The following is a 56,532-nucleotide window of genomic DNA, read 5'->3' on the forward strand; positions in this document are numbered from 1 at the left end:
GCCGACAGCAGGGCCAGGGTGGCGAAGCCGGCGAGCAGGGAAGTGCGGATCATGGGGCGGTCTCCTGGGTGGGGCCGGCGCTGCGCGTCCGGCGGGGTGTCTCGATGACCGGAACCCTACCCGGCCCCACCCGCCGCCGATGTGAGCCGGGCCACAAACGCCGTCGTTTCGCGCCTGCGCGCACCGGGGTGTGACGGCCGTCACTGCGCCCTACCCCTTTTTCGCGGACAGTGCGTCTGCGAGGCGCAAAACGCGCACCGCTTTGGTGTTGACGAGGAGGTCGCCGTCGCCTTCGGGCGGCGGCGGCTTTGTCGCGTTCATGGCCGCCGTTTGATGGAGGTCAAGGGCGCGGCCTCGCCGCCATGGCTGTTGCAAGCGAACGCGCGGACGGCGACCATGGCCCCCGCGCAGCCGCCGCGAGGAGACGCCATGGCCACCGACTGTTTTCGCCCCGCTTCCGGATCCGGTCCGATGCCGCTCGACGAGGCGCTGGCCCGCGTGATCCAGGGCTTCGGCCCGGTCACCGGCGTGGAGGCGGTGCCGCTGCCCGACTCGCTGGGCCGCATCCTGGCCGAGCCGGTGACCGCCCCGGTCGATGTGCCGCCCGCCGCGGTGTCGGCGATGGACGGCTACGCCTACGCCACCCCCGTCGCCCCCGAATCGCCGCTGCGCCTGCCGGTGGTCGGCCGGGTCCCGGCCGGTGCGCGGTTCGAGGGTTCGGTGCGGCCGGGCGAGGCGGTGCGCATCTTCACCGGCGCGCCGGTGCCGGCCGGCGTCGATACCATCGCCATGCAGGAGGACTGCCGGGCCGAGGATGGCGCGGTCGTCGTGCTCCACCCGCCCGAGCGCGGCGCCAACATCCGCCCGGCCGGCGAGGACATGACGGCGGGATCCGTGGTGCTGGAGGCCGGCCGGCGCCTGCGCGCGCAGGAGGTCGGGCTGGCCGCGGCGGTCGGGCGCGGTTCGCTGTCGGTGCGCCAGCGGCTGCGGGTGGTGCTGTTCTCCACCGGCGACGAATTGCGTGAGCCGGGCGGCGCCAAGCCGGACCACGCCATCTACGACGCCAACCGCTACACCATCGGCGCGCAGCTGGCGGCGCTGGGGGCGGAGGTGCGCGACCTCGGCATCCTCGCCGACAAGGCGGCGGTGGTGCGCGCCGCGCTGGAGGACGCCGCCGGCACCACGGACCTGATCGTCACCTCCGGCGGCGTCTCGGTGGGCGAGGAGGACCACGTCAAGGCGGCGGTCAACGCGCTGGGCTCGGTCGATCTGTGGAAGCTGGCGATCAAGCCGGGCAAGCCGCTGGCGCTGGGTCAGGTGCGCGGCACGGCCTTCCTCGGCCTGCCGGGCAATCCGGTGTCGGCGATGGTGACCTTCATGCTGGTCGGCCGCCCGCTGGTGCTGCGCCTGATGGGCGCGGAGTCGGTGCAGGCGCCGCGCTGCCTTGTGGTCGCCGGGTTCGACTTCGCCAAGAAGCCGGGCCGGCGTGAGTTCCTGCGCGCCCGGCTGGAGATCGGCGCCGACGGCCGCCCGGTGGCGCGGAAGTTCCCGATCGACAGCTCCGGCGTGCTGACCTCGATGGTGGAGGCCGACGGGCTGGTCGACATGCCGGCGGAGGCCGGCGCCATCCGCGAGGGCGACATGGTGGCGTTCCTGCCGTTCACCGGGCTGTTCGGGTAGGGCAGGGGAGCGCGCGAACCGGGCCCCCACCCCATCCCTCCCCCACTTCGCGGGGGAGGGGGCTGGTTCCTCCCCCGCGAAGTGGGGGAGGGATGGGGTGGGGGCGCAGCGGGAAGACTTATTTCTTGTAATGCCCGCTGATTTCCGCGTGCAGCGGCTTGGTGTCCTCGAAGGTCTGCATCTGCTCGGGCGAGGCTTCCTTCTGGTACTGCGCCTTCCACTCCTTGAAGGGCATGCCGTAGATCGCCGTACGCGCCTCCTCTTCACTCATCTCGACGCCGCGCTCCACGGCCGCGGCGCGGTACCACTTGGACAGGCAGTTGCGGCAGAAGCCGGCGAGGTTCATCAGGTCGATGTTCTGCACGTCGGTGCGCTTCTGCAGATGCGCGACGAGGCCGCGGAAGGCGGCGGCCTCCAGCTCGGTGCGGGTGCGGTCGTCCATCTCTCTCCCTTTCTTGATTCTATCCCCGGCTCAGCGTCACGAAGCGGCCGTGGCAATGGAACTGCTTGGACGAGGCGCCGCCGAGGATCGCCTCGACCAGGGCCGGCACGTTCTCGGCGACGAAGCCGGACAGCGTCTCGATGCCGTAGTCGAACAGCCGCGGCGTCAGCGGCGTCCCCGGCCCGACCAGCGTCACCCGGGCGCCGCGGCCCGCCGCCAGCAGCCGCGGCAGCGTCCGGTTGGCCAGCGCCGAGGCGGTGGTCACCACGGCCTCGGCGCCGGGCAGCAGCCAGTCGCAGGCGGGCTCCGGATACTCGCCGGGACGCGGGTCGATCTCGATGACCTGGGCGCGCGGCAGGCGCTCCCTGATCTTCGGGAATCCGCCGATCACCACGACGCGGCCCTCGGCTCCGGCGTGCTGGTCCAGACCGTTGACGGCCGGGCCGGTCAGGCCGGCGTGGTTGTAGTGGGCGTTGAGGGCGGCGATGCCGATGGCGACCTCCAGCGCGTCCCAGCCGCGCGCGGCCGGCTCGGCCAGCGCCTTCAGGCTCCACCCGGCCCAGGACTCCGGCGCCGGCACCGCGGCGCCGGCGCTGCTGGAGGGGCGGGCGGCGAGGCCGATGGCTCCGGCCACGGTCTCCACCAGGATCCACTTGGCCCCGACGACCACGCGCTTGACCTCGGCGTCCTCGACGCCCAGCAGCAGGTCCTCGTACAGCCGGTGGGGACCCCACCAGCGCCACAGCGACTCCGCGTCCGGCGTCAGCAGGTCGGCGTAGCCGCCGGCGAAGCTCTGCCACTCGTTGATGTAGCGGCTGCCGACGCTGGTCAGCAGCGGGATGCCCTCGCTGATGGCGCTGAGCATCTCGTCGGACAGGCCCTCGCCGTGCGCTTCCAGCCCGGCGAACTTGTTCACCACAATGAGGTCGGCGCGCTCCGCCACGGCGCGGCGCAGCGCCTGGCTGGCCTCGGCGACCCCCCGGGGATCGACGCGGCAGGCCTGCGATTCCCGCCCCAGATGCTGCGAGATGCCGAAGGCGCGGCCGGTCGCCACGTCCACCAGATCCATCTGGTCGGCGCAGTCGTCGCCGCCGCCGTAGTTGCGCTGCACCAGACCGCCGACGCGGAAGCCGCGCCGCTTCAGCTCGGCGGTGAAGCGGTCGAGCAGGGCGTCGATGTGTTCGGAGCCGGGGCCGTGCACCACGGCGCCGGGGCGCAGCGGCGGCGGGGCGGCGGGGGCGAGTGCGACCATTGCTGAAGCCTCCTCAGAGGTGCCGGCGGATGTGGTAGACGAACACCTCGTCTTCGCGCTTGTCGTACGACAGCAGCTCGTTGGCGGTGATGTTGCAGAAGTGGCGGAAGTCGATCACCGACGCCGGGTCGGTGACGTAGACCATGACCTCCTCGCCCTCGGCCATGGTGTCGAGGAGCTTGCGAGTCCGCAGGATCGGCAACGGGCAGAACAGCCCCCGCACATCCAGTTCCCTAGCCGCCACGCGTCTGCTCCCTGCCATGCTGTCCGAGGCGACTGTAGCGCCTCGGACCCGCGGTTTCCAAGCCCTGCGCAACCGCCGGGCGCCTGCGGTGTTGTCAGGTTGAGAGGAAACGGCGGACACGGGGCGGGTCATGGCGCGCATGTCGGACAAGGTGGTGGTGGTGACTGGGGCGTCGAGCGGCATCGGCCGGGCGACGGCGCTGGCCTTCGCGCGGCTGGGTGCCACGGTGGTGCTGGCGGCCCGCCGCGACGCGGCGCTGCACACCGCGGCGGAGGAATGCCTGGACGCCGGTGGCCGCGCCATGGTGGTGCCCACCGACGTCACCGACCAGGAGCAGGTCAACCACCTCGCCCGCCGCGCCATCGAGGCGTTCGGCGGCATCGACGTGTGGGTCAACAACGCCGGCGTCATCGCCTTCGGCCTTTTCGAGGAGACCCCGGCCGAGATGTTCGAGCAGGTGGTGCGCACCAACCTGATGGGCACGGTGAACGGCTGCCGGGCGGTGCTGCCGCACTTCCTCGACCGGGCGGAGGGGGTGATCGTCAACAACGCCTCGGTGGTCTCCACCGTCGGACAGCGCTACGCCAGCGCCTACGTGGCCAGCAAGTTCGCGGTGCGCGGATTCTCGGAGACGCTGCGGCAGGAGCTGGTGGAGGAGCCGGGCATCCAGGTCTGCACGGTGATGCCGGGCTCCATCGACACGCCGCTGTGGCAGCACGCCGCCAACTACACCGGCCGCGCCGTCCGCCCGCCGGGTCCGGTGACGCCGCCCGAGGCGGTGGCCGACGCCATCGTGCAGCTGGCGGTCAAGCCGCAGCGCGAGGTGTTCGTCGGCGCCGCCGGCCGCTTCGCCGAGCTGCAGCACGCCATGGCGCCCGGCATGGCCGAGGCCGCGGCGGCGCGCCTGATCGAGCGGGAGATGTTCGAGAATCGTCCGGCGCCGGAGACCGACGGGGCGCTGCTGCACCCCATCGACGACCGCCACGACGCGCACGGCGGCTGGATGGGGCCGGCGGAGCGGCCGGAGATGCGGCGGCGCGGCGTGTCGTGGACCAACGTGGCGCTGTTCCTGCTGCCCATCGCGCTGATGAGCCGGCTGCCGCATGGGGTGGGGGCGCGGTGAAGGAAGCCGTGGCGTTGGGCCCCCCTCCTGACCTCCCCCCACTACGCGGGGGGAGGAACTCCGTCGTCAGCTCCTGACCTCCCCCCACTACGCGGGGGGAGGAACTCCGTCGTCAGCTTTAGAAGCCCTCCCCCGCGAAGTGGGGGAGGGTTGGGTGGGGGCCCAACGCGGGAGTCCATCACCCCCCGCCGATCCCCTCGATGAACTTCTCCCCCGTCTTCGGGTCGATGTTCTCGCCGGTGCCCGGCGTGCCGGGGCGGGCTTCGTCGCGCTTGCCCATGGCGGGGTCTTCGGGCTTCATGCCCTTCCACTTGTCCTGCGCGTTCTCCGGGGATTTCTTCGTGTCGTCCATGGTCGTCCTCTCCGGTTCGGGATCCATCCTGGCAACAGGCCGCCGTTCCGATCCTCTCGGCTGTCCTCCCCGTGTCTGACCTCGACCCTGCCCTCATCCACGCCCTGGCCGCCGCGCACCCCGAGGTGACCACGGCCGCCACGGCCGGCTACAACCGCGTCGAACAGGCGGAGGCCGCGGGGCTGGTGCCGCTCGGCCTGCCGCTGCCGAAGGGCAAGCGCGACCTGCTGGTGCCGGCCGAGCGGCGCGCGGCGATCCTGCTGGAGATCGAGGGCGCCGCCGACCGCGCCCGGCGCCGCGACGCGCTGCTGGAGCAGGGGCGCCGCGCACTGGCCGGCGCGCGGGCGGCGCTGCACCCGGCCGAGGACCGCACCCGCGTGCGCGCCACCCTGGCGGACGAGCTGCCCTGGCCGGGCCTGCCCGCTCCCGTGCGCCTCCAGGTCGCGCGGACGCTGGACGCGCTGGAACTCGCCGACCTGACCGACGCGGAGCTGGCCGGCCGGCTGGAGGGTGACCCGGCGCTGACCGCGGCGCTGGACGACGCGCTGTCGCGCACCGCCGCCCGCCTGCGCGGCTACGCCGAGGACGCGGGGGAGGCCACGGACGCCTGGACCTTCGCCAGCCTCGCCGACCGGCTGGCGCGCGCCGCCCGCTACCGCGAGGGGGTGGACGAACTGCTCGCCCGCTGGGAGCGGGAGTTCGACGCGTGGCGGCGCGAGCGCGCCGAGGCGCGGGGGAGGGCGTACGTCGACCGGCATTTCGACTTCGCCCGTTTCGAAAACCTGTTCCCGGTGGCGCGCGGTATGGGGCGGCGGCTGGTGCTGGTCACCGGTCCGACCAACTCCGGCAAGACGCACCGCGCCATCGCGGCGCTGAAGGAGGCCCGCGACGGCGTCTATCTGGCGCCGTTGCGGCTGCTGGCGCTGGAGGTGATGGAACGCCTGAACGCGGAGGGCACCCCCACCGCGCTGCTGACCGGCGAGGAGGAGGTGCGGGTGCCGGGCGCCCGCCACACCGCCTCCACCATCGAGATGCTGGACCCCGACCGTCCCGTGGAGGTGGCGGTGATCGACGAGATCCAGATGCTCGCCGATCCGGAGCGCGGCTGGGCCTGGACCGCGGCGCTGATCGGCGCGCCGGCCGACACCGTCTACATCCTCGGCGCGCCCGAGGCGCGCCCGCTGGTCGAGCGCGTCGCCGCGCACCTGGGCGAGCCGCTGGAGGTGGTCGAGCTGGAGCGCAAGACGCCGCTGACCCTGCTGGAGCGCCGGCTGGAATGGCCGGACGTCGAGCCCGGCGACGCGCTGATCGCCTTCTCCCGCCGCGAGGTGCTGGGCGTGCGCGACACGCTGCTGGCGCGCGGGCTGTCGGTGGCGACGGTCTACGGCGCGCTCGCTCCGGCCGTGCGGCGGCGCGAGGCGGCGCGCTTCGTGTCGGGCGAGGCCGACGTGGTGGTGGCGACCGACGCCATCGGTATGGGCCTCAACCTGCCGTGCCGCCGCGTGCTGTTCACCGCACTGGAGAAGTTCGACGGCAGCGCCGTCCGCCCGCTCACCTCCACCGAGGTCAAGCAGATCGCCGGTCGCGCCGGCCGTTTCGGCCAGCACGAGGAAGGCGCGTTCGGTGTCGTCGCCCGCGGCACGCCGGGGGCCTTGAAGCGGCTGCTGGAGGTGGCGGACACAAGGCTGCGCCCGGACGCGCCGTTGGCGGTGCGCCCGACGCGCGGCATGCTGCGGCGCTTGGCGGAGTACCTGGGCACCGGGGAGACGGTGCTGCTGGTGGACTGCTTCGCGGCGGCGCGGACGGCGGGCTCGCCCTACCGGCTGGCGGCGCTGGCGGCCATGCGGCGGGTGGCGGTGCTGCTCGACGCGCGGCGGCTGGGTCTGGCGGCGCGGCTGGACCTGCTGCTGGTGCCGGCGGATCTCGACGAGGCGGCGGACGCGCGGGTGCTGACGGCGATCCTCGACGCGGTGGAGGCGGGCGAGCCGCTGCCGCTCGGCCGCGTGGTGCCGGCGCGGACCGACGGGCTGGACACGGACGCGCTGGAGGGGCTGACGCGGGCGTGCGACCTCTACCACTGGGCGGCGCGCAAGTTCCCGACGCTGCTGCCCGACCGCGAACGGGTGCGGGCGACGCGGGACGCGATCGGCAAGCGCCTGTCCGAGATGCTGGCGTCGCGGGCACGGCGGCGGGAGGCGCCGCCGGCCGCGGGGTTCCGCGGGGCGCCGCGGAAGAGGTTCGGGCCGCGGCGGCGGTGAGGGGGAGTGCACGCGCCGGGCCCCCACCCAACCCTCCCCCACTCAGCGGGGGAGGGCTTTTACGGCTGGCGGCGGAGTTCCTCCCCCCGCGAAGCGGGGGGAGGTTAGGAGGGGGGCGGCGCGGAGGCTTCCCTACGCCTCCACCAGCCCGCGAACCTTCAGCAGCGGCTCGATCTTCGGCTCGCTGCCGCGGAACGCGGTGTACAGCTCCATCGGGTCCCGCGTGTCGCCGGCCGAATAGATCGCCTTGAGGCCCGCCGCCAGCGTCGGGTCGAACAGGTCGCCGGCCTCTTGGAACGCCTCGAAGCCGTCGGCGTCCAGCACCTCCGCCCACAGGTAGGCGTAGTAGCCGGCGGCGTAGCCGCCACCGGCAAACAGGTGCTGGAAGTGCGGCGGGCGGTGGCGCACCGCGATCTCGGCGGGCAGGCCGATGCGCCCGGTCACCTCCCGCTCGAACGCCGGCACGTCGAGGCCGGCCGGGTCGGGCAGGGTGTGGAACGCCATGTCGAGCAGCGCCGCCGCGGTGTACTCCACCGTCGCGAACCCCTGGTTGAAGGTGCGCGCCGCCAGCAGGCGGTTCAGCAGCGGTTCCGGGATCGGCTCGCCGGTCTGGTGATGGACGGCGTAGGTCCGCAGCGTCTCCGGTGCCGACATCCAGTGCTCGTAGACCTGCGAGGGGAACTCGACGAAATCGCGGCGGACCGAGGTGCCGGACTGCGACGGGTAGCGCACCTTGCTCAACAGCCCGTGCAGGCCGTGGCCGAACTCGTGGAACAGCGTCTCCGCCTCGTCGAAGCTGAGCAGCGTCGGCTCGCCGCGGGCGAAGTTGTTGTTGTTGAGGATGATCGGCGACACCGCGCCGTCGAAATTCTCCTGGTCGCGGAAGCTGCTCATCCAGGCGCCGGAGCGCTTGTTTGCACGGGCGAAATTGTCGTGCAGGAAGACGCCGACGTGGTCGCCGGCCGAATCCAGCACCTCGTAGACGCGGACGTCCGGGTGGTAGACCGGGCAGCCGGGGCGCTCCTCGAAGCGCAGGCCGAACAGCCGCCCCGCGGTGTCGAAGGCGGCGCGCACCATGTTGGCGAGCACGAAGTACGGCTTCACCTCCGCCTCGTCGAGGTCGTACTTGGCCTGCCGCACCTTCTCGGCGTAGTAGCGCCAGTCCCACGGCGCGATGGAGTCGTTCAGCCCCTCGGCGCGGGCCTGCGCCTGCAGCTCCTCACGCTCCTCCGCCGCCTTGCGCTTGGCCGGCTCCCAGACCTGCAGCAGCAGGCGCTCCACCGCCAGCGTGTCCTTGGCCATGGTGTCGTCGAGCCGGTAGTCGGCGTAGGTGGCGTAGCCGAGCAGCGTGGCCTGCTCGGCGCGGAGCGCCAGGATCTCGCCGATCAGCGGGGTGTTGTCGTGCTCGCCGGGCTGGCCGCCGCGCTCCGTCCAGGCGGTGTAGAGCCGCTGGCGCAGGTCCCGGCGGGTGGAGAAGGTGAGGAACGGCTCGACCGAGGACCGGGCGAGCGTGACGACGTACTTGCCCTCCGCCCCGCGTTCCTTCGCGGCCTGCGCCGCGGCGGCGCGGGCGAAGGCGGGCAGGCCGGCGAGGTCGCCCTCCTCCAGCACCAGCTGCCAGTCCTTCTCGGCGTGCAGGACGTTCTGGTTGAACAGCGTGTGCAGGGTGGCCAGCCGCTCCGACAGCGCGGTCATGCGCGCCTTGGCGTCCGCGCCCAGCGCGGCGCCGCTGCGGATGAAGCCGAGGTGCAGCCGCTCCAGCAGGCGCATCTGGTCGGTGTCGAGGCCGAGCGTGTCGCGCTTGCCGTGCAGTTCCTCGACGCGGGCGAACAGCGTGGGGTCCAGCCAGACGCGCATGTGGTGCTGCGCCAGCTTCGGCGCCACGTCGCGGGCGATCGCCTCCAGCGCGTCGGAGGTGTTGCTGGAGGTCAGGTTGTAGAACACCGAGCTGACGCGGTTCAGCAGCCGGCTGGAGCGCTCCAGCGCCTCCACGGTGTTGGCGAAGGTCGGAGGCTCGCTCTGGCCGGCGATGGCCTCGATCTCCGCGACGTTCTCGGCCATGGCGCGCTCGAAGGCGGGCGGGAAGTGCTCGGGCCGGATGCGGTCGAAGGGCGGCAGGCCGAACGGGGTCGTCCAGGCCTCGAAGAAGGGATTGTCGGTCATGCGGCCTCCAGTGGCGTCGCCCATGGATCTAGGAGGGCCATGGCGCGCTGCCAACCGGAATCACGGGCGCTGGGGCTTCGTGTTGTCCGTGCAGCTGTCGGCATGACGGCACCATCCCTGGAAAATGCCGGCGACCTGGGCCGAACTGCACGCGGAGAGCGCCAGCAGCGCGGTGAGAATTGCGAATCGGAACGTCTTCATGGCAACCCAGCGTAGCGGGCTTGCCGCGCGGCGGCAAGGCACCGGTGGTCGCGGCCTTTTTTGTGGAACCCCCGCCGGGACACGCCTATACGGAGCCGGCGATCCCGCCGATTCCTGGTGATCGGCCCCCGCCCCTCCGGACGAGGACCACGCCATGTCATCCGTTGCCCAAGCCATCCTGCTGGCCCTCGGCCATCACCGCGCCGGACGGTTCGACGACGCGCGCCGCGTGTGCCGCGTGTGCCTCGCCTTCGATCCGGCCAACACCGACGCGTTCCAGGTCCTCGCCCTCGCCGCCGGGGGCCTCGGCCGGTGGGAGGAGGCGGGCGCGATGCTGCGGCGGGCCATCGCCGTCAGCGGTGCGCTGGCGCCGCTCCACAACTCCTTGGGCAACGCGTTGCAGCGGCTTCGCCGCTTCCCCGAGGCCGAGGCCTGCTACCGCCGCGCCGCCGCCCTGGACCCGGGCTTCGCCGAGGCGCTCTACAACCGCGGCATCACGCTGTGGGAGCAGGGGCGGCTCGCCGCGGCGGCGCGCGACTACCGCCGCGCCCTGACCGCGCGGCCGGACTACGCGAAGGCGTACAACAACCTCGGCAACGCACTCTCCAACCTGGAGCGGGGCGCGGAGGCACGGACCACCTACCGGGCGGCGCTGGCGCTGGTGCCGGGGGCGGAGGAAGTCCTGCTCAACCTCGGTGCGCTCGCCGCGCGCGGCGGACGCGACGACGAGGCCGAAGCGTTCTTCCGGCGCGCCCTCGCCGCCAACCCGGGCTTCGCGGAGGCGCACACCGAACTCGGCATGCTGCGCCTCGCGAGGGGGAGCTTCCGCGACGGCTTCGCGGAGTTCGAGTGGCGCCGCCGCGAGGCGGTGTGGCGCAGCCAGGCGCCGCAGCTGCCCGGCAAGCCGTGGACCGGGGAGCCGCTGGACGGCCGCACCATCCTGCTGCACGCCGAGCAGGGCTTCGGCGACACCCTCCAGTTCTGCCGCCTCGCCCCGCGGCTGCGGCAGGCCGGGGCGCGGGTGCTGCTGCAGTGCCCGAAGCCGTTGCGGCGCCTGCTGGAGTCCCTGCCCGGGATCGACGGCGTCGTCGCGGCCGGTGATCCGCTGCCGGCGTTTGACGTCCATCTGCCGTTGCTCAGCCTGCCGCTGGCGCTCGGCACGACGCTGGAGACGATCCCCGCGGGCGTCCCGTACCTCCAACCCGATCCCGCCGCCGTGGCGGCATGGCGGCAGCGCCTGCACGCCCACGACGGGCTCAAGGTCGGGCTGGTCTGGGCCGGCGCGGCGCGGCGGCACGACATCGCCGCCAGCCTCGTGGACCGCCGGCGCAGCCTGGACCTTGCGCAGCTGCACCCGCTGGCCGGCGTCAAGGGCGTCCGCTTCGTCAACCTGCAGATGGGGGAGGCGGCGGCCCAGGCCGGCGGGTGGCCGGCGGACACGGCGCTGCTCGACCCGACGGCGGAGATCGGCGATTTCGCCGATACCGCGGCGATCGTCGCCAACCTCGACCTGGTCGTCAGCGTGGACACGGCCGTCGCGCATCTCGCGGGCGCGCTGGGCCGGCCGGTGTGGCTGCTGTCGCGCTTCGACGGCTGCTGGCGCTGGCTGCGCGGCCGCACCGACAGCCCCTGGTACCCGACGTTGCGCGTTTTCCGTCAACCGGGCTCGGGCGACTGGCCGGCGGTCGTCCGGCAGGTCGCGGCGGAACTGGAGGCGCACGCGGCGGGTGGCGGCCGGCCATAGGGGCGCACGGCCTGGCGCGCATTTTCTTTCAATTTTAAGCGCATTCTGGCACAGTTCCTGGCGCGTGCTCACGCTGGAGGATATGCCGAAATGCGTGCCTTGACGATCGCCATTGCCACGTTCGCCGCCGTCTCGCTCTCCACCCCCGCCTTCGCCGACGACTTCCTGGCCCTGTGCGACGCAGCCCAGAATCCGCAGAATGCCAAGACCTGCAAGTGTGCGGCGGGCAAGCTGACCGGCGCCGACCGCGCCGCCGCGTTCGAGGCGGCCAAGGCCATGAAGGCCGCCATGACCAGCGGCAAGCCCGAGGACGCCAACGCCGTCACCACGACGCACGCCAAGGGTCTGGAGATCCTGAGGACGGCGCAGGCCACCTGCCTGTGACCCGTCACAGATCCAGGCGCTGCTCCACGGCGTAGCGGATCAGCTCGCGGGTGTTGTTGAGGGCGAGCTTTTCCTTCATCTGCGTGCAGGTGTTCGCCACCGTCTTGTAGCTGATGCCGAGCTGGTCCGCGATGTCGCCCAGCGCCAGCCCCTGGCCGAGCCGGCGCAGCACCTCGCGCTCGCGCGGCGTCAGTTCCTGGCGCAGCCGCTTGCCCGGCGCGTGGTTCAGCACCGCCAGCTCGCGCGCCATGGCGTGGCTGAGGTAGATGCGGCCGTCCAGCACCGCCTCCACCGCGACGATCAGCTCCTCCGGCGCGTCGTTCTTGGTCAGGTAGCCCTTGGCGCCGGCCTGGAGCGCGCGCGCCACGAAGATCGGGTCGTCGTACATGCTGAAGACCAGCGCCCGGCACGCGGGATCCATCTCCAGCAGCCGGCGCAGCACCTCCAGCCCGCCCGTGCCCGGCAGGGCGAGGTCGAGGACGACCATGTCCGGCCGTAGCGCGGCGTAGGCGGCCAGCGCCTCCTCGGCGTTGGTGGCGTCGCTCACCGCGTAGCCGGCGACGCTTTCCGTCAGCAGGCGCCGGCAGCCGGCGATGACGATGCGGTGGTCGTCGATGATCAGGATGGACGCCATGCGCTCAGGTCTCCACCCGCGTGCCCGACCGTGCGTCCATCGGAGCGCCGGCGGGGATGACGGCGTGCACCAGCGTGCCGCCGTCCGGCGACGGCTGGACCGTCAGCGTCCCGGCCAGCGCGTGCACCCGTTCGCTCATGCCCGAGATGCCGAAGCCGCCGCTGGACGGGCTGGCTGGCGCGCCGAGGCCATCGTCGCGCACCGACACCACCACATGGTCGCCGCCGTGCCCGGCGCGGCGCTCCACGGAAACCGCCACCTCCGTCGCTCCGGCGTGGCGGGCGGCGTTCATCACGGACTCCTGGACGACGCGGTAGACCGTCAGGCGAATCGGGTCGCTGAGGTCGTCGAGCGGCCCGTCGAGGTCCAGCCGCCAGCGCGTGCCGGAGGCCTGCCGGCGCCAGCGCGCGATCTCGTCGTGCAGCACCTCGCTCAACGGCAGGTGGTCCAGCACCGCCGGGCGCAGGCGGCCCAGCACGCGCCGGCTCAGCTGGTGGATGGCCTCGATGGCCTCCATCGCCGCCTCGGCGCGGGCGTCGATCTGGCCGGGCTTGGCCGCCGCCGGGTCGTGCGCCAGCCGGTGCAGTTCGCGCACGTCGATCTTCAGCGAGAACAGCGAGGGGCCCAGCTCGTCGTGGATCTCGCGCGCCAGTTCCCGGCGCTCGCGGTCCTCGACCTCCACCAGCTGCGCGGCGAGGCGGCGGTTCTCCGACTGGGTGCGCGCCAGGCTGTCGCCCAGCGCCTGGATGCCGGCGGCGATCGGCACCAGCTCCGGCACGCCGGGGCGGTCCAGGCGGACGCCGAAGTCGCCGCGTTCCATCCGCGCCAGCTCGCGCTCGAACAGGCGCAGCGGCCGCAGCGCGCGGTCCGCCGCCAGCGCCAGCATCAGCAGCGTGCCGGCCGACAGCGCGGCCATGCAGGCGGCCAGCGCCTTCACCGTCTCCCACACCTCGGCCACCTCGTCCCACGGCTCGGCCATGATGGCGTAGGACGCCGCGGCGCCACCGGCCGCCGGCAGGATCTCGACGCGGCGGATCACCGGCTGCACGCCGACCAGCGCGGTGAACCAGCCCGGAACCTCGTCGCTGGCGCCGGAGGTTCGCGTCTCGCTGATTACCAGGCCGTTGCGGTCCAGCAGGCGGATCTGCACATGGCGCAGCTTGCGCGCCGCGACCAGCGGCTGGAGCGCCGCCACGTGCTCCGCCGGCGCGCGGGCGCGGGCCTCCAGGGCCAGCGACTTCTCGATCAGCAGGCTGGCGAGTTCGAGGACCGAGTCCATCTCCGCCCGCACGCTCTGCCGCGCGTCGACGATGATCACGCCGCCGCCCGCCGCCGTGAACAGCAGCAGGAACAGCGCGAACAGGGCGATCACCCGCCGCTTCAGGGACAATGCCCCAGGCATCCGCACACGCATCCCCCTGATAGTAGAGGGAAGATCAGAGGCGCGCCATTGGCGGAAGGACTGATGACTCCTTGCCGAATTTTCCCGGTTCCGGATCGGGAATGTTTCCCGCCTCTGCCGGCAATGCTTCTTGCGCCCATGGTCGAATTGCCTGATTCGCCGGCTTCTTGATCAAATCACCGCATCTTCTGACGATCGGGTGAAGCCATGCGACGCAGCGTCCTGGGAGCGTGCGTGATCGGGTCGGGCACGGTTGGAATGGCGCTGGCGGCGGATCCGGCGCCGGTCATGCTGGCGCCCGTGGAGGTGACGGCGACCACGCCGCTGGTCGGGCCGGGCATCGAGGCCGACAAGGTGCCGGCCAACGTGCGCCGGCTGACCGAGACCGACCTGTCGGAGCGCGGCGCGCCCGATCTGCTCGGCACGCTGGAGACGCGGCTGCCCAGCGTCAACGCCAACGCGGCGCAGAACAACCCCTTCCAGCCCGATCTGCAGTTCCGCGGCTTCACCGCCTCGCCGCTGATCGGCAACGCGCAGGGGCTGGCCGTCTACCAGAACGGCGTGCGCGTCAACGAGGTGTTCGGCGACACCGTCAACTTCGACCTGATCCCGGACATCGCCATCCAGGACATGGACGTGGTGCCCAACACGCCGGCCTTCGGGCTGAACGCGCTGGGCGGTGCGCTCAACATCCGCATGAAGGACGGCTTCACCAGTCCGGGCGGGCAACTCGTCCTGCAGGGCGGCTCCTTCGGCCGGGTGCAGGGCGCCCTGGAGTACGGGATGCAGTCCGGCGACTACGCCGGCTACATCGCGGGCCAGGCGCTGCACGAGCGTGGCTGGCGCGAGCATTCGCCCTCCACGCTGCGGCAGCTGTACGGCGACGTCGGCGTGCGCGGCGCGCACGGGCAGGTCAACCTCTCCCTCACCGCCGCCGACAACCGCCTGACCGGCAACGGCCCGTCGCCGGTGGAACTGGTCGCGGCCGCGCGCTCGCACATCTTCACCTACCCCGACCGCACCGAGAACACGCTGGTGATGCCGGCGATCCGCGCCGACCTCAAGGCGTCGGACACGCTGTCGTTCCAGGCCACCGGCTACGTGCGCCACTACAAGCGGAAGACGGTGAACGGCGACACCGTGGACGCCGAGGCCTGTGAATCCACCGACCGCAACCGCGATGGGCTCGACGACCGCACCGGCCAGTCGGTGGCGCTGCGCGACGACCGGCTGTGTCTGAACGACAGTGGACCGGTGCTGGTCGACAGCCGGGGGCAGCCGATCGACGACTTCCTGAATGGCACGCGCGGCGGCGTGCTGAACCGCACCGACACCACCTCCACCTCGGTCGGCGGCACACTGCAGGCGACCAGCCAGGCGCCGATGTTCGGCCGGCCGAACACGCTGGTCGGCGGCGTCAGCCTGGACCACGGCGTGACGCGCTTCTCCGCAAGCTCGGAGATCGGCACGCTGACGGCCGACCGCACGGTGGCGCCGGTCGGCCTGATCATCCAGCAGCCGGACGGCGAGATCGCGCCGGTGTCCGTCCGCTCCACCACCACCTACGCCGGGGTGTATGTGTCGGACACGCTGGACGTGACCGACGCGCTGGCGCTGACCGCTGGCGGACGCCTCAACGTGGCGCGGGTCGTCCTCGACGACCAGTTGGGGACCGCGCTGAACGGCAGCCACCGCTTCACCCGCTTCAACCCCGCGGCCGGGGCCACCTACAAGGTCACGCCGGGGCTGACCGGGTACGTCGGTTACGCGGAGAGCAACCGCGTGCCGACAGCGGCGGAGCTGTCCTGCGCCGATCCGGCGCGGCCGTGCACGCTGACCAACTTCTTCCTGTCCGACCCGCCGCTCAAGCAGGTGGTCGGGCGTACCTGGGAAGGGGGGCTGCGCGGATCCAACCTCCGGCCCTTCGAGGGGGTGCGGCTGGACTGGAGCGTCGGGCTGTTCCGCACCGGCCTTCAGGACGACATCCTGAACGTGGCCTCCGGCGTGCGCGGGCGCGGCTACTTCATCAACGCCGGACGGACCCGCCGCCAGGGAATCGAGACCGGCCTGCGCCTGTCCGGCGCGGGGTGGAGCGTCCACGCCGATTACGCCTACGTCGAGGGGACCTACGAGAGCACGCTGGTGCTCAACAGCCCGGACAACCCCAACCGCGACCGCACCACCGGCACGGTGGTGGCCCGCCCCGGCGACCGGCTGCCCGGCATCCCGGCCCACCGCATCAAGTTGGGCGGGTCGCTGAAGGTGACGGACGCCTGGGCCGTCGGCGGCACGCTGAGCGCCTATTCCGGCCAGACCTACGTGGGCGATCCCCAGGGTTCCGTCGGCAGGGTCAAGGGCTACGTCACGCTCGACGCGACGACGAGCTACCAGATCACCGAGGCGGTTCAGGTCTTCGGCTTGGTGAAGAACGTCACCAACGCGCACTACTCGACCTTCGGGACCTTCGGCGGCGTGCGCGAGGTTCCGCTCGCCGAGGCGCCCGGAGCGAGGGACTCGCGCTTCGTCAGCCCGGCGGCGCCGCGGGCGTTCTACGGCGGCGTGCGCGTCATCTTCTGAGCGGGGAGGGCACGGCGGTGGCCCTCGCGCACGGCGGCTCCCCGGGGGCTCCCCTCGGCGGTCTGGAGCGCTCCGTCCCAGTCCGGTCCGACGGGCGGCAGGACCGGCGCGACGCGGTTGCCGGACTGCTCTCCGTGCTTCTGCACGCCGCGGTCGCGGCCGGTGTGTTCCTGGTTCCTCCCGGCGAGCGGGAACTCCCGGCACCGTCCGCCGTGGTCGTCGATCTCATCCTGGAGCCGGCCGCGCCGGAACTGCCGGCGCCAGTCCCCGCCGAATCCGCCCCTCTCCCGGCCGCCGAACCTGAACCCATAGTCGAACCGCTGACGGAGCCGGCTCCGTCCAACGAACCGTCTCCCGCCATCCCGGCGGACATCCCCGTGGAGCCGCCTCCGGCCGAGGCGGTTGCACCGTCGCCGGTGTCCACCCCATCCCCTGCGCCGGCACCTGCCGAACCCTTACCGCCTGCCCCTCCGCGACCGCCGCGCAAGCCGCGGGTGGCGGTGCCGACGGCGTCGCAGGCCACCCCACGTCCGTCTCCGCCGGCGCCGGCACCGCCCACGGAACCGGTGCGGCCTGCGCCGGAGCGCCCCGCCGCTCCCATGGCCGCTCCCGCCGATTACGCGGCGGCCGTCAGCAGCCGTCTGGAACGGTTCAAGACCTATCCCCGGCAGGCGCGGCTGCAACGCCAGGAGGGAACCGTTCTGGTCCGCTTCAGGGTGAACGCCGAAGGCGGGGTCGTGTCGTGCACGATTGCCGGCGGCTCCGGCTATGCACAGCTGGACGAGGAGGCATGCGCCCTGGTCCACCGCGCCGTGCCGTTGCCTCTGCCGCCCGGTACGGGCGAGCAGGGCTCGCTGGAACTGACCGTCCCGGTGCGCTTCTTCCTGAACTGACGTTCATGACGCCGAGGATGGTGGAGCCGTGCCGGATGGCGCGGCAGCACTCCGTCCCGACCTGGCCCCCCGGCGGCAGCCAGTGACATGGCGGCCCGTCACCCCGGCAGGAGCCAATGTCCCTTTCGAACGCACAGCACGTCGAATTGGCACAGGGTGTCGTCACCCAGGCGCCGCAGATCCGCGATGTCGAACATCACGAAGCCAAGGCCATCCAGGAAGGGCAGCATCTCCGCGACGAGGGGGGCTTTGAAGTTGTAGGGCAGGGCCGACACCTCCAGTTGGATCACCTCGACGGTCTGGAGCGTGCGTGCGGCGCCCATCAGGGCATCGCGTTCGGCTCCCTGCAGGTCCAGCTTGAGAAGCGTGAATGGCGGTCCGCCCCACTGTTCCGTCAGCGTGTCCAGCGTCGTGGTGGTCTGGATGCTGTGCGCCAACTTGAGCGGAGTCTGCTCGGGGTAAATGGAGGCGCCGGTCGTTCCGACGCCCTCGCCGATCGGTGTGTAGAAATTGACCGCAACACCAGGGTGGGCGGCGACGAGGCCCTGTACCGCGCGCACATTGTCCCCAAGCAGGCGGGCCTGGGCTTCGAGGTTCGGCATGAGATCCTGCTGGGCCTCGATCATGAGCGTCGGCGTGCCGGGCCAGACGGATCGCATGATGTGCGTCCATGCGGAACGATAGGCTCCACCATCAATCGCCGCCGATGGCGTCCACCCGCGACGTCGCAGCCGATGCAGTGCCGCGGCTTCGTTGTCCAAACTATCGTTCTTCGCGTGCGACACCATCGTCATCCCGATTTAGCGTTGTGCTGGTATACCACCCGCCCAATTTACGCGACAACACTCCACCAGACCAGTGCCCGGGCGCCAACTGTACCGTGCTGTGCTTGGTGGGCACCGCGTCGGGATTGTTAGCCGCGTCGTCCTGTCTACCGTCGTGTGCCGAACAGGTAGAAGTTTCCAGGCTTGTCCGGAATCGGCCCGCCACGCCACGTGAAGGTATCGCTGTGACGTCCCATGAACTCATTGAAGGCCGTCATATTGTTGACGCTCCCGAATGCCTCCTGAAAGGCGAACAGGATGGCGTGGCACCGACCGGCTTCGGCCAGAAGCGCCTCGCGCTTGCCCAGCGGAATCTCGCTGACGCCCCAGGTCGAGATCAGCAGCGTCTTCCCCGAACTCGCCTTCGCCTGCTCCGCGAACGCCTCGGCATCGGAACACAGGCGAACGGTGGCGTCGCCTGCAGCCTCCGACTCCGTGTCCACCGCTATTCCGACGTCCAGCAGCCACGCCCGCTGGATCTCGGTGAACATGGGAAGATCATAGATCGTATAGCGTCCCTGGTATCCGAGGTTGCGGAACAGGCGGCACATGGCGCCATAGCCACCGCCGATCTCTAGGACGGCATCGACCTGGAGGGGATCCACGCCGGCACAGGCCATGAAGTAGGCCAGATGAAAATTGTGCTGAACCAGTTGCGGGCTTGTCGTGATGTTCAGCTTGTATGGAATATACCCGCCGACGGGCGTCTCCTGAAGGCCGAGACTCCATCGATCGTGCCAGCGATCATGCTCGAGCAGGAACTGGTAATAGGTGTCGTGCTCAGGCCGATGCGTCATATGCATGGTCTGCTTGATTGCCGGCCACCGCAAAAAGCTCGTGGCAGGCATGGATCGTGAGCACTCGATCAGATTTTCGCATATGCCGCGCCAGTAATCATTCAGGTCGGGGCCCGAGGATGACCAGGAGGCAAGCAGCTCCGCCAGAACATCAGGAATGCGTTCGACGTGGCGGCCTTTGGATTCCATGTGCTTTCCCGGTCTCAGGCAGGCGTTCTGTGTTCGGCGCCATAGCAGGTTTGGCGCACCCTGACGGCATCGCGGGCCGGCGTCAACATAGGTTGCATTGCTGGCCGCCTTCCTAACTTAAACGACCTCCTACCCGACTGGCGCCCCATTCATCTCCGTGCTCAGGAAACCGCCTTGACTGATTCATTCCACGCTGCCGATGGTGCTCTCATTTCAACGACGGTCGCCACGCGACCGGCTGGCGGCCCAACTCGGCGTGAACGAGGCGGGGCGCTGGGCGCCCAGCGGTGAGAGGGTGATGACCTGCCTCTTGCTGTGCGCCCCGCATTTGGCGGCGTGGCGCGGGGCGTGGCTTCAGCGCAGCCATATTTTTACTTCAAACGCAGCCGCTTACCCGAAGCAGTGGCGGATGGGGTGGGATTCGAACCCACGGTGGAGTTGCCCCCACGCCAGTTTTCAAGACTGGAGCCTTAAACCGCTCGGCCACCCATCCGCGGCGCCCGAATGGGATATGGGAAGGTGGCGCGCGGGTCAACCCCCAGGTGCGATCCGGGAGTCGGGAGTGCGGGTCTCAGGTGCGGATGGGGCGCCCCAGCGTGCGCAGGCGCCGCACCGGCTTCGGCGCGGCGGGGGCGTCGGAGAAATCCGGCAGGCTCGGCGCGCGGGCGATGATCTTGCCGATCATCCCCACCGTCTCCTCCAACTCGGCCAGCACCGTGTCCGGCACCTGCCCCTGGAAGCGCGGCTGGGCCAGCTTGGCGCGGGTCTCCTCGATGTTGCGCAGTTCGGGCTCGAACAACTCGCGCGCGCCGATCGGCAGCACCTGGTCGTCCTTCATGGTGGCGAAGTAGTTGCGCGTCGCCTTCACCAGCATGACCGTCAGCAGCAGGTCCATCCGCTCGAACTCGGTGCGCAGGTCGTCCAGCTTCTCGCCGACGTAGCCGCGCAGCCGGTCCTCGGTCAGCGCCACCAGCGCGCGAACCTCCTCCACCTTGCGGCGGAAGTCGCCGTAGGATGCGAAGCGGTCGTCGTCCATGTCGCGCTGGGCACGCTCGGCCAGCCCCACCGCCTCACGCGCCTGCCGTTCGAGCGCGAGCAGCAGGCCCTCGACCTCCTGACGGACGTTCTTGGCGCGCCACACCATTCCACCATCCCCAACACCCGGCGTCCCGGATGGGCGCCGTACACCCTCCCTTGTAGGGTGTCGCGTTTAACAAAGCTTTATTCAAATTGCGTCGAATTCCTGCAATTCCAGGACGACCGGCGTGTGGTCGGAGGCCTTCTCGGCGCCGCGCGGGCGGCGGTCGATGGCGCAGCCGACCAGCCGGTCGGCCGCCTGCGGCGACAGCAGGAAATGGTCGATGCGCAGGCCCAGGTCGCGCGGCCACGCGCCCGCCTGGTAATCCCAGAACGTGTAGGCCTTGGCGTCGTCGTGCAGCGCCCGGTAGGCGTCGGTGAGGCCGAGGTTGAGCAGCTCGCGGAACTTCCGCCGCGACTCCAGGCGGAACAGCGCGTCCTCCTGCCAGCCGACGGGGTCGTAGACGTCGCGCGGCTCGGGGATGATGTTGTAGTCGCCGCCCAGGACGAACGGCTGTTCGGCGTCCAGCAGCGTCCGCGCGTGCGCGATCAGCCGGTCCATCCAGCGCAGCTTGTACGCGTACTTCTCGGTGCCGACCGGGTTGCCGTTGGGCAGGTAGAGCGAGGCGACACGGTAGCCGCCAACCGTGGCCTCGACGTAGCGGGCCTGTTCGTCCTCCGGCTCGCCGGGCAGGCGGGTCAGCGTCACCTCGGCGGGCTGCCGGGAGAGCAGGGCGACGCCGTTGTAGGACTTCTGCCCGACGGCGGTCACGTGGTAGCCGAGATCCTCGAACACGGCGCGCGGGAAGGCGTCCGTCTCGCACTTGATCTCTTGGAAGAGGGCGACGTCCGGCGAGACGGCGCGCAGCCAGTCGGTGACGACGGGCAGGCGCGCCTTCGCCGAATTGACGTTCCAGGTGGCGATCTTCACGGCGTTTGTCTCTCCAGGGGGGGCTCAGACCGCGAAGGAGGAGCCGCAGCCGCAGGACGACTTGGCGTTCGGGTTCTTGATCTGGAAGGAGGCGCCCATCAGGTCCTCCACGTAGTCCAGCATCGCGCCGTCCAGCAGGTCGAGCGAGCAGTCGTCGGTAACGACTTTAATGCCGTTGTGCTCGAACAGGTGGTCGTCGGCGTTCACCGCGTCGTCGAAGTTGAACCCGTACTGGAAGCCGGAGCAGCCGCCGCCGGAGACGGTCAGGCGCAGCATCATGCCCGGCTTGCCTTCCATCTGCACCAGGGTGGCGATGCGCTCGGCCGCGCTGTCGGAGATGCGGAGCATGCGCTCGGTCGTCACGTCGGACATGGAATACCCTATTGGAAGCGGATGGCCGGAACCCTATGCCGAAATGTAGGGGGAGCGGGGCGGTTCGTCAAAGGCACCCCTTTCCGAAGGCTGGGTTTTATAACCGCCTTCCCGGTTGCACCCCAACCCGCCCAAGGCTAGTGTCCGCGCCATGACGGCGGACATGTACCAGGCACAGCTCGCCCCCTACGCCTGCCACCCGGCGCACAGCCGCGGGCGGCTGGTGCAGGAGGACGAGAGCCCGACGCGCTCGTGCTTCCAGCGCGACCGCGACCGCATCGTGCATTCCGGCGCCTTCCGCAAGCTGAAGTACAAGACGCAGGTCTTCATCTACCATGAGGGCGACTATTACCGCACCCGGCTGACCCACAGCCTGGAGGTGGCGCAGATCGCCCGCTCGATCAGCCGCACGCTGGGCCTCAACGAGGATCTGGCGGAGGCGGTGGCGCTCGCCCACGATCTCGGCCACACGCCGTTCGGGCACGCCGGCGAGATCGCGCTGAACGCCTGCATGGAACCTCACGGCGGCTTCAGCCACAACGACCAGGCGCTGCGCATCCTGACCAGGCTGGAGCACCGCTACGCCGGCTTCGACGGGCTGAACCTGACGTGGGAGGCCCTGGAGGGCGTGGTCAAGCACAACGGCCCGCTGCTGCCGCTGGCGCCGGGGCAGGGGCTGCCGACCACCATCCGCGCCTTCCAGGACGCCTGGGACCTGGAGCTGCACACCAACCCCGGCGCCGAGGCGCAGGTGGCGGCGCTGGCCGACGACATCGCCTACAACAACCACGACATCGACGACGGCCTGCGCGCCGGCCTGTTCGACATGGACGAGGTGGCGGAACTGCCGCTGTTCGGCCCCATCGTCCGCGAGGTCTGCGACCGCTACCCGGGCCTGGAGCGCGGCCGGTTGATCCACGAGACGGTGCGCCGGCTGATCGACCGCATGGTCACCGACCTGCTGACCGAGACGCGCGCCCGGCTGGCGGAGATGAAGCCCGGCTCCGCCGCCGAGGTGCGCGCCGCCGACCGGCCGGTGGTCGCCTTCTCCGACCGGATGCTGGAGGAGCAGCGGCCGCTGCGCGCCTTCCTGCGGCAGCGGATGTACCGCCACTACCGGGTCAACCGGGAGATGAGCAAGTGCAAGCGCGTGGTCCGCGCGCTGTTCCAGCTGTTCATGGACGAACCGAACTGCCTGCCCACCCAGTGGCAGGCCGACCTCACGGCCGCCGGCGGCGAGACGGACCCGACCGTCCGCGCCCGTCTGGTGGCCGACTACATCGCGGGTATGACCGACCGCTTCGCGCTGGCCGAGTACAGCCGCCTCTTCGACATGGATGCGAAGACCTAAGAGATGAACATTTTCAAGGCGTTCGAGAACGATATTCGCGCAATTCTGGAGGAGCTGGCGGCGGAAGGCGCCCTTCCGGCCGGGCTGGACACCGCCCGCGTGACCGTGGAGCCGCCGCGCGAGGCGGCGCACGGCGACCTGTCCACCAACGCCGCCATGGTGCTGGCCAAGCCCGCCGGGCAGCCGCCGCGCAAGCTGGCCGAGGCGCTGGCCGCCAAGCTGAAGGCGCGCGCCGACGTGACCAGCGTCGAGATCGCCGGCCCCGGCTTCGTCAACCTGCGCCTGTCGCCCGCCGTCTGGCGCGACCGCCTGAAGGACATCCTGGCCGCCGGCACCGCCTACGGCCAGAGCGACATCGGCAAGGACGCGCCGGTGAACGTCGAGTACGTCTCGGCCAACCCCACCGGCCCGCTGCACGCCGCGCACGGCCGCGGCGCGGTGTTCGGCGACGCCCTGGCGGCGCTGCTGGAGAAGGCCGGGCACAGGGTCACGCGCGAGTACTACATCAACGACGCCGGCGCCCAGGTCGAGGTGCTGGCTCGCTCCACCTATCTCCGTTACCGCGAGGCGCTGGGTGAGGCCATTGGCGAGATCCCGGCCGGCCTGTACCCGGGCGAATACCTCAAGGACGTCGGCCAGGAGCTGGCGCAGCGCGATGGCAACAAATGGCTGCAAGCGCCTGAAAACGAATGGCTTCCGGCCTGCCGCGATTTCGCCATCGCGCGGATCATGGAGTGGATCAAGGACGATCTCGGCGCGCTGAACATCCGCATGGACGTCTACACGTCCGAGCGCGCGCTGGTGCAGTCCGGCGCCGTCGATAAGGCGCTGAAGGCGCTGGAGGACCGCGGGCTGATCTACGTCGGCGTGCTGGAGCCGCCCAAGGGCAAGAAGCCCGACGACTGGGAGCCGCGCCCGCAAACCCTCTTCAAATCCACGGACTTCGGCGACGACGTTGACCGCCCGCTGAAGAAGTCGGACGGCTCGTTCACCTACTTCTCGAACGACATCGCCTACCACCACGACAAATACGTGCGCGGCTTCGCCAACCTGATCGACGTCTGGGGCGCCGACCACGGCGGCTACGTCAAGCGCATGCAGGCGGCGACCTCGGCCATCACCGGCGGCGAAGCGGCGCTGGACGTGAAGCTGTGCCAGCTCGTCCACCTCATGCAGAACGGCCAGCCGGTCAAGATGTCGAAGCGCGCCGGCACCTTCGTGACGCTGCGCGACGTGATCGAGACGGTGGGCAAGGACGTCGTCCGCTTCATCATGCTGACGCGGCGCAACGACCAGACGCTGGAGTTCGACTACGCCAAGGTGACCGAGCAGTCGAAGGACAACCCGGTCTTCTACGTGCAGTACGCGCACGCCCGCTGCCGCTCGGTGCTGCGCCATGCCGCCGAGGCGCTGCCGGGCAAGGACCTGACGGCGAACGGCCTCACCGCCGCGAACCTGTCCCGCCTGGACGACGAGGCGGAGCTGGCGCTGGTCAAGCGCATGGCGACCTGGCCGCGGCTGGTCGAATCCGCCGCCGAGGCGCACGAGCCGCACCGCGTCGCCTTCTACCTGTACGACCTCGCGTCCGACTTCCACGCGCTGTGGAACAAGGGCCGCGACGACGCCAGCCTGCGCTTCCTCATCGAGGGTGACGAGGAGCTGACGCTGGCCCGCCTCGCCATGGTGCAGGCGACGGCGACGGTGATCGCCTCCGGCCTGCAGGTCATGGGGGTGGAGCCGGTCGAGGAGATGCGCTGATGAAGTACGAGGGCGACGTCAACTACGCGGCCAACCCCTACGGCTACCCGGCCGCGGAACCGCGCCGGCGGCGCGGCCTGCTGGGGCTGGGCGCCTCGGTGGTGGGAATCGCGGCGTTCGCGGGCGTCGTCCTCTACGCCTACAAGGGGCACGACCGCACCGGCCCGGATGGCGGCCCGCCGCTGCTGGAGGCCGATGCGGCGCCGACCAAGCTGCGCCCCGAGCAGCCCGGCGGCATGGAGGTGCCGCATCAGGACAAGCTGGTCTTCGACCGCCTGAACCACGGCGCCAAGGATGGCAAGCCGCCGATCGAGCACCTGCTGCCGGCGCCGGAGGCGCCGCTGCCGCGCCCGGTGGTGACGCCGCAGGTGCCGGATCTGCCGGACACCCCGCCGCCGCCCGCCGTGGCGTCACCGCCGCCCCCGCCGGCCGGCGCCACCACGACCGTTCCGAAGGTGCCCGCCGACGTGCTGCCGCCGGTGGTGCCGCCACCGCCGGTGCAGGTGCAGGCCGCGCTGCCGCCGTCGCTGCCGGCCGGCGGCCAGTCGAGCCAGGTCGCGGCGCTGCCGATCGCCCCGCCCAAGGCGCCGCCGCCGGCCGCCAAGGCCCCCGTTCCCGCGCCGCAGCCGGTCGTCGCTGCTCCACCGAAACCGGCACCCGCGCCGCAGGCCGCCCCGCCGCAACCGCAGCCGGCGGCCGCGCCCAAGGCGCCGCCCGCGCCGGCTCCGTCCGCCGGTGGCGGCGGCTACCGCGTCCAGCTCGCGTCGGTGCGCAGCGAGGCCGAGGCGGCGGCCGAGTGGAAGCGGCTGTCCGGCAGGCATCCCGAATTGGGCGGCCTGAGCCTGCAGGTCGCCAAGGCCGACCTTGGCGACAAGGGGGTCTACTACCGCGTTCGCGGGGGCAGCGTCGACGAGGCGCGGGCCAAGTCCATCTGCGAGAAGTTGAAGGCACAGAACGTGGGGTGCGTGGTTGTCCGTCCCTAAGCCGCCGCGCCCTCGCGCCATCGTCCTCGGCTGTGCCGGGACCGCGCTGAGCGCCGAGGAGAGCGACCTCTATCGCCGCGCCGATCCGTTCGGCTTCATCCTGTTCCGCCGCAACTGCGAGACGCCGCAGCAGGTGCGCGACCTCGTCGCCGCCATGCGGGAGTCGGTCGGGCGCGACGACGCGCCGGTGCTGATCGACCAGGAGGGCGGCCGCGTCGCCCGCCTGCGCCCGCCGCACTGGCCGAAGCACCCGCCGGCCCGCGCCTTCGGCGAACTGGCCGAGCGCGACCGCGCCGCCGGGCGCGAGGCGGCGTGGCTGAATGGCCGGCTGCTGGCGCACATGCTCGTCGGCGTGGGCATCACCGTGGATTGCGCGCCGGTCTGCGACGTGCCCATCGAGGGCGCGCACGACGTGATCGGCGACCGCGCCTTCTCCCGCGATCCCGCCCTGGTGGCGGACCTGGCGCGGGCGACCTGCGAGGGGCTGGTCGTCGGCGGCGTGCTGCCGGTGGTCAAGCACCTGCCCGGCCATGGCCGCGCCTTCGCCGACAGCCACGCCGAGCTGCCGGTGGTCGATGCCCCGCGCGCCGAACTGGAGGCCACCGATTTCGCGCCGTTCCGCGACCTCGCCGACATGCCGCTGGGGATGGTGGCGCACGTGGTGCTGAAGACGGTGGATCCGTTCCGCCCGGCCAGCACCTCGCCGGCCGTCATCGCCGACGTCATCCGCGGGCCGTCCATCGGCTTCGACGGGCTGCTGTTCAGCGACGACCTGTCCATGGGCGCGCTGTCCGGCGACGCCGGGGAGCGCACGCACGCCGTGCTGGCCGCCGGCTGCGACGTTGCGCTGCACTGCAACGGCGTCCTGGAGGAGATGGTGCAGGTGGCCGACGCCGCCCCCATATTGAGCTATGCCGCCGCCCAGCGCTGGGCGCGCGCGCAGGCCATGCGCGGGGTGCCGGATGCGGTGGACGCGGAGGCGCTGCGCGCCCGCCTCGACGCGCTGCTGACTCCGGCGGCCTGACGGGAGGCAACGGGTGGAAGACTGGATTCTCAAGCTCACGGCGGTGGCGATCCCCGCCATCCTGGCGATCACGCTGCACGAGGCGGCGCACGGCTGGATGGCGCAGAAGCTGGGCGACGACACCGCCGCCCGCCTCGGCCGCGTCACCTTCAACCCGCTGCGCCACATCGACCCGTTCGGCACGGTGATCCTGCCGGCGCTGATGTACTTCACCACCGGATTCGTCTTCGGCTGGGCCAAGCCGGTGCCGGTGGACTTCACCCGCCTGCACCACCCGCGGCGCGACATGGTGTGGGTGGCCCTGGCCGGGCCGGGGACCAACTTCCTGCTGGCGCTGGCCTCGGCCTGGGGGCTGGCGCGCTTCGGCGACATGCAGGGCATGTTCGGGGCGTGGCTGGCGGCGACGCTGACGGTGTCGGTGCTCGCCAACGTCATCCTGATGATCTTCAACATGATCCCGCTGCCGCCGCTGGACGGCGGCCGGGTGGCGGTGGGCGTGCTGCCCGACGCGCTGGCGTTCCCGCTGGCGCGGCTGGAGCGCTACGGCATCCTGATCCTGGTCTTCGTGCTGTTCCTGCTGCCCTTCGTCGGGCGGGAGCTCGGGGTGAACCTCGACGTCTTCTCGTGGATCATGCAGCCGGCCATCGGCTGGGCGATCAACGTCCTCGAGTTCCTCACCGGCCCGCTATGAGCGACGGGTTCGAGGATCCGGCGCAGACCTCCCCTCCGGCCGAACAGCTGGTGGTTGCGCTGGACGGCTTCGAAGGGCCGATCGACATGCTGCTGTCGCTGGCGCGCGACCAGAAGGTCGACCTGACGAAGATCTCGATCCTGGCGCTCGCCGACCAGTACCTCGCCTTCGTCGCCGAGGCGCGCAAGCTGCGGCTGGAGCTGGCGGCCGACTACCTGGTGATGGCGGCGTGGCTGGCCTACCTGAAGTCGCGCCTGCTGATCCCCGAGCAGCCGGAGGACGAGCCGTCCGGCGAGGACATGGCCGCGGCGCTGGCCTTCCAGCTGCAGCGCCTGGAGGCGATGAAAGGGGTTGCGGCGACGCTGATGGCCCGCCCGCGCTTGGGGCTGGACGTGTTCGCCCGCGGCGCGCCGGAGGATCTGGACATCCAGCGCAAGTCGGTGTTCCAGGTGACGCTGTACGACCTGCTGAAGGCCTACGGCGACCACAAGCGGCGCAAGGACGCCTCGGTGCTGCACATGGAGCCGCTGCGGCTCTATTCCATCGAGGACGCGGTGAAGCGGCTGGCCGAGATGATGGGGCGGATCCCGGACTGGACGACGCTGCAGAGCTTCCTGCCGCGCGAGCCGGCGGGGTCGCTGATGGGCCGCTCGGCGCTGGCCGCGCATTTCGCGGCGACGCTGGAGCTGGCCAAGGCGGGGCAGGTGGAGTTGCGCCAGGATGGCGCCTTCGGCCCGATCTGGGTCCGCCGCGCGCGGCCGGTGGAGGAGTGAGGGTGTGGTGATCGAAATGGTCAAGGACCCCGAGCGGGTCGAGGCGAAGATCCAGAAGCTGCGGCTGCTCGAGGCGCTTCTGTTCGCCTCCGCCGAGCCGCTGGACGAGGAGGTGCTGGGCGGCCGCCTGGGTCCGGACGTGGACGCGCGCGCCCTGCTTGAGGAGCTGCGCGCGCACTACGCGCCGCGCGGCGTGAACCTCGTGCGCACCGGCGGCGGCTGGGCGTTCCGCACCGCGCCGGACTTGGCGCCGCTGCTGCGGCTGGAGCAGGAGGTGTCCAAGAAGCTCTCCCGCGCCGCCATCGAAACGCTGGCCATCGTCGCCTACCACCAGCCGGTCACCCGCGGCGAGATCGAACAGATCCGCGGCGTCGCCACCAGCAAGGGCACGCTGGACATTCTGATGGAGCATGGCTGGATCCGGCCCGGCCGCCGCCGCGAGACCGCCGGCCGGCCGCTGACCTGGATCACCACCGACCATTTCCTCGACCATTTCGGACTGGAGACCTTGCGCGATCTGCCGGGCGTGGACGATTTGCGCGCCGCCGGCCTGCTCGACTCGCGGCCGGTTCTGTACGGCGTGTCGGCGGGGGCGGGCGACGCGCTGCCGTCGCCGGACGAGGCCGATGAGGAATAGGGGGAGCCCCCCTCGCAACCCTGGCCGAAATGCCTACCTGATTCGGTGAATCGCCCGGTCCGCCCGTCGTTGCGGCCCGGGAACGTTTCTGCCATAGTGCCGCCCCTGACAGGGGGCAAACGCTCGGGAACTGGAGACCATGGGATTTACCAGCATCTGGCACTGGATCATCGTTCTGCTGATCGTGCTGCTTCTGTTCGGCGCCGGTAAGCTGCCGAAGGTGATGGGCGACCTCGCCAAGGGCATCAAGAACTTCAAGGCCGGGCTGAAGGACGACAGCGACGATGAGGCGCCGGCGCAGCCCGCCGCCACCGTCACGCCGCTGCCGAATCAGGCCGCCGCGCCGGTCGTTCCGCCGGTTGCGCCGACGTCCGCTCCGGCGGCCGCTCCGGGCACCGACCCCGGCCTGAAGAAGGACGAGACGGCCCGCACCTGAGCGGCGCCGTCGTCGCCCGCACACGCCGGCTGAGAGGTTCGAGGACGCATGTTCGACATCGGCTGGTCCGAGCTTATGGTCATCGCGCTGGTGGCCCTGGTGGTCATCGGCCCGAAGGACCTGCCGCAGGCGATCTACGCCGTCGGCAAGTGGGTGCGGAAGGCGCGCCTAGTGGCGCGCGACTTCCAGGGCCATTTGGACGAGATGATGCGCGAGGCGGAGCTGGACGACCTGCGCAAGCAGGCGCTGAAGGCCCGCGACCTCAACATCAAGGCGATGGTGGAGAACCAGATCGACCCCAAGGGCGATCTGAAGGCCGCCTTCGACCTGCCGCCGGAGATGACCGGCGCCGCCGGCCACCCCGGCAGCCCGCCGGAGGACGCGCCGCCGCTGCCCTCGACGAGTCCGGTGGCCGCCGACCCGCTGGCTGTAACCGCGGCGGCCCCGCCGGCCCCGGCTGAGGCGGCGCCCGCCGAGGCGCCCAAGGCCGCCGCCGATTCTGTCGCGGCCCCGCAATCCACGACCGACACCAAGACGACATGACCGGGATGACCACGGAACCCGAGCACGACGAGATCGAAGACAGCAAGATGCCGCTGATCGATCATTTGATCGAGCTGCGCAACCGCCTGATGTATTCGATCGTGGCGCTGCTGGTGGCCTTCCTTCTGTGCTACCTGGTGTCGGACAAGATCTACAATTTCCTGGTGCAGCCGCTCGCCGACATCCTGGCAGGGCAGGGGCGCCGGATGATCTACACCGGCCTGACCGAGGCGTTCTTCACCTACGTGAAGGTGGCGTTCTGGGCCGGCTGCTTCCTTTCCTTCCCGATCATTGCCAGCCAGATCTGGATGTTCGTGGCGCCGGGCCTGTACAAGCACGAGCGCCGGGCCTTCCTGCCCTTCCTGGCGGCGACCCCGGTGCTGTTCTTCATGGGCGGGGCGCTGGTCTATTACTTCGTGTTCCCGATGGCCTGGAAGTTCTTCCTGGGCTTCGAGTTCCACCCCGGCGGCGACAGCGGCCAACTGCCCATCGAGTTCGAGGCCCGCGTCGGCGAGTACCTGCATCTGGTCATGGCGCTGATCTTCGCCTTCGGCGTGGCGTTCCAGCTGCCCGTGGTGCTGACGCTGCTGGTGCGCGCCGGCCTGCTGACGGTAGAGACGCTGACCTCCAAGCGCCGCTACGCCATCGTCTTCGTGTTCATCGTCGCCGCGGTGCTGACGCCGCCGGACGTGATCAGCCAGGTCAGCCTCGCCGTGCCGATGCTGTTCCTCTACGAGGTCTCCATCTGGATCGGCCGCGCCATCGAGAAGAAGCGCGCCGAACGCGAAGGCACCGACGAGGCCGAGACCGCGGCGGAGTAAGCGCCGCGCAGTCCGAACGGCGTCGTCCGCACGCGCCCACCCTCTCTGTTCGTCATCCCCGCGAAAGCGGAGATTCAGAAGTCCTTGCCGGGTCAAAGGCTTGGCCGACTCTCTGGATCCCCGCTTTCGCGGGATGATGGTCTGGAAAGAGAATGATGCGCAGGGAGACGATCTCAGTCGCTCAACCGAGCGGCTATGCGCCTTCGCGGTTTAAGAGCATGCTCCCGGCGCCGGTGGCCCCGCCCTACGCGGCCGTCGCCTCTTGCTTGTGCTGGTGCCGCACGCGTGCGTAGGCCTCGGCCAGGGCCGTCGCTTCCGACGCCACCGCCTGCGCGTCCTGCTGGCGTACCGCCGCAACGACGCGGGCGGCGGCGTCCGCCACCTCGGTGAAGCCGATGCTGCCGGCCGCTCCCCTCAGGGTGTGAGCCGCGCGCTCGACCGCCTCCAGGTCGGAGGCGCGGCAGGCGTCGCGCAGGCAGCCGAGATGGGCCGGCGAGTCGCGGAAGAAGGCCTCCAGCAACGCGCGGACGCCGGAATCGCCCATGGCTTCGCGCAGTTCCGCCAGCTTGGCCGCGTCGGTCTGCAGCGCGACGGTGCGCTGCGCCGCGTCTGCCGGTGTCGGCGCGGCGTAGGGCACGCCGCCGGAACGCCCGGCCCAGCGCGACACCGTGGCGAGCAGGCGTTGCGCGTCCACCGGCTTGGCGAGGTAGTCGTCCATACCCGCGGCGTAGCACAGCGCGTCGTCGCCGCGCATGGCGTTGGCGGTCATGGCGACGATGGGGATGCGCGCGGCCGGGCCGGGCAGGCGGCGGATGGTGCGCGTCGCCTCCAGCCCGTCCATCTCCGGCATCTGCACGTCCATCAGCACCATGTCGTAGGGGATGGCGCGCACCGCCGCCACCGCCTCGGTGCCGCTGGCCACCGCCTCGGCCACGTGGCCGGCGCGGCGCAGCAGGGCCAGCGCGAGCTGCTGGTTCACAGGGTTGTCCTCGGCCACCAGGATGCGGCAGCGCCTGCCCTCGGCCGGCGATGCGGGTGTGGCGGCGGTGGGGCTCGCCTCGGCCTGGTCGGGCTCGGCGTCGAGCAGGCGGGCGAGGCAGGCCCGTAGCGCGTCCAGGCGCACCGGTTTGGGAAGCAGCGCGTCGATGGTGCCGGGCGCCGGCGGCTGGCCGGGCTGCGAGGAGGCGAGCGCCAGCCGCATCCGGGTGAGCGCCGTGGTGGCGCGGATCCGCTCGGCCAGCTCGGGGCCGGTGACGCCCGGCATGCGGTGGTCGAGGATGGCGGCGTCGAACGCCCGACCCTCCGCCTCGGCGGCGGTCAGCGCGGCCATGGCGGTGTCGGCGTCCTCGGCGGACTCGGCGACGATGCCGAAGGCGGCGAGCTGGCGCGCCAGCACGTCGCGGTTCACCGCCATGTCGTCCACCACCATCACCCGCCGGCCGGACCAGCGCAGCGCGGGGTCGGCGGGCACCGCGGTGCGTTCCAGCGGCACGGTGAACCAGAAGACGCTGCCGCGGCCGGGTGTGGTGTCGACGCCGATGGAACCGCCCATCAGCTCGGTCAGGCGCCGGCAGATCGCCAGCCCCAGGCCGGTGCCGCCGTGGCGGCGGGCTGGGCTGGCGTCCACCTGGGAGAACATGGAGAACAGCCGGTCGCGGTCCGCCTCGGCGATGCCGATGCCGGTGTCGCGCACCTCGAAGCGGATCTGCACCCGGTTATCCAGGGTGGACTCCTCGAACAGCAGGATGGAGATGCTGCCGCGGTCGGTGAACTTCACCGCGTTGCCGGCGAGGTTGAGCAGGATCTGCCGCAGCCGCCCGGAATCGCCGCGCAGGGTGCCGCGCAGGGACGGCGGCACGAAGCTGACCAGTTCCACCCCCTTGGCGATCGTGCGCGGGGCGAGGATCTCGACCACGCTCTCGACCAGCGGCACCAGCTCGAACTCGCCCACCTCCAGCGCCAGCTTGCCGGCATCGATCTTCGAGAAGTCGAGGACGTCGTTGATGATGGTCAGCAGCGATTCGGCGGAATCGCGGATCGTGCCGGTGTAGGAGCGCTGCTCCTCGGTCATCGGCGTGTCGAGCAGCAGGCCGGCCATGCCGATCACGCCGTTCATCGGCGTGCGGATCTCATGGCTCATGGTGGCCAGGAATTCCATCTTGATGCGCTGGCCGGCCTCGGCGCGCTCCTTTGCCTCGCGCAGGTCGCTCTCGGCGTGCTTGCGCTCGGTCAGGTCGCGGAGGATGGCGGCGAACAGCGGGCCGTCCTGCGTGCGCACCTCGGCGATCGAGATGTCCAGCGGGAACGCCTCGCCGGTGCGGCGCATCGCGGTCACCTCCCGGTTGAAGCCGGTGGGCGGGCGCGGGCCGGGGCCGGACAACTCGGCCATGCGGCGGCGGTGCACCTCGCGCTCTTCGGGCGCCATCAACTCGGTGACGTTGCGGCCGATCAGTTCGCCCGGCGGGAAGTTGAAGATGCGGTGGGCGGCGTTGTTGGCGCTCTCGATGCGGCCGTCGGCCCGCGCGGTCAGGATGCCCTCGACCGCCGTCTCCAGGATCGCCTTGAGGCGTGCGTTGCCCTCCTCCAGCGCCACGCCCTGCCGGCGCAGCAGGCCCAGGCTGCGCAACAGCAGCACGGTGAACAGCGCGATCAGCACGATGAAGGCGCCGGCGATCAGCGCGCTGTCGCGCACGCTGGCGCGCCACGCGGCCAGTTCGTCCTGCTCGTCGTGGGTGATGACCAGCACCAGCGGCCAGACCGGCACCGTGCGGTAGGACACCATGCGGCGCCGGCCATCCACCGTCTCGGTGAACACGCCGTGCTCGGCCTGGCGCAGATGGGTGTGGAAGGGCGCGGACGCCGCGTCGGAGCGGCCGATGCCCGCCGGGTCGAGGGGCAGCCCGGCCAGGCGCACGCCGTCGAAGCGGTACAGCGTCACCGAGCCGCCCTGGCCGATCTCCACGGTCTGGAAGATGCCGTGCAGGTATTCCGGGTTGACCGCGGCCACCACGACGCCGAGCAGCTTGCCGTGCGCCCCGCGCACCGGCAGGCTCATCGGCAGCAGCCAGTCTGCGTTGTCCTGGTCGTAGGGCGGAACCAGCGTCCGCCCGCGCAGGGGCATGCCGATGAACAGGTCCTTCTCGGTGCCGCTCAACGGGGCCGCCACGAAGTCGCGGTCGCGCAGCGAAGCGATGACGTTGTGGTTTTCCTCGGTGCTGGCGACCACGTGGCCGCCGGTGTCGACCAGCGTCAGCGAGCGCAGGTGCGGTGAGCGGCGCACGCGCTCCTGCAGCAGCGCCGTCACGTCGGTGCGCGCCTCCAGGCTGTCGGGCATGCCGCTGTAGCCGACGGCGTCGGCGACCGAGGCCAGCGTGACGTCCACCGCCTGCACGGTGCGCGTGGTGCCCGCCTCCAGCGCGCTGGTGAGGTTTGCGAGCGTCTTCGCGCCCTTCTCGAGCGTCAGCGAGCGGCCGGCGTAGAACTGGTAGCCGAGATCGAACAGGATCGCCGCCACGGCGATCAGCGCGAAGGCCACCAGCCCGCCCCGGTTCAGGAAGAAGCCCTGCTTGGGCATGCGCGACAGACTCCTGGCGCGGGACGGTGGCTGCGGCTTATCCGGGAGCCTCCTCACGGCCTTGAGCCGGATACTAGGCATATATCGGATTGCCTGCAAGCGAGGGCTGTGCAGCCGCCCCGTGGCACAAAATACTAAGATACCTTAGTAATTTAGCTCGGGGGCCTCAGATCTCCACCTGGGTGCCCAGCTCCACGACGCGGCCGGGCGGGATGCAGAAGAACTCGGTCGCCGACAGGGCGGTCTTCGACATCAGGATGAACAGCGGCTCGCGCCACGTCGGCAGGCCGGTGCGCCGCGACGGGATCAGCGTCTCGCGGCCGAGGAAGAACGAGGTGTCCATCATGTCGGTGTGCAGGCCGTAGCGGCGGCAGCGCTCCAGCGCCTGCGGGACGTGCGGCTGCTCCATGTAGCCGTAGTGCAGGATCACCCGGAAGAAGCCCTTGCCCAGCTTCTCCACGTGGATGGCGCGGTCCTCGTACACCCAGGGCACGTCGTCGACGATGACCGTCAGGATGATGACGCGCTCGTGCAGCACCTTGTTGTGCTTGATGTTGTGCAGCAGGACGTGCGGCACGACGTCGGGGTTGCCGGTCATGAACACCGCGGTGCCGGCGACGCGCATCGGCGATTCCGGCCGGATGCGCTCCAGGAACATCTCCATGGGCAGGGAGTCCTGGTACAGCCGCTCGGCCAGGATGGTGCGGCCCTTGCGCCACGTGGTCATGATCAGGAACACCACGACGGCGACGACCAGCGGGAACCAGCCGCCCTGCGGCACCTTCAGCAGGGTCGAGCCGAACAGCGCCAGGTCGATGACCAGGAAGGCGGAGAGCGCCAGCGTCAGCAGCCACGGGTTCCAGTGCCACAGCCGGCGGGCCACGAAGGCGACGAGGATGGCGTCGATCACCATGGCGCCGGTCACCGACACGCCGTAGGCGGCGGCGAGGTTGCTGGACGACTGGAAGGCCAACACCAGGAACGCCACGCCGACCAGCAGCAGCCAGTTGTTGCGCGGGATGTAGACCTGCCCGATCTCGTGCACCGAGGTGTGGCGGATCTCCCGCCGCGGCAGGTAGCCGAGCTGCACCGCCTGCCGGGTCAGCGAGAAGGCGCCGGAGATCACCGCCTGGCTGGCGATCACCGTCGCCATGGTGGACAGGATCACCAGCGGGTAGAGCAGCCAGTCCGGCGCCAGATGATAGAAGGGGCTCTCGCGCGCGTCGGGCTCGTGCAGCAGCAGGGCGCCCTGGCCGTAGTAGTTCAGCAGCAGCGCCGGCAGCACGAAGTACAGCCACACCAGCCGGATCGGCCGGCGGCCGAAATGGCCCATGTCGGCGTACAGCGCCTCGGCGCCGGTGACCGCCAGCACCACCGCGCCCAGGCCGACGAAGGTCGCCCAGGGATGGGCGACCCACAGCAGGACGGCGTATTCGGGGTCGAGCGCGCGCAGCACGTCCGGCCAGCGCACGATCTGCACGACGCCCAACCCCGCCAGCGTGGCGAACCACAGCAGCATGATCGGCCCGAACAGGATGCCGACCTTGCCGGTGCCCTGGCGCTGGAAGACGAACAGCACCGCCAGAACCATCAGCGTGATCGGCACCACGTAGGGCTCGAACACCGGGGTGGCGACCTTCAGGCCCTCCACGGCGCTCAGCACCGAGATGGCCGGGGTGATCAGGCTGTCGCCGAAGAACAGCGCCATGCCCAGGATCGCCAGACCGATCACCGCCCGCTGCCCGCGCGGGCTGGCGAGGCCGCGCTGCGCCAGCGTGCCGAGCGCCAGCACGCCGCCCTCGCCCTTGTTGTCGGCGCGCATGACGACCATGACGTACTTCACGGTGACGACGATCATCAGCGTCCAGGTCACCAGCGACAGCACGCCCAGCACCGTCGTCTCGTTGAGCGGAAGGTGCGCCTCGGCGAACACCTCGCGCATGGTGTAGAGCGGACTGGTGCCGATGTCGCCGTACACCACGCCCAGTGCGCCGAGCATCAGCGCCGGCAGCCGGTTGCTGACGGTGTGGCTGGCCTCGCCCTGCGATGCCGGGTTGGAGGGCGTCTTGCCGGAGGTCTGCGCGGTTTCCATGCGGCCGTCTCGTTCCCCTTTGGCGCGCCGTTGGACCGGCGTCGGCGCCGAAGGGGCGCCTTGTCTTCGCAGTTACAACGCGTCGACAGTTACAACATTCGACGGACCGCCACCACAGACAAGCGGGCGAACCGCCGGTCCGCACCGGACGGTCCGGCGAGCGGCCCGGCCAAGATGAGAACGTAATGCGAACTTGGCGCTTGATGTTCGCATTCCGTTCTGGCAATCTTCCTCCAACGAACACGGTTCACCGAAGGCAGAGGGAGAGTCCCATGACGATGCTGCGGTTCCTGCGCGAGATGTTCACCTTGGTCGCGTTCCTGGGCACCTTGTACGCCTGGACCGTGCTCGGCCACGCCGTCCTGCTCTGAGCTTTCTCCGGAAGGGGTAGCGGTCTTCGCGTCCGCACCCGGTTGGGGTGCGCTTTCGAAACCCCGCGGTCCCACATCGGTATAGTATCCGAAATCCCAAGCCGTTCAGCGGCTTACCGATCCTTAAATGCTGGTTGCAGTCACACCCCGCGCTCGGCCCTCGGCGCGCGGCGGGGAGGGATTGCCGGCAAAGACGGTCAGGATGCGGGAGCGATGCGGAACTTCTTTCGAAAGCGGCGCGCCGCCGGGGCGGACGAAGACTTCACCAGCAGCGGCCCCATGGCGGGCGGTCCGGGCGGCGGGATCACCGGCCAGCCGGCCGGCGGCCAGCCCTTCGCCGGCCCGGCCGACAGGCCGCCGGTCGCCATGGGCGGACCGCCGCGGCTGCGCACCGTTCCGGGAACGGCGGACGCCCTGAGGGCCGGTCCGGCTCCGGCGCCGCGCGGGTCGGCGGGCGACGATGCGGAACTGCCGCGCTTCACCATGCCGGTGAACGCCGGCCTGCGCGGACCACGCGGCACGGCGCCGGCTCTGCTGACCGGCATGACGCCGGAAATGAACGGCCGCCTGCGCGAGGCCTTCACCCCGACGCGGCCGAAGCAGGCGCTGAACGGGCTGTTCATCGGCCGCACGGCGGCGCTGAAGCGAATCATCTCGGCGGTGGAGGAGGAGCGGGCGCACGTCATCCTGTTCGGCGACCGCGGCCGCGGCAAGACCTCGGTGGCCAACGCCATCGAGCAGATCGCCACGCAGGCCGGCTACCTGTCGCTGAAGCTGACCTGCAGCGCCGAACTGAGCTTCGAGGACAGCTTCCGCCACCTGCTGCGGCGGATCCCGTCCACCTACTACCGCTCGGGGATGGACAACCCGTTTGCGGCGCGGCGCACCTTCACCAGCTTCAACGAGCTGCTGCCCGAGGGGAACTTCAGCGTCACCGAGCTGAACGAGGTGCTGGCCGGCATCTACGGCACGCACGCGCTGCTGATCCTCGACGAGTACGACCGCATCACCGACGAGGATTTCCGCAACAAGCTGGCGGAGATGCTCAAGAACCTCACCGACAGCTCGATCGCGGTGACGCTGCTGATCGTCGGCGTGGCGGAGAACCTCGACCAACTGCTCGGCAAGCACCCGTCGATCCAGCGCTCGCTGGTGCCGGTGCACCTGCCGCTGATGACCGACAAGGAGATCGAGCGGCTGATCAACGCCGGTGCCGAGAACGCCGGCATCGCCTTCGCTCCGGACGTGGTGCGGCGGATCGGCGACTTCGTGCGTGGTCTGCCCTACTACGCCCAGTTGCTCGGTCTGCACGCGGCGCGCAGCGCGGTCAGCCGCGGCTCGACCGTGGTTGAACGCAGCGACTTGGCCTACGCGGTCAGCCGGTGCCTGCAGGAGGCCGAGCGCGGCATCGTCGACTCGTACAACCGGATGCTGGCGGGCGCCCGCCGGGGCGAGCTGGAGGACGTGCTGCACGCCGCCGCGCTGTGCCCCGCCGACGAGTACGGCGTCTTCGACCCGTCGGAACTGACGGCGGCCGACGGCCAGCCGGCGTTCAGCGACCTCGATGACCTGCTGACGCGCCTGACGGCGGTCGACCACGGTGCGGTGCTGGCGCCGGTGCCGGAGCCGGGGCGCTTCCGCTACCGCTTCCGCAACCAGATGATGCGGCAGTACGTGCTGATGCGCCTCGCCCACGAGCGCGGCACCATCTGATCTGAGGCGGTCACGAAGAGCCCTCCCCGGCGCGGCCGGGGAGGGCTTTTTCGTGCATCAACTTTTTCGTGCGTCAGCGGCCCATCCACACCGCCGCCGCGACCACCGCGGCGATGACGGCGACGACGCCGGCGAGGATCGCGAGGCTCCACAGGAACTGGCGCAGCTCGCCTTGCTTCCAGGCGCTGCGCGCCAGCAGCAGCAGGTAGGCCAGCGCCATCGCGCCGGCGACGTTCCAGACCGACACGCGGGGGCTCCGGAGGGCAGGGGGCGGGATCTATAGCATCCCGCCGCGAACCTCCGCATACGACCATTGTGATAGGCGGACCTGTGCGGCCGGGTGCACCCCTCGGTAGCCTCCCGGTGTGGGAGATCACCCGCCGGCGTACCGCCGAACAGGGCGAAGCACCCCTCTTGCAACCGCAGTGCGCAAGGGCGGTGCCAAATTCTCAATGGAACCCTTTAAAGAAGGCGAATTGGGGTTAGACTAACCCAATATCGAAAGCCCAAAAGAAAGCGACTAATTCTTTAAAAGGCAACGAATCACACCAAATTCGAAAGATGCTTTGCGCATATACCCAATGCGTTCTTCTGTTAATACCTCAGAGTGGTATCGTTGCTCACGACACAGGGGTATCTTCACCCAAAATATCGGCACGAAGATGCCATCGGTATGGCGCGGTTGGGAGACCTGCGCGGAGCGGAATCCGAGAAGATTACCAACGGAACCTTGCGCATCCATCCGAATATCGCGGGAGCTGACAATGGAACCAGTGCGAGCCTTTTTGATCGACTCCAACAAGCTGTTCCGGGAGGGGCTCAAGCGCCTGCTGGATGATTCGCCCTTCCAGATCGTCGCCGAAGCCGGCAACCTGCGCGAGGCGGTGTCCACCGTCGAATCCGGCCTGCGCCCGCAACTCGTTCTGCTCGACCTGGTGAACGGCGGCGACGAGGAGGCCGAGGGCATGCGCCGCCTGCGCGCCAACCTTCCGGACGCCCGCATGGTCATCCTGACCAGCGACCTGTGCACCCGCCGCCTCGCCAACGCGCTGGAGGCCGGCGCCGACGGCTACCTGATGAAGGACCTGTCGTCGGACGCGCTGGCGCAGTCGCTGCGCCTGGTGATGATGGGCGAGAAGGTGTTCCCGACCCACCTCGCCGCGCTGCTGATCAGCGGCCGGGTCAACGGCAACGGCACCGAGATGCCGGTGTCGCGCAAGGGCCTGTCGCAGCGCGAGGTGCAGATCCTGCGCTGCCTGCTGAACGGCGATTCGAACAAGATGATCGCCAACCACCTGAACATCACCGAGGCGACCGTGAAGGTCCACCTCAAGAGCCTGCTGCGCAAGATCAACGCATCCAACCGCACGCAGGCCGCCATCTGGGCGCTCAACAACGGCATCGGCGGCGAGCTGGCCGGTGCGGTTCCTGCCGGCGTCACGGCCGCGCACCAGTAGGAACGGGTCCATACGGCGCGGTCGCCGCAGCGATGCTGCGGCGACGGCCGGCCGGACCGGAAAACCCCGGAAAGACCAAACCCGAGCCGCGTCGTTACGCCGAGCGGCTGAGCGGCTGATGGTGCTGCTGCGCCATGCGGCCGTCGCGGGCCTGCTGCAGGGCGCTCTGCTGGCGGGCGGCGAAGACGCCGGCCTCCGTGCGGTTGCGGAAATGCAGCTTGGACAGCACGCTGCGCACCATCGACTTGATCACCGCCTCGGACAGGTCGAGCTGGTTGGCGATGGTGCGGTTGTTGAGCCCCTGGCCGAGGAGGCGCAGCGTCTCGAACTCCGGCTCGGACAGCCGGGGCAGCAGGGTGAGGCGGATCTCATCGACGCCGAGGCGCGACAGGAACTGCTTGGGCATCAGGCAGTGGCCTTCCAACCCCAGGTCCAGCAGCTCGTTGATGCGGTCGACGTTGATGTCCTCGAACACCCAGGCGTCGGCGAAGGCGAGGATGTGCGCGGCGTCGAGCAGCTCGCGCGACGACAGCACCACGACGATGCGCGAGCGCCGCGACAGGCGCAGGTACACCATCGGCTCGTTCTCGCGCAGCGCGGTGAACTGCTGCAGCCCGATCAGGATCGCGTCGGGCGTCAGCGTGCTCTGCGTCAGTTCGCCGAGGTCGTGAAAGACGGTGAGGCGGTGGCGTCCGGCCTTCTCCAGCGCCTGGACCACCGTGTCGGTCAGGCTGGTGTTGTCGAGGATCAGGCAGACGTGCATGGGGCTCACCGCGTTGCGGGTCGTTGTCGGCGATGCTCGCTCGGGCGCGTACTCGTGGGTCGTGTGCATGGGTCAGCTCTGGCTCTTTTTTGAGGGCGTACACGGCCGGCCCGTTTCCGGGTTCCGTTGCTTGTCGGGTCACCTTCCGCGTCGGGGGTAGCAAAATCGCCTGAAGGGTCCATAACTTTTCGGAAAAGCCTGCTTAAATTCTGCAAAGAAACTTGACACTGTCTTATTGATCTTATAAATTATGCTCACTCCCGTAAATCAAACGATAGCCCATCACTCAAGTTCGTCAAGCCAAGCTGTTTGGCGACGGACCATCTCCTCGTGATAACACTTCCGTGCCGCACGGGCGCAAAAGTGTCCGGAGTGCGACGCGTCGGGAGAAGCGTTGCTCTCCACCTCGGTACAGGCCGGTGCTGTGCGGCCGGGGCATCTGATCTTCAAAAGCCGGGCTTGTCTTCCGAACAGCAAGACCTCGCGTCAGGTTCCAAAAGAACAGCAAGCATAAGCTCGGCTCTTGTCCGAATCCTCAAGGCGCTCCGCGGATTCCGCCGTGTCGGGCGTATGACGTTTCTCAGGTCATAGACTGTACGGACGGGTTAGGCCGCGCATGCGTGCTTGACGCGATGCCGAAGGTCAACTTTATGTCCGCAAACGTTCTATGGCACTTGTGGATATGTTTAGACACCATCGATTGTGGTACCTGTCTTCGTGTGCCGCCGATGCTGTCGGATGACGCGCCTCCCCACAGGAGGGCCCACAGGAGGGGACGGCGACGTGAACGAATACATCCGGCCGGGAGGCCGGGACCAGAGAGGGGTGGACGGGAAATGAAGATTCTGATCGGTGACGACCATCTGCTGTTCCGCGAAGGGTTGCGCCGCCTGCTGGAGCAGCTGCACGCCGAAGCCACCTTCATCGAGGCGGGAACCTTCGGCGAGCTGATCGAGCACTGCCGCGGCGGCGAGCAGTTCGACGTCGTGCTGATGGATCTGCACATGCCGGGCTGGCCCGGCTTCGAGGGCCTGCGCGAGGTGCACGACCTGCAGCCGGGCACGCCGGTGGTGGTCATCTCCGCCTCTGAATCGCTGAGCGACATCCGTGGCGCGCTCGACGCCGGCGCCACCGGCTACATCCCGAAGTCGAGCAGCGTCAAGGTCATGATGGGCGCGCTCAACCTCGTGTTCTCCGGCGGCATCTACGTTCCGCCGGGCGCCATCACCTTCGGCGCCGAACTGGCCCCGCGCCGTCGCGCTGCCGACACCGGGGGCGACCGCGGCGGCACCTACGGCCTGACGCAGCGCCAGCGCGAGGTGCTCGACTGCCTGCGCGCCGGCAAGTCGAACAAGCAGATCGCCTACGAACTCGGCCTGTCCGAGGGCACGGTGAAGATCCACGTCACCGCCATCTTCAAGTCGCTGGGCGTCAAGAACCGCACCCAGGCGGTCATCGCCGCCGCGGCCATGGCGTCCTGACCGGCACGACACGGCACGCGAAGGGCACCGGGGCTCCATCACCCCGGTGCCCTTCGCGTTTTCCGTTCCGGCGCGGTAAGTAACGTGTCCCGGCTGTAATCAATCTCCGCTTCATCCCCGCAGGAAATACCCCTACTCTCGCGCGTACAAATTGGTCGCGCGGCATGCTGCCGTATGCGTTGGCGGAATGGGGGAAACATGAAGGCGAGAAATATTGTTCTGGCTGCCACCGCCGCGGTGGCGATGGTCGCGGTCTCCGGCGTCGCCGCGGCGCAGAGGGGGCCCCAGAAGGCGGCGCCCGGCACCACCGTGTCGCTGGGCGGCGAGGCGCGCGTCAAGGCGCTGTATTCCTGGCCGAACACCTGCTCCGACGTCTCGGTGTGCGGCGCGGCCTCCGTCGAGGACACCGTCAGGCATTACCTGGAGCAGAGCCTGAAGCGCGACGGCTACGCCGATTCGGCGGTCACCGTGCGCCGCGCCGGCGCCGGCTACCAGGCCACCTTCACCGGCTCGGCCCAGAAGACCTACCCGAAGGCGGTCACCGCGTTCCTGAGCGCCGGCGACAAGGCTCTGGCCACCGCGCGCTCCATCGCCGCCTCGAAGACCCCGGAGGGCGCGAGCCAGTGGCCGTACACCTGGCGCTTCTTCCTGCCGGTCGGGCTGGCCATGGTGAACAACCCGACGGTCGAGCTGCTGCACTTCCCGCCCGACTACTCGCTGACGGACAAGCAGGACTACCTGAACTCCGCCACCACCGACCGCTGGGCGATGCTGCTGGCGCAGAACGGCATCCCGGCGGACAAGAGCCCGGCCTACCAGGCGATCATCGACATCAATCCGATCGCCGCCCCGGCCAGCGACGGCAGCAAGCTGGAGGGGGTCGAGGGCAAGTTCACCGGCTACATCACCGACATGCTGGGGCAGTGGACCAGCAACCCGGCGACCCCCTACTACGGCAAGCCGATGGTCGCCTTCGGCGGCCCGGTGCGCGCGTGGCTGAAGGCGCAGTACGGGCTGGAGCTGCAGGTCGATCAGGTCGGGCTGCTGTCGCTGCCGTCCGGCGCCGTTCCGGTGATCGCCGCCAACCACCCCAGCCAGATCTTCTATACCGCCTGGAACGACACCACGCCCAAGACCGAGAACTTCGAGAAGGGCATGCAGGTGATGACCCAGGACCTGATCGCCGCCTGCTGGCAGGCCCGCATGGGGCAGGCGCCGGCCTCCGACCCGCAGAAGACGGCCGCCGACTGCACGCAGCAGTGGGTGGCCAACAACAAGCAGGCCTGCATGCTGCTGGAGACCACCATCTACAAGAAGACCGAGGAGCAGGCGCAGGCCATCTGCTCCGCCCTGCCACCGGTCGCGCAGGGCCGTGACGGCGCCACCCAGGCGGCGTCGCTGGCCGAATGAGCGGCAAAAGCCCCTCCCGGACACGCCGGGAGGGGCTTTTCGCCCGACCGACCTTGACCGGGTGCGGGCGCCTCTGCTATCCGGCCCTTTCAGACTCCGTTCCAGGCGTTCCGCCCGGAGCGTGAACCGGGATGCCCCAGCAGGACGCCGCCGAAGCCCCATGAGCGACATTTTCCAGGAAGTCGACGAGGACCTGCGCCGCGATCGCACGACGCAGTTCATGAAGCGCTACGGCGGGATCCTCGGCACCGTGGCGGTGCTGTTGGTCGCCGCGACCGCCGGCTGGCAGGCGTGGCAAGGCTGGAAGCGGTCGCAGGCCGAGGCCGAGACCGGCCGTCTGGTCAGCGCGCTGTCGCAGGCCGCCGCCGGCCCGCAGAAGGGCGTCGAAGCGCTGACCGCGTTCTCCGGCTCCGCCCCGGCCAACCTCGCCGTGCTGGCCCGCCTGAACGAGGCGGCGCTGCGCGTGGAGGAGGGCAAGACCGCCGACGCGGTCGCGGTCTACGACTCCATCGCCGGCAACGGCTCGGCCGACGCGATCTACCGCGATCTGGCGACGCTGCTGTCGGTGATGCACCAGATGGACGGCGGCGACGCGGCGAAGCTCCAGACCCGCCTGCAGCCGCTGACGGTGGACGCCAGCCCCTGGCGCTTCTCGGCGCGCGAGCTGACGGCGCTGCTCGCCGCCCGCTCCGGCGACCGCGAGCGTGCCCGCACCCTGTTCCAGCAACTCGCGGACGATTCGCTGGCACCGTCGGGCGTGCGCTCGCGGGCAGCCGACCTCGCCGCCCTTTACGGCAAGAGCTGATGACCCGCATGACCACCCGCGTGACCCATCGCGTGCCCCATCTCGTTCGGGGCCGCCGCGCCGCCCTGCTGTCCGCTTCCCTGTTCGCGCTCGCGCTGGCGGGCTGCGACACCGTCGGCGACTGGTTCTCCAAGACCCCGCCGCCGCCGCTGCCCGGCGAGCGCGTCGCCGTCCTGGTCGGCGAGAGCAAGGTCGAGCCGGATCCGGCGCTCGCCGGCACCCCGGTGGCGCTGCCGGCGCCGCAGACCAACGACGCGTGGCCGCAGGCCGGCGGCAACCCCGACCACGCCATGGGCCACCCGGCGCTGTCCGCGTCGCCGGTCCAGGCGTGGACCGCCAGCGTCGGCAGCGGCTCGGACGACTCCGAGGTGCTGCTGAGCCCGCCGGTGGCGGCGCAGGGCCGCGTCTACGCCATGGACGCCGAGGCGCACGTGACCGCGCTGGAGGCCTCCAGCGGCCGGCAGTTCTGGCGCACCGACCTGCGGCCGGAGAAGCGCCGCGGCGATTCGAGCGGCGGTGGCGTCGCCTTCGCCGACGGTCGGCTGTACGCCGCGACCGGCTATGCCGAGGTGATGGCGCTCGACCCCGCCAACGGCGCCGTCCTCTGGCGCAAGAAGGTCGCCGGCCCGGTGCGCGGCGCCCCGACGGTGGCCGGCGGCACGGTGGTCGTGCTGACGCTGGACAATCAGACCATCGCGCTCAACGCCGCCGACGGCGCGCCGAAGTGGACGCACGCCGGCATCCTGGAGAACGCCGGCCTGCTCGGCTCCGCCAGCCCGGCGGCGAGCGGCACGCTTCTGGTGGTGCCCTATTCCTCCGGCGAGCTGTTCGGCCTGCGCCTCGAGAACGGCCGCGTCGCGTGGCAGGAGAGCCTGGCGGCGATCCGCCGCGGCGGCGCGCTGAGCGGGCTGGCCGACATCCGCGGCCTGCCGGTGATCGACCGCGGGCAGGTCTTCGCCATCGGCCATTCCGGCCGCATGGTGGCCCTGGACGAGCGGGTCGGCGCGCGCATGTGGGAAGCCTCGGTCGGCGGCGTGCAGACGCCCTGGCTGGCCGGCGACTACCTGTTCGTGATCGACAACGACGCCGCCGTGGTGGCGCTGACCCGCAAGGCCGGCAAGGTCCGCTGGGTCAGCCAGCTCGAGAAGCGCAGGGATCCGAAGGACAACAAGTCGGCGCTGGTCGCCTGGGCCGGCCCGGTGCTGGCCGGCGGCAAGCTGTGGCTGACCGGCTCGCACGGCGTGCTGGTGGCGCTCGACCCCGCCGACGGGCGCGAGCTGAGCCGCAGCAAGCTTCCGGGGGCGACCTACTTGCCGCCGGTGGTGGCCAACAACACCCTTTATGTGTTGAGCGACAACGGGACGCTCTCCGCGTACCGCTAATTCGCCGTTAGGGATTGTCAGGCCTCATGTCGTTCACCGTCGCCATCGTCGGCCGCCCGAATGTGGGCAAATCGACGCTTTTCAACCGTCTGGCCGGCAAGAAGCTGGCGCTGGTCGACGACACGCCCGGCGTGACCCGTGACTGGCGCTCGGCCGATGGGCATGTCGGCGGGCTGTCCTTCACCATCGTCGACACCGCCGGCCTGGAGGACGTCACCGACGACAGCCTGGAGGCGCGCATGCGCCGCCAGACCGAGCAGGCGCTGGAGCGTGCCGACGTGGCGCTGTTCCTGATCGACGCGCGCTCCGGCGTGACGCCGCTCGACCGCCACTTCGCGCGGCTGCTGCGCCGCTCGAAGACGCCGGTGATCCTGGTCGCCAACAAGGCCGAGGGCAAGGTCGGCATGCCCGGCCTGTTCGAGGCGTTCGAGCTGGGCCTGGGCGACCCCGTCCCGCTGTCGGCCGAGCACGGCGAGGGCATGGCCGACCTCGTCGAGGCGCTGCTGCCCTACGCCCCCAAGGACGAGGCGCCGGCGCCCCGCGGCCGTCGCGGCAGGGCGGCCAAGGAGCCCGAGCCCGCCACGCTGGACGAGGTCGAGGGCATCGGCGACCAGCCGGAGCCCGAGGAGGAGAAGGCCAAGCCGATCCACGTCGCCATCGTCGGCCGCCCGAACGTCGGCAAGTCGACTCTGCTCAACGGCCTGATCGGCGAGGAGCGCGTGCTGACCGGCCCCGAGGCCGGCATGACCCGCGACGCCATCGCCGTCGATTGGACGTGGCGCGACCGCCCGTTCCGCCTCGTCGACACCGCCGGCATCCGCCGCCGTGCGCGCGTCGATGAGAAGGTGGAGAAGCTGGCGGTGGCCGATGCGTTGCGCGTCATCCGGCTGGCGCAGGTGGTGGTGCTGGTGGTCGATGCCGACCAGATCCTCGACAAGCAGGACCTGACCATCGCCCGCATGGTGATCGACGAGGGCCGCGCGCTGGTCCTCGCGGTCAACAAGTGGGACGCGGTGGAGAACCGCGCGCTGGCGCTGAAGGAGGTCGAGGACAAGCTGCAGGCGTCGCTGGCGCAGGCCAGGGGCATGCAGGTGGTCACCATCTCGGCGCTGAGGAAGCAGAAGCTCGACACGCTGCTCGACGCGGTGCTGCAGACCTATGAGGTGTGGAACCGCCGCGTGCCGACGGCGCAGCTCAACCGCTGGCTCTCCGGCGTGCTGGAGCACCACCCGCCGCCCCTGGTCGAGGGCCGCCGGCTGAAGATCCGCTACATGACGCAGGTGAAGACCCGCCCGCCGACCTTCGCGCTGTTCGTCAACAAGCCGATGGACCTGCCGGAGAGCTACCAGCGCTATCTGGTCGCCGGACTGCGGGACACCTTCGACGTCCCGGGCGTGCCGCTGCGACTGGTGCTGCGCAAGCGGAAGAACCCGTTCGCGGAGAGCTGAAAGAGTTTTCCCCACCCTAATCCTCCCCCGCTGGGCGGGGGAGGGAACTCCGCTGCGTACCGTAAAAGCCCTCCCCCGCCCAGCGGGGGAGGGTTAGGGTGGGGGCTTGGATCTGGAATTGCTTCGAATTTCGAACCAATCCTCAAGCAAACTGAAGTCAAATCAAGCATCATCGCTGTGTTTTATTTGAGATCACTCATCGTCTCGTTGCGAATTCTCTAGACAGGGCGTATCCTCCCAAGAGTTCGCGGAACGCGCCCGCCTTTTCGACGCCGGTACCGGTCCTGCGCCGGCGGGCGCGGCGGATGGAGGATGGCATGGTGCGGCGGATCGCCCGATATTGCGCAGGCGCACGGCTCCGGCGCGACGAGTCCGGGGCGGTGGTCGTCGTCGTCGCGCTGATGCTGACGATGCTGATGGGGCTGCTCGGCGTCGGGATCGAGGTCGGCTCCTGGTACATGACGCGCCGCTCCCTGCAGACCGCCGCCGACGCCGCCGCCATCGCCGGCGCGCTGGAGGAGGCGCGCGGGGCGGCCGCGCGCGTCACCGCCGCCGCCCGGCAGGAGGCCGCGCGCAACGGCGCGGTGGCCGCCAAGGACGTCATCACCATTCGCACCCCGCCGGCCAGCGGTGCCTTCGCCGGCGACCCGCAGGCGGTGGAGGCGATCATCACCCGGCCGGAGGCGCGGATGTTCTCCGCCGTGCTGGGCAGCGGCAACGTGGACATCTCGGCCCGCGCCGTCGCCCGCGTGCGCACCGTCGGGCAGGCCTGCGTGCTGGCGCTCGATCCTTCGGCGTCCGGGGCGATCACCGGGCAGGGCAGCTCGACGCTGAGCATGCAGGGCTGCACGCTGGCCGCCAACTCCACCAGCGGCTCGGCCATCACCATGAGCGGTAGTTCCAGCGTTACCGCGCAGGGGCTGTGGACGGCGGGCGGCACCAGCCTGGGTGGCTCGTCCAACCTGAAGTTCGCGGTGCCGCCGGCGACCTACACCTGGCCGTTGCCCGACCCGTACGCCGGCCTGACCATTCCGCCGCTCGGCTCCTGCCAGCCGACGAAGAACGTGACGGTGTTCACCCCCGGCACCTACTGCAGCGACATCAGCTTGCAGAGCGGCAGCTTCGTCTTCAAGCCGGGGACCTACTACCTCGACGGCGCCAGCCTGAAGATCAACGCCTCGGCCATCGTGACGTGCGACTGCACGGCGCCCGGCTCGGGCGTGACCTTCGTGCTCACAGCGCGCAACAACGCCAACCAGATCGGTGCGGTCACCATCAACGGCGGCGCCACCATCACCCTGCGGGCGCCGAGCGACGCGAGCTCTCCCTATCCCGGAATCCTCTTCTACCAGGACCGCCGGGCGCCGGCGAACGCGGTGAACACCATCAACGGCGGCTCCAACATCGTGATGAACGGCGCCTTCTACTTCCCCTCGGCGCCCGTGAAGTGGACCGGCAACAACACCAGCTCCGGCGCCAACACCTGCGTCGAGATCATCGCGCGCACAGTGGACTTCAGCGGCAACTCGGCGCTCGACAACAGCGGCTGCACGGCGCTCGGCGTCAAGCCGCTGCTGACCACCGCCGCCACGCTGGGGGAATGACGGGGGTCCCGATGCGTCGCCTGCACGCCATACTCACGCACCTGCGCCGGAACGAGGACGGCGCGCTGATCGTCGCCATCGCGCTGATGCTGACGGTGCTGATGGGGCTGCTCGGCGTCGGCGTCGAGGTCGGCTCCTGGTACATGGCGCGGCGCAGCCTCCAGACCGCGGCCGACGCCGCGGCCATCGCCGGCGCGTTGGAGAACGCCCGCGGCAACACCGCCGCCATCGCGTCGGCGGCGGCGAAGGAGGCGGCCCGCAACGGCACCGGAAGCGGCGACACCGTGCAGGTCTTCACCCCGCCGACCAGCGGCGCCTTCGCCGGCCGCGCCGATGCGGTGGAGGCCGTCGTGATGCGCCGGCAGCCGGCGCTGTTCTCCGCCGCGCTGAACGCCGGCCCGGCGACGATCTCCGCCCGCGCGGTCGCGCTGCTCAGCGACAACGGGCGTGCCTGCGTGCTGGCGCTGGACGGCAGCGCGGCGTCGGCGGTGCTGGCCCGCGGCAATCCCGACGTGGAGATGGCCGGCTGCATGATCGCCTCGAACTCCAATGCGGTGTCGGCCATCGACCTCAGCGGCAACGTCTCGGTGAACGCGCTGTCCATGTGGACGGCCGGCGGCATCGCCGTCGCCGGCAACGTCAGTCTGCGGCTGGCGCAGCCGGCGACCACGCACAGCTGGCCACTGCCCGATCCCTACGCCGCCGTCGGTGTCCCGCCGCTGCCGACCTGCTCCAGCCCCAAGGTGACGAAGGTCAACAAGACGAAGCTTCTGCCGAAGGGAATCTATTGCGGTGGCCTCGATGTCTCCGGAAACACGCACCTGACGCTGGAGCCGGGGGAGTACTATCTCGACCAGGGCGACCTGACGGTGCGCGGCAACGTGACCATCGACTGCCCGGCCTGCGTCAACGACGGCGTCACCATCGTGTTCACCAGCACCCGTTCGCCCTCGCTGATCGGCGGCCTGCGGCTCAGCGGCAACCTCACCCTCACGCTGCGGGCGCGGGGCGGGGCGGGCGTGCCGTTTCCCGGCATCCTGATCTACCAGGACCGGCGCGCGCCGGCCGGGACCAACCTCGTCAACGGCAACACGTCCATGAACGTCACCGGCGCGCTGTATTTTCCCGCGCAGGAACTCCAGTGGGCCGGCAACAACAGCACGGCGTCGGCCGGCTGCGTGCAGATCGTGGCGCGCACGGTGACCTTCGTCGGCAACGCCGCGCTCGGCAACGAGACCTGCGCCGCCATCGGCGCCGCGCCGATCGTCACCACCCTGGCCCGGCTGGGCGAGTGAGGACGTGATGAGTCTGCTCAAGCGCTTGGCCGGCAACCGCAGCGGCAACGTGGCGGTGGAGTTCGCCCTGCTGGCGCCGCTGCTGGTCATCATCCTGACCGGCCTCGCCGACTTCGGCCGCGTCACCTACGAGCGGATGGCGCTGGAGACGGCGGCGCGCAGCGCCGTGCAGTACGCCCGCCAGAACCCCAACGACACCGCCGGCATCACCGCGGCGGCGCTGCACGCCGGCGGCTTGGACGCCACGGCGACGGTGGAGATCCCGGCGCCGTTCTGCGAATGCCCGGACGGGACGTCCATCGGCTGTTCCACCGTGTGCCCGAGCGGCGATCCGATCCTGCGCTTCCTGTCGGTCACGGTGCGACACGACTTCCCGCTGTTCTTCTCCTATCCCGGACTGCCGTCCCCGCTGGCGCTCGCCGGCACGGCGGTGATCCGGGTGCAGTGAGGGAGGGCGGCGATGCGGCGGCGCCTGATGCGCGATGAACGGGGGGCGGCGGCGGTCGAGTTCGCGCTGGTGTTCCCGGTGTTCATCGCCGTGCTGATCGCCATCATCGAGCTGGCGACCTTCTTCTGGACGCGCAACACCCTGCAGTTCGCGGTGGAGGAGGCGGCGCGGCTCGCCATGGTCAACGTCGCGGCGACTCCCGCGGCGGTGCAGGCCGCGGCGTCGGCGAAACTGGGCACGCTCACGCTGGACCCGGCGCGCCTGACGGTGACGGCGGTGTTTGACCCGGCCGGCGGGGTGACCTTCATGAAGGTCACCGCACGCTACGTCTGGCCGGCCGGCGGCGTCACCGGCGTCCTGCCGGTGACTCTCGGCGCGGCGGTCGGCGAGGCGCGCATGCCGATGGTGCAGTGATCAGATCGTCACGACCTCGCCGTGCCGGGTGCAGGCCGGCTCGGCCAGATCGACGAAACGGTCGGTGACGTCCTCGGGCGCGCGCAGCTTCGTCTGGTCCTCGCCGGGGAAGGCCTGCAGGCGCAGCTTGGTGGCGACGATGCCGGGGTCCAGCAGGTTGACCCGCAGGTTCGACTTGGCGATCTCCATCGCGTAGGTCTTCACCATCATCTCCAGCGCCGCCTTGCTCGCCGCGTAGGGGCCCCAGTACGGGTAGGGCTCCTTCGCAGCACCCGAGGTGACGAAGATCGCCCGCCCGGCGTCGGAGGCGCGCAGCAGCCGGTCCATGCTGCGGATCAGCCGGTAGTTGGCGGTGACGTTGGTGTCGAGGATGCGAGTCCACAGCTTCGGGTCGAACTGGGCGACCGGGCCCAGCGTCTCCAGCACGCCGGCGTTGCCGACGACGATGTCCAGCCGGCCGAAGCGCTCGTAGATGGCGGCGCCCAGCGCGTCGATCTGGTCGAACTTGCGCAGGTCGAGCGGCACCAGCGTGGCGTTGGCGCCGGTGGCCTGCTTGATGGCGTCGTCCACCTCCTCCAGGCCGCCGACGGTGCGGGCGGTGAGGATGACGTGCGCGCCCTCCGCGGCGAAGCGCTTGGCGACGGCGGCGCCGATGCCGCGGGAGGCTCCGGTGATCAGGGCGTAGCGGCCGGCGAGACGGGACATGGGGTCGCTCTACAGGTCAGTGGACAAACGAAGCCCGCGCCGGCACCCGCATCGGGGTGCCGCGCGCGGGCGGGTGGGATGGATCAGGAGGCGCGCAGGACGGGGCGCGGCGCCGGCTCCACGCCGTCGTGCTGGTCGGTCAGCGCGATCGGGTAGTCGCCGGTGAAGCAGGCATCGCAGAACTTCAGGTTCTTCGGGTCGCGGTGCGTGTCGCCCATGGCGCGGTACAGGCCGTCCAGCGAGATGAAGGCGAGGCTGTCGGCCTGGATGAACTGCCGCATCTCCTCCACCGACAGGCGGTGCGCCAGCAGCTTCGACTGCTCCGGCGTGTCGATGCCGTAGAAGCAGGGGTGGCTGGTCGGCGGGCTGGAGATGCGCATGTGCACCTCCTTGGCGCCGGCGGCGCGCATCATGTCGACGATCTTCTTCGAGGTCGTGCCGCGGACGATGGAATCGTCCACCAGGATGACCCGCTTGCCCTCGATCATGTGGCGGTTGGCGTTGTGCTTCAGCTTGACGCCCAGGTGGCGGATCTGGTCGGTCGGCTCGATGAAGGTGCGGCCGACGTAGTGGTTGCGGATGATGCCCAGCTCGAACGGGATGCCGCTCTGCGCCGCGTAGCCCAGCGCCGCCGGCACGCCGCTGTCCGGCACCGGCACCACGTAGTCCGCCTCGACGCCGGCCTCGCGCGCCAGCTCCCGGCCGATGAGCTGGCGCGCCTCGTAGACCGAGGTGCCCTCCATGATGCTGTCGGGGCGGGCGAAGTAGATGTACTCGAAGATGCAGAAACGGCGGCCCTGCGGCTGGAACGGGCGCAGGCTGTGCACGCCGGCGTCGTCCAGCACCACCATCTCGCCCGGCTCGACGTCGCGGACGTAGTCGGCGCCGACGATGTCGAGCGCGCAGGTCTCGCTGGTCAGGATGTGGCTGTCGCCCAGCTTGCCCAGCACCAGCGGCCGCACGCCCAGCGCGTCGCGCACGCCGATCACCGTGCCGTGCGCGGCGGCGACCAGCGAGAAGGCGCCCTCGACCTGCCGCACCGCCTCGATCATGCGGTCGACCGGGCTGCCGCCGCGGGCCAGCGCCATGAGGTGGACGATCACCTCGGTGTCGGTGGTGGACTGGAACAGGCAGCCGCGGCGCACCAGCTGGCGGCGCAGCAGCTGCGCGTTGGTCAGGTTGCCGTTGTGGGCCAGCGCGAAGCTGCCGAACTCCAGGTCGGCGCACAGCGGCTGCACGTTGCGCAGCGTGGTGTCGCCGGTGGTGGCGTAGCGGACGTGGCCGATGGCCATGTCGCCCTTCAGGCGGCCGATGACGCTTTCCTTGGAGAAGTGGTCGCCGACCAGCCCCATGGTGTGCTCGACGCGGAACTCCGATGTGCCGAAGCTGGCGATGCCCGCCGCCTCCTGGCCGCGGTGCTGCAGCGCGTGCAGGCCCAGCGCCGTGATGGCGGCGGCCTGCGGGTGCGCGTAGATGCCGAAAACGCCGCACTCCTCGCGCAGCTTGTCGTCGTCGAAGGGATGCGTCGTCAGCATCGAAGACATCGAAGATTCCTCGTTGTGCACGGGCCCGACTCAGCGCGTGTTCTGGATCAGACGGTCGATCTCGCCGCGATCGCGCTCCTTATAGCCGGTATTGGCGGGTGGTGCACCCGTCTTCCCGCCGGCCGGGACGGGCGAGGTGAGACGGTCCAGCGCCTCCTTCGCCTCGATCGCCTGGCGCGCGCGATCCCGCGCCAGATCGGCCTGGTTCAGCCCTTCCGCCCGCAGGTTGGCGGGCACGAACTCATAGATCATGCCCGCGCCCGCCGCCATCAAGGGCCGGGTCTTGGCCTGCTGCAGCCATTGCGGCTGCTCCTGGGCCGGGATCAGCCATGCGAAGAACAGATAGGCGACCGACACCAGCACGGCGCCCTTGAACAGGCCGAACAGGAAGCCCAGCGAGCGGTCCACCGCCGACAGCGAGGAGTTCTGCACGCCGCGCGAGATCCGCCCGAACAGGATGGTCAGCACCACCAGCGCCACGATGAACAGCGCGGCCGAGGTGACGACGTACGCCACCATCTCGACCTTCACGTATTTCTGCGTGTGCGGCAGGACGAAGGGCAGGGTGTACAGCGCGGTCAGCGCCGCCCCGCCCCAGGCGGCCAGCGACAGCACCTCGGCCACCATGCCGCGGGTGAACGCCAGCAGCGCCGCCAGCAGCAGCACGGCGAACACCACGCCGTCGGCCGGGTTGATCGGGAAATTCTCCATGCTCCGCTACCCTCGAAACCTATCGTGCCAGCGCTATCGACCTCTGCCCCGGCTGCCGCCGCCGTCCGTCTGGAACAGCGGCATCAGTTCGCCGAGATGGTGAAGCTCCACGGTCCTGAGCGACAGGTCGCCCTTTCCGCCGCTCCGTCTAGCCGGAATGATCGCCGTTGAAAACCCCAGCTTTGCGGCTTCCTTGAGGCGCGTGTCGGTCTGGCTCACCGCGCGCACCTCGCCGCTCAGCCCGATCTCGCCGAACACCACGGCATCGGCCGGCACCGGCTCGCCGGTCAGCGAGGAAACCAGCGCCGCGGCCACGGCCAGATCGGCCGCGGGCTCCGTCACCTTCAGACCGCCGGCGACGTTCAGGTACACGTCGTTGGCGCCGATCTGCACGCCGCAGCGCGCCTCCAGCACCGCCAGCACCATGGCGAGGCGCGCCGAGTCCCAGCCCACCACCGCGCGCCGCGGCGTGCCGAGCGGCGAGGGGGCGACGAGGGCCTGCACCTCCACCAGCACCGGCCGCGTGCCCTCCATGCCGGCGAAGACCGCGGCGCCCGACACGTCGCCGCGCCGTTCGGCGAGGAACAGGGCGGAGGGGTTGGTGACCTCCGACAGGCCGGCGTCGCCCATCTCGAACACGCCGATCTCGTCGGTCGGGCCGAAGCGGTTCTTCACCGCGCGCAGGATGCGGAACTGGTGGCCGCGCTCGCCCTCGAAGTAGAGGACAGTGTCCACCATGTGCTCCAGCACGCGGGGGCCGGCGATCATGCCCTCCTTGGTCACGTGGCCGACGAGCAGCAGCACCACGCCGCGCCGTTTCGCGACGCGGATCAGCTCCTGCGCCGAGGCGCGCACCTGCGCCACCGTGCCGGGCGCGCTGTCCAGCGTGTCCACGTACATGGTTTGGATGGAGTCGATGACGATGATCCCGGGGCAGTCGCCGCCGTCCAGCGTCGCCACGATGTCGCGCACGTTGGTGGCCGAGGCGAGGTCGACCGGGGCCGCGGCGCAGCCCAGCCGCTGGGCGCGCAGCCGCACCTGGTCCACCGCCTCCTCGCCCGAGACGTAGGCGCAGCGCCAGTCCTGCGCCAGCCGGCCGACCGCCTGGAGCAGCAGCGTCGACTTGCCGATGCCCGGGTCGCCGCCGATCAGCACCGCCGAGCCGGGCACGAGGCCGCCGCCGCAGACGCGGTCGAACTCGGCGATGCCGGTCATGCGGCGCGGGGCCGGCTCCGACGCGCCGGACAGCCCGACGAACTCCAGCCGCCGGCCCTTGCCCACCCCGAGGCCCTTCGGAGCGGAATCGGGAGCCGCTTCCTCGATCAGCGTGTTCCATTCACCGCAGCCGTCGCAGCGTCCGGCCCATTTCGGGAACACGGAGCCGCACGACTGGCAAACGTAGCGTGTTGTCGGCTTTGCCAATGTCGTGGAGTCTGGATGTGTTGCGGAGCACAATATATAGCATGCCGTGACCCCGTCTCCTATGGGGCAAGGAAGGGATTCGCATGTCGTACGAGCCGCGCGGGTACGCGACCGACACCGAAGGGCACAAGGTGCCGCTGCATGGGCCGGAGGGATTCGAGGGGCTGCGCCGCGCCGGGCGTCTGGCCGCCGAGACGCTGGACTTCATCACCGCCCACGTGAAGCCGGGCGTGACCACCGGGGCGCTCGACAAGCTCATCGAGACCTTCATGCGCGACCACGGCGCCATCCCGGCGACCATCGGCTACAAGGGCTACCAGCACGCCAGCTGCATCTCGCCGAACCACGTCGTCAACCACGGCATCCCCAGCGACGACAAGCGGCTGGTGGACGGCGACATCGTCAACATCGACGTGACGGTGATCCTCGACGGCTGGTACGGCGACAACAGCCGCATGTACTTCGTCGGCGAGAAGATCGGCGTGAAGGCGCGCAAGCTGGTGGACCTCACCTACGAGGCCATGATGGCCGGCATCGCGGCGGCGAAGCCGGGCAACACGCTGGGCGACGTCGGCCACGCCATCCAGACCCTGGCCGAGGCCAACCGCTTCTCGGTTGTGCGCGAGTTCGGCGGGCACGGCATCGGCCGCGTCTTCCACGACGCCCCGCACGTCGACCATTTCGGCAAGCCGGGGGAGGGGGTGGCGCTGGTCCCCGGCATGGTCTTCACCATCGAGCCGATGCTGAACGCCGGCAAGCCGGACATCAAGATCCTGTCCGACGGCTGGACCACGGTGACCCGCGACCGCTCGCTTTCGGCGCAGTTCGAGCATCAGGTCGGCATTACCGAGGACGGGTGCGAGATCTTCACCCTGTCGCCCGCCGGCCTCACCAAGCCGCCCTACTGACGGAGACGCCTCCTGTGACGGACAACACGGGGCCCAAGGACCTCAAGCCCTGGCGGGTCGCCGCCAGCCGCGACCTGCTGGACGCCTCGCCCTTCCTCAAGGTGCGGGTGGAGAGCATCGAACTGCCGGACGGCCGGCGGATCGACGACTACTACCAGCTCGAGATGCCGTCCTTCGCCTGCATCTTCGCCGAGACCGAGGACGGCCGGGTCATCACCTGCCGCCAGTACCGGCACGGCCCCCGGCGCATCAGTCTGGTCTTTCCCGGCGGCCACCTGAACGCGTCCGAGGACCCGCTGGAGGCGGCCAAGCGCGAACTGCTGGAGGAGACCGGGTACGAAGGGGCGGAGTGGCAGGACCTCGGCGCCTACATGGTGAACTCCAACCAGGGCGGGCCGGTGTCGCACATGTTCCGCGCCATCGGCTGCC

At 70.4% G+C, this 56,532-nt stretch carries 50 protein-coding genes and 1 tRNA gene (1 of these 51 only partly in view); 30 read left to right on the plus strand and 21 right to left on the minus strand.

All coding sequences use genetic code 11. The annotated features are described in order from the left end of the window. The first annotated feature begins 471 nt into the window (after positions 1-471). Positions 472-1,680 (plus strand): molybdopterin molybdotransferase MoeA, encoded by a 1,209-nt coding sequence (locus ACRWK7_RS27840; RefSeq protein WP_431859886.1) that lies wholly within the window; start codon positions 472-474, stop codon positions 1,678-1,680. A 118-nt stretch (positions 1,681-1,798) separates the two neighbouring features. Here the strand turns inward: ACRWK7_RS27840 and ACRWK7_RS27845 are convergent, their stop codons facing one another. Genes ACRWK7_RS27845 through ACRWK7_RS27855 form a run of 3 tightly spaced genes read right to left on the minus strand, consistent with a single transcriptional unit; the run spans position 1,799 to position 3,618 of the window. Continuing rightward, the gene (locus ACRWK7_RS27845) at positions 1,799-2,122 is read right to left on the minus strand and encodes a DUF1244 domain-containing protein (protein ID WP_431859888.1); all 324 of its coding nucleotides are present in this window, start codon (positions 2,120-2,122) and stop codon (positions 1,799-1,801) included. A 19-nt stretch (positions 2,123-2,141) separates the two neighbouring features. Continuing rightward, a complete protein-coding gene (locus ACRWK7_RS27850; protein ID WP_431859890.1) occupies positions 2,142-3,374 on the minus strand; it encodes a DUF2478 domain-containing protein in 1,233 nt (410 codons plus the stop codon). Between the two features lie 13 nt (positions 3,375-3,387). Further along, a complete protein-coding gene (locus tag ACRWK7_RS27855; RefSeq protein WP_431859892.1) occupies positions 3,388-3,618 on the minus strand; it encodes a sulfurtransferase TusA family protein in 231 nt (76 codons plus the stop codon). Between the two features lie 130 nt (positions 3,619-3,748). Between ACRWK7_RS27855 and ACRWK7_RS27860 the strand changes: the two genes are divergently transcribed. After that, positions 3,749-4,741: an SDR family oxidoreductase gene (locus ACRWK7_RS27860; protein WP_431859894.1), complete on the plus strand. Its 993-nt coding sequence runs from the start codon at positions 3,749-3,751 to the stop codon at positions 4,739-4,741. Positions 4,742-4,919: 178 nt separating this feature from the next. Here ACRWK7_RS27860 and ACRWK7_RS27865 read toward each other — a convergent pair whose 3' ends face one another. Further along, entirely contained in the window at positions 4,920-5,093 is a 174-nt protein-coding gene (locus ACRWK7_RS27865) for a hypothetical protein (protein WP_158284075.1), read from the minus strand. 71 nt (positions 5,094-5,164) lie between these two features. On the opposite strand from ACRWK7_RS27865, the gene ACRWK7_RS27870 reads away from it, so the two are divergent. Beyond that, positions 5,165-7,351 (plus strand): helicase-related protein, encoded by a 2,187-nt coding sequence (locus ACRWK7_RS27870; protein WP_431859896.1) that lies wholly within the window; start codon positions 5,165-5,167, stop codon positions 7,349-7,351. Between the two features lie 132 nt (positions 7,352-7,483). Here the strand turns inward: ACRWK7_RS27870 and ACRWK7_RS27875 are convergent, their stop codons facing one another. Continuing rightward, entirely contained in the window at positions 7,484-9,514 is a 2,031-nt protein-coding gene (locus ACRWK7_RS27875; protein WP_431859898.1) for a M3 family metallopeptidase, read from the minus strand. A 355-nt stretch (positions 9,515-9,869) separates the two neighbouring features. Here ACRWK7_RS27875 and ACRWK7_RS27880 point away from each other — a divergent pair, with 355 nt between their 5' ends. Together ACRWK7_RS27880 and ACRWK7_RS27885 are read left to right on the plus strand one after the other, a co-directional pair. Then, entirely contained in the window at positions 9,870-11,459 is a 1,590-nt protein-coding gene (locus ACRWK7_RS27880) for a tetratricopeptide repeat protein (RefSeq protein ID WP_431859899.1), read from the plus strand. A gap of 90 nt (positions 11,460-11,549) precedes the next feature. Next, the gene (locus tag ACRWK7_RS27885) at positions 11,550-11,843 is read left to right on the plus strand and encodes a hypothetical protein (RefSeq protein WP_431859901.1); all 294 of its coding nucleotides are present in this window, start codon (positions 11,550-11,552) and stop codon (positions 11,841-11,843) included. A gap of 4 nt (positions 11,844-11,847) precedes the next feature. Here ACRWK7_RS27885 and ACRWK7_RS27890 read toward each other — a convergent pair whose 3' ends face one another. Both ACRWK7_RS27890 and ACRWK7_RS27895 read right to left on the minus strand, forming a co-directional pair. Then, positions 11,848-12,477 carry a response regulator gene (locus ACRWK7_RS27890; RefSeq protein ID WP_431859903.1) on the minus strand — a complete coding sequence of 210 codons (630 nt, stop codon included), beginning with the start codon at positions 12,475-12,477 and terminating at the stop codon, positions 11,848-11,850. A gap of 4 nt (positions 12,478-12,481) precedes the next feature. Further along, entirely contained in the window at positions 12,482-13,879 is a 1,398-nt protein-coding gene (locus tag ACRWK7_RS27895; RefSeq protein ID WP_431859905.1) for an ATP-binding protein, read from the minus strand. Between the two features lie 207 nt (positions 13,880-14,086). Between ACRWK7_RS27895 and ACRWK7_RS27900 the strand changes: the two genes are divergently transcribed. Both ACRWK7_RS27900 and ACRWK7_RS27905 read left to right on the plus strand, forming a co-directional pair. Then, positions 14,087-16,456: a TonB-dependent receptor gene (locus ACRWK7_RS27900; protein ID WP_431859907.1), complete on the plus strand. Its 2,370-nt coding sequence runs from the start codon at positions 14,087-14,089 to the stop codon at positions 16,454-16,456. Positions 16,457-17,055: 599 nt separating this feature from the next. Then, positions 17,056-17,349: an energy transducer TonB gene (locus ACRWK7_RS27905; protein ID WP_431859909.1), complete on the plus strand. Its 294-nt coding sequence runs from the start codon at positions 17,056-17,058 to the stop codon at positions 17,347-17,349. 98 nt (positions 17,350-17,447) lie between these two features. Here ACRWK7_RS27905 and ACRWK7_RS27910 read toward each other — a convergent pair whose 3' ends face one another. The 6 genes from ACRWK7_RS27910 to erpA all read right to left on the minus strand — a co-directional run bounded on the left by ACRWK7_RS27910 (position 17,448) and on the right by erpA (position 21,539). Then, on the minus strand, positions 17,448-18,110 hold the full coding sequence (locus tag ACRWK7_RS27910) for an FkbM family methyltransferase (protein WP_431859911.1): 663 nt from the start codon (positions 18,108-18,110) through the stop codon (positions 17,448-17,450). Positions 18,111-18,280: 170 nt separating this feature from the next. Continuing rightward, positions 18,281-19,159: a hypothetical protein gene (locus ACRWK7_RS27915; RefSeq protein ID WP_431859912.1), complete on the minus strand. Its 879-nt coding sequence runs from the start codon at positions 19,157-19,159 to the stop codon at positions 18,281-18,283. Positions 19,160-19,562: 403 nt separating this feature from the next. Beyond that, positions 19,563-19,652, minus strand: a tRNA-Ser gene (locus ACRWK7_RS27920). Positions 19,653-19,730: 78 nt separating this feature from the next. Then, complete coding sequence (locus ACRWK7_RS27925; protein WP_431859914.1) at positions 19,731-20,303, minus strand: hypothetical protein; 573 nt, start codon at positions 20,301-20,303, stop codon at positions 19,731-19,733. An 81-nt stretch (positions 20,304-20,384) separates the two neighbouring features. Then, positions 20,385-21,167: an exodeoxyribonuclease III gene (gene xth, locus ACRWK7_RS27930; RefSeq protein ID WP_431859916.1), complete on the minus strand. Its 783-nt coding sequence runs from the start codon at positions 21,165-21,167 to the stop codon at positions 20,385-20,387. A gap of 24 nt (positions 21,168-21,191) precedes the next feature. After that, on the minus strand, positions 21,192-21,539 hold the full coding sequence (gene erpA, locus ACRWK7_RS27935; protein ID WP_431859918.1) for an iron-sulfur cluster insertion protein ErpA: 348 nt from the start codon (positions 21,537-21,539) through the stop codon (positions 21,192-21,194). 151 nt (positions 21,540-21,690) lie between these two features. Here erpA and ACRWK7_RS27940 point away from each other — a divergent pair, with 151 nt between their 5' ends. From ACRWK7_RS27940 to tatC, 10 genes are all read left to right on the plus strand, one after another. Continuing rightward, positions 21,691-22,890, plus strand: a complete 1,200-nt coding sequence (locus ACRWK7_RS27940) for a deoxyguanosinetriphosphate triphosphohydrolase (protein ID WP_431859920.1) — start codon at positions 21,691-21,693, stop codon at positions 22,888-22,890. A 3-nt stretch (positions 22,891-22,893) separates the two neighbouring features. After that, a complete protein-coding gene (gene argS / locus ACRWK7_RS27945) occupies positions 22,894-24,648 on the plus strand; it encodes an arginine--tRNA ligase (RefSeq protein WP_431859922.1) in 1,755 nt (584 codons plus the stop codon). Next, complete coding sequence (locus tag ACRWK7_RS27950) at positions 24,648-25,631, plus strand: SPOR domain-containing protein (RefSeq protein ID WP_431859924.1); 984 nt, start codon at positions 24,648-24,650, stop codon at positions 25,629-25,631. The genes argS and ACRWK7_RS27950 overlap by 1 nt, the downstream gene beginning before the upstream one ends. After that, a complete protein-coding gene (nagZ, locus tag ACRWK7_RS27955; protein ID WP_431859925.1) occupies positions 25,618-26,655 on the plus strand; it encodes a beta-N-acetylhexosaminidase in 1,038 nt (345 codons plus the stop codon). The genes ACRWK7_RS27950 and nagZ overlap by 14 nt, the downstream gene beginning before the upstream one ends. Positions 26,656-26,668: 13 nt before the next feature. After that, positions 26,669-27,346: a site-2 protease family protein gene (locus ACRWK7_RS27960; RefSeq protein WP_431859927.1), complete on the plus strand. Its 678-nt coding sequence runs from the start codon at positions 26,669-26,671 to the stop codon at positions 27,344-27,346. Continuing rightward, a complete protein-coding gene (locus ACRWK7_RS27965; RefSeq protein ID WP_431859929.1) occupies positions 27,343-28,119 on the plus strand; it encodes a segregation and condensation protein A in 777 nt (258 codons plus the stop codon). Before ACRWK7_RS27960 ends, ACRWK7_RS27965 begins: the two co-directional genes overlap by 4 nt. Positions 28,120-28,135: 16 nt before the next feature. Beyond that, positions 28,136-28,756 (plus strand): SMC-Scp complex subunit ScpB, encoded by a 621-nt coding sequence (scpB, locus tag ACRWK7_RS27970; protein WP_431860033.1) that lies wholly within the window; start codon positions 28,136-28,138, stop codon positions 28,754-28,756. A 139-nt stretch (positions 28,757-28,895) separates the two neighbouring features. Then, the gene (locus ACRWK7_RS27975; protein ID WP_431859930.1) at positions 28,896-29,192 is read left to right on the plus strand and encodes a twin-arginine translocase TatA/TatE family subunit; all 297 of its coding nucleotides are present in this window, start codon (positions 28,896-28,898) and stop codon (positions 29,190-29,192) included. Positions 29,193-29,240: 48 nt separating this feature from the next. Then, a complete protein-coding gene (gene tatB, locus ACRWK7_RS27980) occupies positions 29,241-29,735 on the plus strand; it encodes a Sec-independent protein translocase protein TatB (protein ID WP_431859932.1) in 495 nt (164 codons plus the stop codon). 5 nt (positions 29,736-29,740) lie between these two features. After that, a complete protein-coding gene (tatC, locus tag ACRWK7_RS27985; RefSeq protein ID WP_431859934.1) occupies positions 29,741-30,556 on the plus strand; it encodes a twin-arginine translocase subunit TatC in 816 nt (271 codons plus the stop codon). Between the two features lie 244 nt (positions 30,557-30,800). On the opposite strand, the gene ACRWK7_RS27990 is transcribed toward tatC, so the two are convergent. Both ACRWK7_RS27990 and ACRWK7_RS27995 read right to left on the minus strand, forming a co-directional pair. Beyond that, positions 30,801-34,130: a response regulator gene (locus ACRWK7_RS27990; protein WP_431859936.1), complete on the minus strand. Its 3,330-nt coding sequence runs from the start codon at positions 34,128-34,130 to the stop codon at positions 30,801-30,803. A gap of 166 nt (positions 34,131-34,296) precedes the next feature. Next, the gene (locus ACRWK7_RS27995; RefSeq protein ID WP_431859938.1) at positions 34,297-36,222 is read right to left on the minus strand and encodes a potassium transporter Kup; all 1,926 of its coding nucleotides are present in this window, start codon (positions 36,220-36,222) and stop codon (positions 34,297-34,299) included. A 584-nt stretch (positions 36,223-36,806) separates the two neighbouring features. Here ACRWK7_RS27995 and ACRWK7_RS28000 point away from each other — a divergent pair. Further along, on the plus strand, positions 36,807-38,306 hold the full coding sequence (locus ACRWK7_RS28000; protein WP_431859940.1) for an AAA family ATPase: 1,500 nt from the start codon (positions 36,807-36,809) through the stop codon (positions 38,304-38,306). A 73-nt stretch (positions 38,307-38,379) separates the two neighbouring features. On the opposite strand, the gene ACRWK7_RS28005 is transcribed toward ACRWK7_RS28000, so the two are convergent. Further along, positions 38,380-38,553 (minus strand): hypothetical protein, encoded by a 174-nt coding sequence (locus tag ACRWK7_RS28005; RefSeq protein ID WP_431859942.1) that lies wholly within the window; start codon positions 38,551-38,553, stop codon positions 38,380-38,382. A 517-nt stretch (positions 38,554-39,070) separates the two neighbouring features. Here ACRWK7_RS28005 and ACRWK7_RS28010 point away from each other — a divergent pair. Next, entirely contained in the window at positions 39,071-39,763 is a 693-nt protein-coding gene (locus ACRWK7_RS28010; protein WP_109118936.1) for a LuxR C-terminal-related transcriptional regulator, read from the plus strand. A gap of 94 nt (positions 39,764-39,857) precedes the next feature. Here the strand turns inward: ACRWK7_RS28010 and ACRWK7_RS28015 are convergent, their stop codons facing one another. Next, positions 39,858-40,595, minus strand: coding sequence for a response regulator transcription factor (locus ACRWK7_RS28015; RefSeq protein ID WP_431859944.1), 738 nt, complete (start codon positions 40,593-40,595; stop codon positions 39,858-39,860). Positions 40,596-41,362: 767 nt separating this feature from the next. On the opposite strand from ACRWK7_RS28015, the gene ACRWK7_RS28020 reads away from it, so the two are divergent. The 9 genes from ACRWK7_RS28020 to ACRWK7_RS28060 all read left to right on the plus strand — a co-directional run bounded on the left by ACRWK7_RS28020 (position 41,363) and on the right by ACRWK7_RS28060 (position 50,813). Further along, a complete protein-coding gene (locus tag ACRWK7_RS28020) occupies positions 41,363-42,007 on the plus strand; it encodes a response regulator transcription factor (protein WP_431859946.1) in 645 nt (214 codons plus the stop codon). Positions 42,008-42,205: 198 nt separating this feature from the next. Next, the gene (locus ACRWK7_RS28025) at positions 42,206-43,417 is read left to right on the plus strand and encodes a hypothetical protein (protein WP_431859948.1); all 1,212 of its coding nucleotides are present in this window, start codon (positions 42,206-42,208) and stop codon (positions 43,415-43,417) included. A 160-nt stretch (positions 43,418-43,577) separates the two neighbouring features. Then, positions 43,578-44,222 carry a tetratricopeptide repeat protein gene (locus ACRWK7_RS28030; protein WP_431859950.1) on the plus strand — a complete coding sequence of 215 codons (645 nt, stop codon included), beginning with the start codon at positions 43,578-43,580 and terminating at the stop codon, positions 44,220-44,222. Next, positions 44,222-45,604 carry a PQQ-binding-like beta-propeller repeat protein gene (locus tag ACRWK7_RS28035; protein WP_431859952.1) on the plus strand — a complete coding sequence of 461 codons (1,383 nt, stop codon included), beginning with the start codon at positions 44,222-44,224 and terminating at the stop codon, positions 45,602-45,604. Before ACRWK7_RS28030 ends, ACRWK7_RS28035 begins: the two co-directional genes overlap by 1 nt. Before the next feature lie 26 nt (positions 45,605-45,630). Continuing rightward, positions 45,631-47,052 carry a ribosome biogenesis GTPase Der gene (der, locus tag ACRWK7_RS28040; protein ID WP_431859954.1) on the plus strand — a complete coding sequence of 474 codons (1,422 nt, stop codon included), beginning with the start codon at positions 45,631-45,633 and terminating at the stop codon, positions 47,050-47,052. 317 nt (positions 47,053-47,369) lie between these two features. Further along, positions 47,370-48,656, plus strand: coding sequence for a pilus assembly protein TadG-related protein (locus ACRWK7_RS28045; protein ID WP_431859956.1), 1,287 nt, complete (start codon positions 47,370-47,372; stop codon positions 48,654-48,656). 11 nt (positions 48,657-48,667) lie between these two features. Then, on the plus strand, positions 48,668-49,951 hold the full coding sequence (locus ACRWK7_RS28050) for a pilus assembly protein TadG-related protein (RefSeq protein ID WP_431859958.1): 1,284 nt from the start codon (positions 48,668-48,670) through the stop codon (positions 49,949-49,951). Positions 49,952-49,958: 7 nt separating this feature from the next. Continuing rightward, complete coding sequence (locus ACRWK7_RS28055; RefSeq protein WP_431859960.1) at positions 49,959-50,399, plus strand: TadE/TadG family type IV pilus assembly protein; 441 nt, start codon at positions 49,959-49,961, stop codon at positions 50,397-50,399. A gap of 12 nt (positions 50,400-50,411) precedes the next feature. Continuing rightward, entirely contained in the window at positions 50,412-50,813 is a 402-nt protein-coding gene (locus tag ACRWK7_RS28060) for a TadE/TadG family type IV pilus assembly protein (RefSeq protein WP_431859962.1), read from the plus strand. Here the strand turns inward: ACRWK7_RS28060 and ACRWK7_RS28065 are convergent, their stop codons facing one another. The 4 genes from ACRWK7_RS28065 to radA form a co-directional block, all read right to left on the minus strand. Beyond that, positions 50,814-51,518, minus strand: coding sequence for an SDR family NAD(P)-dependent oxidoreductase (locus ACRWK7_RS28065; protein ID WP_431859964.1), 705 nt, complete (start codon positions 51,516-51,518; stop codon positions 50,814-50,816). 83 nt (positions 51,519-51,601) lie between these two features. Next, the gene (purF, locus tag ACRWK7_RS28070) at positions 51,602-53,053 is read right to left on the minus strand and encodes an amidophosphoribosyltransferase (RefSeq protein ID WP_431860035.1); all 1,452 of its coding nucleotides are present in this window, start codon (positions 53,051-53,053) and stop codon (positions 51,602-51,604) included. A gap of 39 nt (positions 53,054-53,092) precedes the next feature. Continuing rightward, the gene (locus ACRWK7_RS28075) at positions 53,093-53,773 is read right to left on the minus strand and encodes a CvpA family protein (RefSeq protein ID WP_431859966.1); all 681 of its coding nucleotides are present in this window, start codon (positions 53,771-53,773) and stop codon (positions 53,093-53,095) included. Positions 53,774-53,806: 33 nt separating this feature from the next. Further along, positions 53,807-55,195, minus strand: a complete 1,389-nt coding sequence (gene radA / locus ACRWK7_RS28080; protein ID WP_431859968.1) for a DNA repair protein RadA — start codon at positions 55,193-55,195, stop codon at positions 53,807-53,809. An 83-nt stretch (positions 55,196-55,278) separates the two neighbouring features. On the opposite strand from radA, the gene map reads away from it, so the two are divergent. Both map and ACRWK7_RS28090 read left to right on the plus strand, forming a co-directional pair. Further along, positions 55,279-56,103: a type I methionyl aminopeptidase gene (map, locus tag ACRWK7_RS28085; RefSeq protein ID WP_431859970.1), complete on the plus strand. Its 825-nt coding sequence runs from the start codon at positions 55,279-55,281 to the stop codon at positions 56,101-56,103. A gap of 14 nt (positions 56,104-56,117) precedes the next feature. Next, positions 56,118-56,532, plus strand: partial view of an NUDIX hydrolase gene (locus ACRWK7_RS28090; protein WP_431859971.1) — the 5' portion only. Its footprint extends 182 nt past the window's final position; only the first 415 of its 597 coding nucleotides appear in the window; it begins with the start codon at positions 56,118-56,120; its stop codon lies beyond the right edge, outside the window.

The organism is Azospirillum sp. (assembly GCF_050789165.1).

Coding starts and splice junctions, on each gene's coding strand:
- ACRWK7_RS28050 (WP_431859958.1), top strand. CDS start 48,668: ATGCGTCGCCTGCACGCCATACTCACGCACCTGCGCCGGAACGAGGAC.
- ACRWK7_RS27845 (WP_431859888.1), bottom strand. CDS start 2,122: ATGGACGACCGCACCCGCACCGAGCTGGAGGCCGCCGCCTTCCGCGGC.
- ACRWK7_RS27905 (WP_431859909.1), top strand. CDS start 17,056: ATGGCCGCTCCCGCCGATTACGCGGCGGCCGTCAGCAGCCGTCTGGAA.
- ACRWK7_RS27995 (WP_431859938.1), bottom strand. CDS start 36,222: ATGGAAACCGCGCAGACCTCCGGCAAGACGCCCTCCAACCCGGCATCG.
- ACRWK7_RS27915 (WP_431859912.1), bottom strand. CDS start 19,159: ATGGAATCCAAAGGCCGCCACGTCGAACGCATTCCTGATGTTCTGGCG.
- ACRWK7_RS27900 (WP_431859907.1), top strand. CDS start 14,087: ATGCGACGCAGCGTCCTGGGAGCGTGCGTGATCGGGTCGGGCACGGTT.
- ACRWK7_RS27895 (WP_431859905.1), bottom strand. CDS start 13,879: ATGCCTGGGGCATTGTCCCTGAAGCGGCGGGTGATCGCCCTGTTCGCG.
- ACRWK7_RS27975 (WP_431859930.1), top strand. CDS start 28,896: ATGGGATTTACCAGCATCTGGCACTGGATCATCGTTCTGCTGATCGTG.
- ACRWK7_RS28000 (WP_431859940.1), top strand. CDS start 36,807: ATGCGGAACTTCTTTCGAAAGCGGCGCGCCGCCGGGGCGGACGAAGAC.
- scpB (WP_431860033.1), top strand. CDS start 28,136: ATGGTCAAGGACCCCGAGCGGGTCGAGGCGAAGATCCAGAAGCTGCGG.
- ACRWK7_RS27850 (WP_431859890.1), bottom strand. CDS start 3,374: ATGGTCGCACTCGCCCCCGCCGCCCCGCCGCCGCTGCGCCCCGGCGCC.
- ACRWK7_RS28030 (WP_431859950.1), top strand. CDS start 43,578: ATGAGCGACATTTTCCAGGAAGTCGACGAGGACCTGCGCCGCGATCGC.
- ACRWK7_RS27885 (WP_431859901.1), top strand. CDS start 11,550: ATGCGTGCCTTGACGATCGCCATTGCCACGTTCGCCGCCGTCTCGCTC.
- ACRWK7_RS28020 (WP_431859946.1), top strand. CDS start 41,363: ATGAAGATTCTGATCGGTGACGACCATCTGCTGTTCCGCGAAGGGTTG.
- ACRWK7_RS28025 (WP_431859948.1), top strand. CDS start 42,206: ATGAAGGCGAGAAATATTGTTCTGGCTGCCACCGCCGCGGTGGCGATG.
- ACRWK7_RS28010 (WP_109118936.1), top strand. CDS start 39,071: ATGGAACCAGTGCGAGCCTTTTTGATCGACTCCAACAAGCTGTTCCGG.
- ACRWK7_RS27890 (WP_431859903.1), bottom strand. CDS start 12,477: ATGGCGTCCATCCTGATCATCGACGACCACCGCATCGTCATCGCCGGC.
- ACRWK7_RS27965 (WP_431859929.1), top strand. CDS start 27,343: ATGAGCGACGGGTTCGAGGATCCGGCGCAGACCTCCCCTCCGGCCGAA.
- ACRWK7_RS28055 (WP_431859960.1), top strand. CDS start 49,959: ATGAGTCTGCTCAAGCGCTTGGCCGGCAACCGCAGCGGCAACGTGGCG.
- erpA (WP_431859918.1), bottom strand. CDS start 21,539: ATGTCCGACGTGACGACCGAGCGCATGCTCCGCATCTCCGACAGCGCG.
- ACRWK7_RS27880 (WP_431859899.1), top strand. CDS start 9,870: ATGTCATCCGTTGCCCAAGCCATCCTGCTGGCCCTCGGCCATCACCGC.
- ACRWK7_RS28075 (WP_431859966.1), bottom strand. CDS start 53,773: ATGGAGAATTTCCCGATCAACCCGGCCGACGGCGTGGTGTTCGCCGTG.
- tatC (WP_431859934.1), top strand. CDS start 29,741: ATGACCACGGAACCCGAGCACGACGAGATCGAAGACAGCAAGATGCCG.
- ACRWK7_RS27840 (WP_431859886.1), top strand. CDS start 472: ATGCCGCTCGACGAGGCGCTGGCCCGCGTGATCCAGGGCTTCGGCCCG.
- ACRWK7_RS28035 (WP_431859952.1), top strand. CDS start 44,222: ATGACCCGCATGACCACCCGCGTGACCCATCGCGTGCCCCATCTCGTT.
- ACRWK7_RS28045 (WP_431859956.1), top strand. CDS start 47,370: ATGGTGCGGCGGATCGCCCGATATTGCGCAGGCGCACGGCTCCGGCGC.
- ACRWK7_RS27940 (WP_431859920.1), top strand. CDS start 21,691: ATGACGGCGGACATGTACCAGGCACAGCTCGCCCCCTACGCCTGCCAC.
- der (WP_431859954.1), top strand. CDS start 45,631: ATGTCGTTCACCGTCGCCATCGTCGGCCGCCCGAATGTGGGCAAATCG.
- ACRWK7_RS27875 (WP_431859898.1), bottom strand. CDS start 9,514: ATGACCGACAATCCCTTCTTCGAGGCCTGGACGACCCCGTTCGGCCTG.
- ACRWK7_RS27865 (WP_158284075.1), bottom strand. CDS start 5,093: ATGGACGACACGAAGAAATCCCCGGAGAACGCGCAGGACAAGTGGAAG.
- argS (WP_431859922.1), top strand. CDS start 22,894: ATGAACATTTTCAAGGCGTTCGAGAACGATATTCGCGCAATTCTGGAG.
- ACRWK7_RS27990 (WP_431859936.1), bottom strand. CDS start 34,130: ATGCCCAAGCAGGGCTTCTTCCTGAACCGGGGCGGGCTGGTGGCCTTC.
- ACRWK7_RS28065 (WP_431859964.1), bottom strand. CDS start 51,518: ATGTCCCGTCTCGCCGGCCGCTACGCCCTGATCACCGGAGCCTCCCGC.
- map (WP_431859970.1), top strand. CDS start 55,279: ATGTCGTACGAGCCGCGCGGGTACGCGACCGACACCGAAGGGCACAAG.
- ACRWK7_RS28015 (WP_431859944.1), bottom strand. CDS start 40,595: ATGCACACGACCCACGAGTACGCGCCCGAGCGAGCATCGCCGACAACG.
- ACRWK7_RS27860 (WP_431859894.1), top strand. CDS start 3,749: ATGGCGCGCATGTCGGACAAGGTGGTGGTGGTGACTGGGGCGTCGAGC.
- ACRWK7_RS27925 (WP_431859914.1), bottom strand. CDS start 20,303: ATGGTGTGGCGCGCCAAGAACGTCCGTCAGGAGGTCGAGGGCCTGCTG.
- ACRWK7_RS27950 (WP_431859924.1), top strand. CDS start 24,648: ATGAAGTACGAGGGCGACGTCAACTACGCGGCCAACCCCTACGGCTAC.
- ACRWK7_RS28060 (WP_431859962.1), top strand. CDS start 50,412: ATGCGGCGGCGCCTGATGCGCGATGAACGGGGGGCGGCGGCGGTCGAG.
- purF (WP_431860035.1), bottom strand. CDS start 53,053: ATGCTGACGACGCATCCCTTCGACGACGACAAGCTGCGCGAGGAGTGC.
- tatB (WP_431859932.1), top strand. CDS start 29,241: ATGTTCGACATCGGCTGGTCCGAGCTTATGGTCATCGCGCTGGTGGCC.